The organism is Bergeyella anatis, from assembly GCF_036016955.1.
Taxonomy (GTDB): domain Bacteria; phylum Bacteroidota; class Bacteroidia; order Flavobacteriales; family Weeksellaceae; genus JAYWXI01.
Genome location: NZ_JAYWXI010000009.1, coordinates 57,672 through 115,342 on the forward strand (window position 1 = coordinate 57,672; position 57,671 = coordinate 115,342).

59 protein-coding genes, 1 tRNA gene and 1 pseudogene (2 of these 61 cut by a window edge) are annotated in these 57,671 nt (G+C 37.3%); 36 read left to right on the forward strand and 25 right to left on the reverse strand.

Annotated features, from left to right (window positions below):
- Positions 1 to 171: the 3' portion of a zeta toxin family protein gene (locus VQ048_RS07805; protein WP_327611134.1), read on the forward strand. It extends 681 nt beyond the left edge of the window; the window shows 171 of its 852 coding nt (coding positions 682-852); the start codon falls outside the window, past its left edge; the stop codon is at positions 169 to 171.
- A gap of 60 nt (positions 172 to 231) precedes the next feature.
- Here VQ048_RS07805 and VQ048_RS07810 read toward each other — a convergent pair whose 3' ends face one another.
- The 15 genes from VQ048_RS07810 to VQ048_RS07880 form a co-directional block, all read right to left on the reverse strand.
- Positions 232 to 1,359, reverse strand: a complete 1,128-nt coding sequence (locus VQ048_RS07810; protein ID WP_327611135.1) for a T9SS type A sorting domain-containing protein — start codon at positions 1,357 to 1,359, stop codon at positions 232 to 234.
- Positions 1,360 to 1,567: 208 nt separating this feature from the next.
- Entirely contained in the window at positions 1,568 to 2,077 is a 510-nt protein-coding gene (locus tag VQ048_RS07815) for a hypothetical protein (RefSeq protein ID WP_327611136.1), read from the reverse strand.
- Between the two features lie 23 nt (positions 2,078 to 2,100).
- Positions 2,101 to 2,760, reverse strand: a complete 660-nt coding sequence (locus VQ048_RS07820; RefSeq protein ID WP_327611137.1) for a TraX family protein — start codon at positions 2,758 to 2,760, stop codon at positions 2,101 to 2,103.
- A gap of 21 nt (positions 2,761 to 2,781) precedes the next feature.
- Complete coding sequence (locus tag VQ048_RS07825) at positions 2,782 to 3,093, reverse strand: hypothetical protein (RefSeq protein WP_253037406.1); 312 nt, start codon at positions 3,091 to 3,093, stop codon at positions 2,782 to 2,784.
- A gap of 333 nt (positions 3,094 to 3,426) precedes the next feature.
- On the reverse strand, positions 3,427 to 3,861 hold the full coding sequence (locus VQ048_RS07830) for a hypothetical protein (RefSeq protein WP_327611138.1): 435 nt from the start codon (positions 3,859 to 3,861) through the stop codon (positions 3,427 to 3,429).
- 17 nt (positions 3,862 to 3,878) lie between these two features.
- Entirely contained in the window at positions 3,879 to 4,439 is a 561-nt protein-coding gene (locus tag VQ048_RS07835) for a hypothetical protein (RefSeq protein WP_327611139.1), read from the reverse strand.
- Between the two features lie 11 nt (positions 4,440 to 4,450).
- The gene (locus tag VQ048_RS07840; RefSeq protein WP_327611140.1) at positions 4,451 to 4,729 is read right to left on the reverse strand and encodes a hypothetical protein; all 279 of its coding nucleotides are present in this window, start codon (positions 4,727 to 4,729) and stop codon (positions 4,451 to 4,453) included.
- Positions 4,730 to 4,749: 20 nt separating this feature from the next.
- On the reverse strand, positions 4,750 to 5,565 hold the full coding sequence (locus tag VQ048_RS07845) for an adenine nucleotide alpha hydrolase family protein (RefSeq protein ID WP_327611141.1): 816 nt from the start codon (positions 5,563 to 5,565) through the stop codon (positions 4,750 to 4,752).
- A gap of 128 nt (positions 5,566 to 5,693) precedes the next feature.
- Positions 5,694 to 5,900: a hypothetical protein gene (locus VQ048_RS07850; protein WP_264314861.1), complete on the reverse strand. Its 207-nt coding sequence runs from the start codon at positions 5,898 to 5,900 to the stop codon at positions 5,694 to 5,696.
- On the reverse strand, positions 5,897 to 6,376 hold the full coding sequence (locus VQ048_RS07855) for a PH domain-containing protein (RefSeq protein WP_262988241.1): 480 nt from the start codon (positions 6,374 to 6,376) through the stop codon (positions 5,897 to 5,899). The genes VQ048_RS07850 and VQ048_RS07855 overlap by 4 nt, the downstream gene beginning before the upstream one ends.
- Positions 6,377 to 6,393: 17 nt before the next feature.
- Complete coding sequence (locus tag VQ048_RS07860) at positions 6,394 to 7,713, reverse strand: replicative DNA helicase (protein ID WP_327611142.1); 1,320 nt, start codon at positions 7,711 to 7,713, stop codon at positions 6,394 to 6,396.
- Positions 7,706 to 8,389, reverse strand: coding sequence for a hypothetical protein (locus VQ048_RS07865; RefSeq protein ID WP_327611143.1), 684 nt, complete (start codon positions 8,387 to 8,389; stop codon positions 7,706 to 7,708). The genes VQ048_RS07860 and VQ048_RS07865 overlap by 8 nt, the downstream gene beginning before the upstream one ends.
- Before the next feature lie 6 nt (positions 8,390 to 8,395).
- Positions 8,396 to 8,692, reverse strand: coding sequence for a DUF3853 family protein (locus VQ048_RS07870; RefSeq protein ID WP_327611144.1), 297 nt, complete (start codon positions 8,690 to 8,692; stop codon positions 8,396 to 8,398).
- 6 nt (positions 8,693 to 8,698) lie between these two features.
- Entirely contained in the window at positions 8,699 to 9,274 is a 576-nt protein-coding gene (locus VQ048_RS07875; RefSeq protein WP_327611145.1) for an antA/AntB antirepressor family protein, read from the reverse strand.
- A gap of 14 nt (positions 9,275 to 9,288) precedes the next feature.
- Complete coding sequence (locus tag VQ048_RS07880) at positions 9,289 to 9,504, reverse strand: hypothetical protein (protein ID WP_327611146.1); 216 nt, start codon at positions 9,502 to 9,504, stop codon at positions 9,289 to 9,291.
- A 77-nt stretch (positions 9,505 to 9,581) separates the two neighbouring features.
- Here VQ048_RS07880 and VQ048_RS07885 point away from each other — a divergent pair, with 77 nt between their 5' ends.
- From VQ048_RS07885 to VQ048_RS07900, 4 genes are all read left to right on the forward strand, one after another.
- Entirely contained in the window at positions 9,582 to 10,016 is a 435-nt protein-coding gene (locus VQ048_RS07885) for a hypothetical protein (RefSeq protein WP_327611147.1), read from the forward strand.
- A 3-nt stretch (positions 10,017 to 10,019) separates the two neighbouring features.
- Positions 10,020 to 10,544 carry a hypothetical protein gene (locus tag VQ048_RS07890; RefSeq protein ID WP_327611148.1) on the forward strand — a complete coding sequence of 175 codons (525 nt, stop codon included), beginning with the start codon at positions 10,020 to 10,022 and terminating at the stop codon, positions 10,542 to 10,544.
- Positions 10,545 to 11,801 (forward strand): site-specific integrase, encoded by a 1,257-nt coding sequence (locus VQ048_RS07895; protein ID WP_327611149.1) that lies wholly within the window; start codon positions 10,545 to 10,547, stop codon positions 11,799 to 11,801.
- Positions 11,802 to 12,223: 422 nt separating this feature from the next.
- On the forward strand, positions 12,224 to 13,459 hold the full coding sequence (locus tag VQ048_RS07900; RefSeq protein WP_327611150.1) for a site-specific integrase: 1,236 nt from the start codon (positions 12,224 to 12,226) through the stop codon (positions 13,457 to 13,459).
- Here VQ048_RS07900 and VQ048_RS07905 read toward each other — a convergent pair.
- Entirely contained in the window at positions 13,443 to 15,098 is a 1,656-nt protein-coding gene (locus VQ048_RS07905) for a helix-turn-helix domain-containing protein (protein ID WP_327611151.1), read from the reverse strand. The genes VQ048_RS07900 and VQ048_RS07905 overlap by 17 nt on opposite strands.
- A gap of 337 nt (positions 15,099 to 15,435) precedes the next feature.
- Between VQ048_RS07905 and VQ048_RS07910 the strand changes: the two genes are divergently transcribed.
- The 9 genes from VQ048_RS07910 (at position 15,436) to VQ048_RS07950 (ending at position 24,157) form a co-directional block, all read left to right on the forward strand.
- A complete protein-coding gene (locus VQ048_RS07910) occupies positions 15,436 to 15,657 on the forward strand; it encodes a hypothetical protein (RefSeq protein ID WP_327611152.1) in 222 nt (73 codons plus the stop codon).
- Between the two features lie 51 nt (positions 15,658 to 15,708).
- The gene (locus VQ048_RS07915; RefSeq protein WP_327611153.1) at positions 15,709 to 17,796 is read left to right on the forward strand and encodes a TonB-dependent receptor plug domain-containing protein; all 2,088 of its coding nucleotides are present in this window, start codon (positions 15,709 to 15,711) and stop codon (positions 17,794 to 17,796) included.
- A 108-nt stretch (positions 17,797 to 17,904) separates the two neighbouring features.
- Positions 17,905 to 18,093, forward strand: a complete 189-nt coding sequence (locus VQ048_RS07920) for a hypothetical protein (protein ID WP_327611154.1) — start codon at positions 17,905 to 17,907, stop codon at positions 18,091 to 18,093.
- Between the two features lie 57 nt (positions 18,094 to 18,150).
- Complete coding sequence (locus VQ048_RS07925) at positions 18,151 to 20,394, forward strand: radical SAM/SPASM domain-containing protein (protein WP_327611155.1); 2,244 nt, start codon at positions 18,151 to 18,153, stop codon at positions 20,392 to 20,394.
- A gap of 39 nt (positions 20,395 to 20,433) precedes the next feature.
- Positions 20,434 to 22,635, forward strand: a complete 2,202-nt coding sequence (locus VQ048_RS07930; protein ID WP_327611156.1) for a peptidase domain-containing ABC transporter — start codon at positions 20,434 to 20,436, stop codon at positions 22,633 to 22,635.
- Between the two features lie 11 nt (positions 22,636 to 22,646).
- Entirely contained in the window at positions 22,647 to 22,916 is a 270-nt protein-coding gene (locus VQ048_RS07935) for a CRISPR-associated protein Cas2 (RefSeq protein WP_327611157.1), read from the forward strand.
- Positions 22,917 to 22,918: 2 nt separating this feature from the next.
- The gene (locus VQ048_RS07940) at positions 22,919 to 23,224 is read left to right on the forward strand and encodes a hypothetical protein (protein WP_327611158.1); all 306 of its coding nucleotides are present in this window, start codon (positions 22,919 to 22,921) and stop codon (positions 23,222 to 23,224) included.
- Positions 23,221 to 23,703, forward strand: a complete 483-nt coding sequence (locus VQ048_RS07945) for a hypothetical protein (RefSeq protein ID WP_327611159.1) — start codon at positions 23,221 to 23,223, stop codon at positions 23,701 to 23,703. Before VQ048_RS07940 ends, VQ048_RS07945 begins: the two co-directional genes overlap by 4 nt.
- A gap of 226 nt (positions 23,704 to 23,929) precedes the next feature.
- Positions 23,930 to 24,157 (forward strand): hypothetical protein, encoded by a 228-nt coding sequence (locus tag VQ048_RS07950; protein ID WP_327611160.1) that lies wholly within the window; start codon positions 23,930 to 23,932, stop codon positions 24,155 to 24,157.
- 81 nt (positions 24,158 to 24,238) lie between these two features.
- Here VQ048_RS07950 and VQ048_RS07955 read toward each other — a convergent pair.
- A pseudogene (locus VQ048_RS07955) lies at positions 24,239 to 24,897 on the reverse strand (IS1595 family transposase).
- 166 nt (positions 24,898 to 25,063) lie between these two features.
- Here VQ048_RS07955 and VQ048_RS07960 point away from each other — a divergent pair.
- From VQ048_RS07960 to VQ048_RS07985, 6 genes are all read left to right on the forward strand, one after another.
- A complete protein-coding gene (locus VQ048_RS07960) occupies positions 25,064 to 25,333 on the forward strand; it encodes a helix-turn-helix domain-containing protein (RefSeq protein ID WP_327611161.1) in 270 nt (89 codons plus the stop codon).
- Between the two features lie 186 nt (positions 25,334 to 25,519).
- On the forward strand, positions 25,520 to 26,479 hold the full coding sequence (locus VQ048_RS07965) for a transcriptional regulator (RefSeq protein ID WP_327611162.1): 960 nt from the start codon (positions 25,520 to 25,522) through the stop codon (positions 26,477 to 26,479).
- 107 nt (positions 26,480 to 26,586) lie between these two features.
- On the forward strand, positions 26,587 to 27,228 hold the full coding sequence (locus tag VQ048_RS07970) for an AAA family ATPase (RefSeq protein WP_327611163.1): 642 nt from the start codon (positions 26,587 to 26,589) through the stop codon (positions 27,226 to 27,228).
- A 175-nt stretch (positions 27,229 to 27,403) separates the two neighbouring features.
- Positions 27,404 to 27,793, forward strand: a complete 390-nt coding sequence (locus VQ048_RS07975) for a hypothetical protein (protein WP_327611164.1) — start codon at positions 27,404 to 27,406, stop codon at positions 27,791 to 27,793.
- A gap of 1 nt (position 27,794) precedes the next feature.
- Positions 27,795 to 28,844, forward strand: a complete 1,050-nt coding sequence (locus tag VQ048_RS07980) for a radical SAM protein (RefSeq protein WP_327611165.1) — start codon at positions 27,795 to 27,797, stop codon at positions 28,842 to 28,844.
- On the forward strand, positions 28,841 to 32,878 hold the full coding sequence (locus VQ048_RS07985; protein ID WP_327611166.1) for an NACHT domain-containing protein: 4,038 nt from the start codon (positions 28,841 to 28,843) through the stop codon (positions 32,876 to 32,878). The genes VQ048_RS07980 and VQ048_RS07985 overlap by 4 nt, the downstream gene beginning before the upstream one ends.
- Before the next feature lie 734 nt (positions 32,879 to 33,612).
- On the opposite strand, the gene VQ048_RS07990 is transcribed toward VQ048_RS07985, so the two are convergent.
- Positions 33,613 to 33,984 (reverse strand): hypothetical protein, encoded by a 372-nt coding sequence (locus tag VQ048_RS07990; RefSeq protein WP_327611167.1) that lies wholly within the window; start codon positions 33,982 to 33,984, stop codon positions 33,613 to 33,615.
- Positions 33,985 to 33,988: 4 nt separating this feature from the next.
- Between VQ048_RS07990 and VQ048_RS07995 the strand changes: the two genes are divergently transcribed.
- On the forward strand, positions 33,989 to 34,414 hold the full coding sequence (locus VQ048_RS07995) for a DUF6943 family protein (protein WP_442872816.1): 426 nt from the start codon (positions 33,989 to 33,991) through the stop codon (positions 34,412 to 34,414).
- 245 nt (positions 34,415 to 34,659) lie between these two features.
- On the opposite strand, the gene VQ048_RS08000 is transcribed toward VQ048_RS07995, so the two are convergent.
- Genes VQ048_RS08000 through VQ048_RS08010 form a run of 3 tightly spaced genes read right to left on the reverse strand, consistent with a single transcriptional unit; the run spans position 34,660 to position 36,149 of the window.
- On the reverse strand, positions 34,660 to 34,872 hold the full coding sequence (locus VQ048_RS08000; protein WP_327611169.1) for a hypothetical protein: 213 nt from the start codon (positions 34,870 to 34,872) through the stop codon (positions 34,660 to 34,662).
- 5 nt (positions 34,873 to 34,877) lie between these two features.
- Complete coding sequence (locus VQ048_RS08005; RefSeq protein WP_327611170.1) at positions 34,878 to 35,336, reverse strand: DUF5675 family protein; 459 nt, start codon at positions 35,334 to 35,336, stop codon at positions 34,878 to 34,880.
- A 57-nt stretch (positions 35,337 to 35,393) separates the two neighbouring features.
- A complete protein-coding gene (locus VQ048_RS08010; RefSeq protein ID WP_327611171.1) occupies positions 35,394 to 36,149 on the reverse strand; it encodes a hypothetical protein in 756 nt (251 codons plus the stop codon).
- Positions 36,150 to 36,433: 284 nt separating this feature from the next.
- On the opposite strand from VQ048_RS08010, the gene VQ048_RS08015 reads away from it, so the two are divergent.
- From VQ048_RS08015 to rbp, 8 genes are all read left to right on the forward strand, one after another.
- Positions 36,434 to 36,646 (forward strand): hypothetical protein, encoded by a 213-nt coding sequence (locus VQ048_RS08015; RefSeq protein WP_327611172.1) that lies wholly within the window; start codon positions 36,434 to 36,436, stop codon positions 36,644 to 36,646.
- Between the two features lie 244 nt (positions 36,647 to 36,890).
- Complete coding sequence (locus VQ048_RS08020; RefSeq protein WP_327611173.1) at positions 36,891 to 39,755, forward strand: M16 family metallopeptidase; 2,865 nt, start codon at positions 36,891 to 36,893, stop codon at positions 39,753 to 39,755.
- A 55-nt stretch (positions 39,756 to 39,810) separates the two neighbouring features.
- Complete coding sequence (locus VQ048_RS08025) at positions 39,811 to 40,374, forward strand: RNA polymerase sigma factor (protein WP_327611174.1); 564 nt, start codon at positions 39,811 to 39,813, stop codon at positions 40,372 to 40,374.
- A gap of 54 nt (positions 40,375 to 40,428) precedes the next feature.
- Entirely contained in the window at positions 40,429 to 41,295 is an 867-nt protein-coding gene (gene lipA, locus VQ048_RS08030; protein ID WP_327611175.1) for a lipoyl synthase, read from the forward strand.
- A gap of 104 nt (positions 41,296 to 41,399) precedes the next feature.
- Positions 41,400 to 42,650: a CinA family nicotinamide mononucleotide deamidase-related protein gene (locus tag VQ048_RS08035; protein ID WP_327611176.1), complete on the forward strand. Its 1,251-nt coding sequence runs from the start codon at positions 41,400 to 41,402 to the stop codon at positions 42,648 to 42,650.
- Between the two features lie 91 nt (positions 42,651 to 42,741).
- The gene (locus VQ048_RS08040) at positions 42,742 to 44,841 is read left to right on the forward strand and encodes a M13 family metallopeptidase (RefSeq protein ID WP_327611177.1); all 2,100 of its coding nucleotides are present in this window, start codon (positions 42,742 to 42,744) and stop codon (positions 44,839 to 44,841) included.
- Positions 44,842 to 45,057: 216 nt separating this feature from the next.
- Complete coding sequence (locus tag VQ048_RS08045; RefSeq protein WP_327611178.1) at positions 45,058 to 46,650, forward strand: glycoside hydrolase family 10-like protein; 1,593 nt, start codon at positions 45,058 to 45,060, stop codon at positions 46,648 to 46,650.
- Between the two features lie 166 nt (positions 46,651 to 46,816).
- The gene (rbp, locus tag VQ048_RS08050; protein WP_327611179.1) at positions 46,817 to 47,113 is read left to right on the forward strand and encodes an RNA-binding regulator; all 297 of its coding nucleotides are present in this window, start codon (positions 46,817 to 46,819) and stop codon (positions 47,111 to 47,113) included.
- Positions 47,114 to 47,211: 98 nt separating this feature from the next.
- Here the strand turns inward: rbp and VQ048_RS08055 are convergent, their stop codons facing one another.
- A complete protein-coding gene (locus tag VQ048_RS08055; RefSeq protein ID WP_327611180.1) occupies positions 47,212 to 48,810 on the reverse strand; it encodes a peptide chain release factor 3 in 1,599 nt (532 codons plus the stop codon).
- Between the two features lie 99 nt (positions 48,811 to 48,909).
- Here VQ048_RS08055 and VQ048_RS08060 point away from each other — a divergent pair, with 99 nt between their 5' ends.
- The 4 genes from VQ048_RS08060 (at position 48,910) to VQ048_RS08075 (ending at position 52,100) form a co-directional block, all read left to right on the forward strand.
- Entirely contained in the window at positions 48,910 to 49,749 is an 840-nt protein-coding gene (locus VQ048_RS08060) for a CPBP family intramembrane glutamic endopeptidase (RefSeq protein ID WP_327611181.1), read from the forward strand.
- On the forward strand, positions 49,746 to 50,333 hold the full coding sequence (rdgB, locus tag VQ048_RS08065) for an RdgB/HAM1 family non-canonical purine NTP pyrophosphatase (protein WP_327611182.1): 588 nt from the start codon (positions 49,746 to 49,748) through the stop codon (positions 50,331 to 50,333). Before VQ048_RS08060 ends, rdgB begins: the two co-directional genes overlap by 4 nt.
- A gap of 71 nt (positions 50,334 to 50,404) precedes the next feature.
- Positions 50,405 to 51,322, forward strand: coding sequence for a ribonuclease Z (locus VQ048_RS08070; RefSeq protein ID WP_327611183.1), 918 nt, complete (start codon positions 50,405 to 50,407; stop codon positions 51,320 to 51,322).
- Positions 51,323 to 51,335: 13 nt separating this feature from the next.
- Positions 51,336 to 52,100 (forward strand): TIGR02757 family protein, encoded by a 765-nt coding sequence (locus VQ048_RS08075; RefSeq protein WP_327611184.1) that lies wholly within the window; start codon positions 51,336 to 51,338, stop codon positions 52,098 to 52,100.
- Here the strand turns inward: VQ048_RS08075 and VQ048_RS08080 are convergent.
- Positions 52,097 to 53,587: a potassium/proton antiporter gene (locus tag VQ048_RS08080; RefSeq protein WP_327611185.1), complete on the reverse strand. Its 1,491-nt coding sequence runs from the start codon at positions 53,585 to 53,587 to the stop codon at positions 52,097 to 52,099. The genes VQ048_RS08075 and VQ048_RS08080 overlap by 4 nt on opposite strands.
- Before the next feature lie 261 nt (positions 53,588 to 53,848).
- Between VQ048_RS08080 and VQ048_RS08085 the strand changes: the two genes are divergently transcribed.
- A tRNA-Asp gene (locus VQ048_RS08085) sits at positions 53,849 to 53,922 on the forward strand.
- 52 nt (positions 53,923 to 53,974) lie between these two features.
- Here VQ048_RS08085 and VQ048_RS08090 read toward each other — a convergent pair.
- Both VQ048_RS08090 and fbp read right to left on the reverse strand, forming a co-directional pair.
- Complete coding sequence (locus VQ048_RS08090) at positions 53,975 to 54,982, reverse strand: o-succinylbenzoate synthase (protein WP_327611186.1); 1,008 nt, start codon at positions 54,980 to 54,982, stop codon at positions 53,975 to 53,977.
- Positions 54,983 to 55,042: 60 nt separating this feature from the next.
- A complete protein-coding gene (gene fbp, locus VQ048_RS08095; protein ID WP_327611187.1) occupies positions 55,043 to 56,062 on the reverse strand; it encodes a class 1 fructose-bisphosphatase in 1,020 nt (339 codons plus the stop codon).
- A 203-nt stretch (positions 56,063 to 56,265) separates the two neighbouring features.
- On the opposite strand from fbp, the gene VQ048_RS08100 reads away from it, so the two are divergent.
- Both VQ048_RS08100 and VQ048_RS08105 read left to right on the forward strand, forming a co-directional pair.
- Positions 56,266 to 57,504: an aspartate kinase gene (locus VQ048_RS08100; protein WP_327611188.1), complete on the forward strand. Its 1,239-nt coding sequence runs from the start codon at positions 56,266 to 56,268 to the stop codon at positions 57,502 to 57,504.
- Positions 57,505 to 57,519: 15 nt separating this feature from the next.
- Positions 57,520 to 57,671: the start of a bifunctional lysophospholipid acyltransferase family protein/GNAT family N-acetyltransferase gene (locus tag VQ048_RS08105; RefSeq protein ID WP_327611189.1), read on the forward strand. Its footprint extends 1,675 nt past the window's final position; only the first 152 of its 1,827 coding nucleotides appear in the window; the start codon lies at positions 57,520 to 57,522; the stop codon falls past the right edge of the window.

Sequence of the window (57,671 nt, forward strand, 5' to 3'; positions counted from 1 at the left end):
TCTCGAGAGAAACAATTAAAGGACAAAGAAATGATTGGGAGTATTATCCAGCGAGGAGATAAGGCATTAGAAAATATGAATGCAGAAATAAAAAACAATCTTATTGCTTTGATAAACGAACTAGAAAACCATATGGAGAATATCGAGAGGAGAAAATTTTACAGAAGGTAAAACAATGAAAAAATCCCCTTTTTTTGGGGATTTTTTAGTGGAGTCTAAAATAACTCTTAATCATTCTTTGATGAATTTATCCGTATGAGTAGAACCTTGTTCTGTTGATATTATGAGTATGTAGACGCCTACGGGTAAATCCGAAATGTTTAGATTTTGATTGCTTGGATTGAATGTTCTTACAAGCTGCCCTGTAGTGGTGTAAATACTTATTGTTTTAATTCTACTACTACTTTTGGTAGATTTTATAATTAAGTTATCTCTTACCGGGGAAGTAACTATGAATTCTTTTTCATAATAGTGATTCTTTTTCACGGATAGGGATGAATGATCACAATTCCAATTTGCAGTTTCATCTTTAATAAAAGAATGGGGATAAATAATTATTGAAGGAGGAAGCTGAATGCAGGTTAGGTAAGGATTATTGTTCACTACGAGACTGCTTTGCAATTCAATATTATTTTTCAAATCTAGCAATCCTTCTAAATGATTATTAGAAAGGTCTAAATCTTCTAAAAGCTGGTTTTGAGACAAATCTATTGATGACAGTTGATTTGCAGATGAAAATAACTCGATGAGTTTTCTGTTGAGAGATAAATCAATTTGGGTTAATTTGTTATTGGACAATAGCAAGGAGATTAATTCGGTATTGGCCTTTAAATCTATTGACGAAATTTCATTATAAGAAACATCCAATAATACGAGATTGTTGAGATTTGAGACATTTATGGTTTTCAAATTATTTGTTCTGATCGAGAGTATCTTAATTTTCAAATTATTTGAAAAATCTATTTCGGAAATATTGTTATCATTTAAGTATAATTTCTCCAAAAGCTGGTTTTGAGACAAGTCTATTGATGACAGTTGATTTGCATTTACGGATAATTCTTTTAATTTCAAATTATTAGATAGATCTATTGATGTCAATTGATTTCTATCTAATCTTAACGATGTCAGATTTGCAAAGTGTTCAATACCCGTAAGGTCTTTAATATCGTTATAGATGTGAATTTTTGTAGTGGAAAGAGCCTCTTCGATGGAGATTTCTTCGTCTCCATCCGTATTAATCTCAGGATTGTTAATAAGTGCTGCTTTGAAATTTGCATCGGGGAAATTTACATAGTTTTGAGAAAAGAACATTGTTGCAGAAAGAAAAGCAGCAATCGTAAAGATAAATTTTAAATTCATTTTGGTAATATTTTAAACTGTTATTTTTTCTTTAGGCAAAATTCTTAATTTATTAACAAAACAACAATAAAAAACAAAAAAATAATATTTATTATTAAATAAAGTCATTTAATATTATTAATAACATAAAAAAGAAAAATGTAAAAATGTTTTTTAATAACTTTTAATAGCTTTGTTTAAAAAAAGAGGGGATTGTTCCCCCTCTTCCTTACCATTCAATTTTGTTGTGTAGAAGAAAATCTTTCCATCTGAATTTGTTTTCATCTTCTTTGTCTTTATTAAAAAACTCTAACTGGTGTTCCGTTACGCTATCTAGTGTTTTTTTCCAAAGCCATTTTTTAACTTTGATACGGAATTTTCCATCTTCGGCATCTTGGGGGAGTTCTTCTATTTCTGCCACTTGCGATTTAGGTAAAAATGCCCACGGATTTAGACTTATTTTTTGCAAAGATGCAGAAAGAATAATCTTATAAGCCTTTTCCATTTCCTCATATTCATAAACATAAAGCCAAACATATTCCTCTGCAGGTGGATTTTTCAGTTCTTCAAGTTTTTTATCCCAAGTTTCCTGTTCTACTGATAGAGTATTATCATTCTCTTCTACTTTGGCTTTTGGCAACCAAAACTGTATCCTCTTATCCATTTCTTCCACAAAAGCCTCTATCAAAAAGGCATATTCTGTAGCTTTCACTACTTTGTAATTTTCAAATAATTTCATTTTGTTAGTTTTTTGAATAGTGTTTATTTAATGATAAATATTTTGATGACAGAAAAAAGAAGCAAATGCACAGCATAGAAAGAGTAAAAAATCTTCCCTGTTTTTATGCCTTGTTTTCCATTATAGAAGGCTATCGGAAGAAAAGCCAATCCACTCCACATTTGTAAATAATTGACAAAAAATGTAGCGAATGATGATAAAATTTGAATGAAAATTAACTTAAATTCCATTTTTTTCATCAAATAAAAGGCATAAATAACCATTAGTCCATAAGTACCGTAGTCAGCTTTTAATAAGTCTATCACGAAAAATGTAGCAATGATAACGGCTATTTTTTTTATTCTCGTTTTGCTGTTTTTAACCTGATAAATTCCGAATGCAGAGAGAAGTAAAGTGAAGAATACATTTTGTTTCTCAAGGTTGAAAAGTTCCCCTGTCATCGCCAAATCAAAAGGTATTTCTGAAATCAAAGCCCAAATTAAAAGCCTTTTTAAATATCCTTTAAAATCCTTTGTGTGTTCTACACCTTCCACTAATAGGAATGCGAATAACATAAACGCAATTCTCCCAATTATTCTATAAATCTCTTCTTGTGGAAAAAATATCAAGCCAAAATGGTCTATTATCATTGTTATGATGGCTATCATTTTCAGATGAAAAGCGGTAATAATTTGCAGTTTCATATTGCTTGATTTTAGAGGATTTTAATCTTCAATTTTATATTTTTGAAGATTATTTTCTTCAACTATTTCGTAGAACTTTTTATTGATGAAATCAATATCATCTTCAAATACAAAAGGGGAGTTTAATTTTATGAAACGATGCCACTCTCCATTTACAAATGCAAATCTGTGACAATCTAAATATAGAAAATCTGTTTGTCTATTATGGAATTGTTCCATAGATTTATAGGAATTAAATTCTTTTGATTTCAGCTCTGAGCCACCTATCCAATATTCTAATTTGAAAGCCGTAGCATCTTCAAATCGGATTATCTTTTTAAATGTCTTTGTCATTTTCAAAGTTGTTTTAATAGATGAATTTGGTCAGATTTCCTTTAGTTTTTTAACCTCACTTCTCCTGCCATTAGTGCTTCTTGTAGGTAAATTTCGTATTTCTTTTTGTTGTATTCGGTATTTACAACCCAACCATCATCGGTAAAAGTCCAATCCAAAACCAACATTTCTTTATAGGCTCTTATTAAGAACTCCTGTTTTTTACTTTTTTGCTCTTCTAAATTATCTTTATATTGCCTAAGTGCTGGGTTATTTTTAATTAATTTATCTGCGAATTTTTTAAGCTTATATTCATAGAACTTATCATTTAATTTAGTGTTTTTCTCATATCTCTTAAAAAGTATTATATCCGTGATGCTCTAAGTCGTGTTTTCTCGCCAACCTCATAAACTCTTTATAAGTTTGAAAAGTAATTTTTTCTCTATCTTGTAATATAGTTTCTACATATCCCATTCCATTGACCTCTGTTTGTCTAATAGCCATTCTAAAATCAATTAAACGACCCAATGTCTTCCATTCTTTAGGCTCATCAAGTTGCATATAATATATAGCATCCTCCAAAAAATTATATTGATTACAAATTCGTTCCCAATAATGTACTGTGCTTTTATATTCTATTATTAAATATTGCCCTCTTTGATAAATATGACACTCACTTAAAGGAGTGTTATAGTGGTTTTTAGCCTCTTGTTTAGAGAAACTATTATTATTGATGAATTCCATTGTTATTTCAAAAGGCTCTTGTTCATTTATTACTTCTAATTTCATTTCTACTCTTCTTTTTTTTACTTTCCTAACATTTTATCTATTATCTCGAACTCTCTTCTTATATGCTCATTCATATAGGCGTTATACCCTCCAAGTGAAGGATTATTCTTAAGAAGTTTATTCAAAAATTTTTTGTGTGCTTTTTTGTAATACCCATCAGATAATTTATTAGAAAATAATATAAAAGATATAAGTCCCATTACTGCAAATACGAGAAGCACCCAAATTTGCATAGGGTCATTTTTAAATGTTGGCTTATCTAAAATTAGATAACAACAAAAAATAACAAATAAAGAGTAAAGTCCTATTAGTATTCTTGCAATCAAAATAGATATAGGCTTATTTTTCTTCTCCCAGTTTTTAGAGATAATATTTGTAGCATAAAAAACCTCTTCTTCGGTTGCAATCGGTTTTTTTAATATTTCGTTAAGAATTAAGTTTATATCTCTCTCTTTAGGAATATTAAACTTTTCAATGAAATTTTCAACAAAAGATTTCGCATCTTCGTTAATTTGTTCAACGGCTCTGTTGTTCAGTTCTTCTAGATAATCTATATCTTCTTTTCTAACTTTTTTCATTTTTTATATATTTATATTGATAAATTTTTCATAACATAATCTAGAGTTATATCTGTACCTTTTTCAGCTTCTTTAATTAGTGTATCAATAGGCATATGAGTATTTCTCTCCGAATTTGGATTGAAACCTACACCATCTCCAGTTAAAAAAGAACATTGTCCTTCTATCTCTGTAAAATCTTCAATAAGCATTGCAATTTCTTGCAAAGCTAAAGATAAAGCATTTTCTGCTTTCATAGCCTTTGAGTTTGCCTTTTTCAGCTCTTTTATTTGTTCCTTAGTCAGTACCATAATCAAGGGTGTCAATTAGTTTAAAAGTTGCAAATACATTTCTCATTTTCTTCAAAGTTTAGCTCTCCTGTAAAAGGGAGCTTAGAAAGCTCTACTAAATCGTCAATACTTTTATGACCTCTAAAAGAGGTATTGCCATATTTCCCCTCCATTTTTCTATACCAATCTATAAAACGAGTTCCATTTCGGATAACATCTATTAGATTGGCTTCAGATTTTTTCCAACATAATTCGCAGTTTCCATACTTGTTGTGTATTTCCAACTTGAATGGCTGACTATCCCAAAATTTATTTAATTCCATTTGCCCAATAGGAAACTTGAAATCGGTCAAAAGCGGAAATATTCTCATTTTGTCTTCCTTAATTTCTGCCCAACTTATTCGCTTGGGCATATCTTCTTTACGAAATCCAATAGCTTTTAAGTAACTGTTCACACCGAAAATATCGTCTGCAAATTTTTTAGCAGGTAATGTTTTAAGCATTTCCGAGCAGAAAGGAGCATCTTTGCTTGGCATACCATTAAAAATCCCTTTATTTTTGTGTGCTATTGCTTCAGCAAAGGGTTTAGCCATCATATTCAACTCTTCCCAATCTACCGCCTTATAGCCAACCCCAACGCCCATTTCTAACGAATAAACACCTTCAATTTTCACAAGTGGAATATCCCAATACTTTTCAATGTTTTTAAGAAACTCTATAGTTTTAGGATGTTCCATTCCTGTATTGCAGAAAACAAATAATTTCTCGTAATTTTTATATTTTTCAGAAGTTTGTATGTGTCGTGCCATCATAGCGGAACTTCTCCCTCCTGATACTGTTATCAGTAAATTTTTCATAGGTTATTGTTTGTATAGTGTGCTATTTCACGTACTCTCAAATGAGGGTCGTTAATAAGTATATTTAAGCCATAACCTTTTCTAGCAACGGCACAACGCACTTCCCAGCTTTTTGTTTAACTTTAAAATTAATATTTAGACTTATTTTCGTTGATTATTTTTTTTAACTTCAGCCATTGATAACTTGCTCCTTGTTTTAGAAAAACGACTTCCTTTTTACTTTTCTTGGCTTTTTCCAAAGTGTTTTTTGCATTCTCAATTCTTCCTAAACTATTGAGGTAAAACTCATCTGGGATTTCAAATCTTAAGAATTTTGGTTTCTTTTTTCTTCTCATATCGTTTGATTATAAAGTTCTTGTCTTAGCTCGTTTGGGTTTGAAATAGTATGGGTAGCGGAAACTCCACCTGTAGAAATGGTAATCTTTCCATAATTAAGCAGCTTTCCCAAAATGTTTTGAGAAATAAATACTCCCTCCCTTCGGTAAATAGGTATGTCCAACTGACTACTTGTGAGCCATCCTGCAGAGATACTTATTTGGTTTCTCCTTAAAACTATTTTGAAAGTCTTATAATGGATGTAAGAATTCAATGCTCCGAGAAAGAAAAATAAGGACGGAACGGCAATGGTATATCTAAACCAAGATGTCAGAAGAAAAAACATAAGCATACCTATTCCTCCTAAGACCATATAGATTATAGGTTTTACAAATGAAATCCAATGAGACTTGGATATATAAACATTTTCTATCGCAGTAGTATTTTGCCGAACTACTGGAGTTACTGGTGCCGTGGATTGAATTAAATTTGTCATTGTGATTTATTTAAAGATTAATGATTATAAAAACTTGAGGTTGCCATATTTACTTTGCATCTTTCGGGCTGTATACCTCCGTGTCTATTTTTGGCTATAATAATTTCTATTTCATTAGCTGTTGGTTCGTTGTTATAGAAATCATCCCATTCTTCTATACCATAGTATTCGGGACGATAGAGAAATATGACTTCATCAGCATCTTGCTCGATACTTCCACTATCTCTTAAATCAGATAGAAAAGGTCTTTTATTTGGTCTTTTTTCTACTTCTCTTGACAATTGAGAAAGTGCTATTATAGGGATATCTAATTCTTTTGCTAGACTTTTTAAGCCCCTTGATATTTTTGAAATTTCTTGCTCTCTTGTATTCGCTTTTTCGTAGGTTATCAGTTGGAGGTAATCCACGAAGATTATTTTTATATCGTGCCTCAGCTTTAGCATTTTGGCTTTCGTTCTTATATTTTGAATGGAAATACTGGGGGTATCGTCTATGTGGATAGGGAGGGATAAAAGGTCATCTTTTTTCTGCCAATAGATTTGTAATTCTTGATCATTTAGGCCTTTTCTTAATACCGATGAATTTTTTATTTCCGTTATATTTGTTAAGATTCTGCTTGTTATTTGTTCTGCTGACATTTCAAGAGAAAATACACCTACTGACATTCCTACTTGTGCTACATCCACTATTTGCTGTATCATAAATGCCGTTTTCCCCATACCAGGGCGACCTGCTATAATGGTAAGGTCAGAATTTTGCCACCCTCCAAATGTTTTATTGATGACCGAAAGAGAACTTTCTAAGCCTGTTATTCCTGTATTATTACCATTATTTGTAATGCTTCGGAATTTATTTTCGACTTTCTCAATCAAGTCAGCAAACTTTTCATTTTGCTTATTTGTTTCTACAAATTTGTCAATGAATAAGTCGTCGAAATATTCAAATGCTTTATCTCTTATTTCGAAAATATCTTGACTCTCTTTTGCTAGCCTAGTTAAGGTAGAGAATTTATAAATGAAATCTCTTTTTATGGAATTCTCCACCAATATCATTATGTATTGCTCTATGTAGGCAGACGATGTTACTGTTGTGATTAAGTCCAGTATGTATTTGTCCAGTGTATTTATACCTTTCTTGTTGAGTTGTCTTATCAATATGAAAGGGTCCACCGGTTGCTCCTTTTGCCATAAATCCTCAATCATTTGAAAAATGACCTTATGGCTTTGCTCCGTGAATAAATTGATTGATATTTTGTTTTGATAAATAGTAAACAATGAGGGGGTCAATATTAGATTTCCCAATACTATTTGTTCTATGTTTATATCTTTTTTATTCATCGTAAGTTGTTATGGGTCTTTTAATAGTGGGTATTGAAATGGAGGTTGTGTTTTTCGTTTTATTTAAGTGCGGAATAGTGTTTCTTATCGAGGATTTCCAATTGGTTATAGGTTTGTCAAAGCCATTTCGCCAGCCATTTTCCACCCAACTATCATATTTTGATTGCAGGTAAATTTCCATACTATCGTTGTAAATTTTTATAGTCTTAGCGAAATTTAAAACCTCTGAAAATGGAGGTATATCCTTTGCATTGGAAATTATTTTACTTTTTGGCGTTTCTTCTTTAGGAAGCTCAGGGATGACTACTGTTGCTTTCTGTGCGTTCTCCAATGGTTGTTCTATTTTCGGAACCTCCATTTGTGGCATTTGTAGTTTCTCAGGTTCTATCTGTGGTATCTCTACTTCTTCATTTATTTCCACAAGTGTAAATTTGTTTGCACCTCCTTTTTGTGAACTATATTCTATAAGCCCTTTTTGTTTCAATAAAAATTTGGTTCTATTAATGGTAGCTCTGCTCATATTCACTCTAGGTAAAAGATCGTGAGTAGACGCCTCAAATGGATTGGTATTGTTTTCTATCCATATTTCAAGGAGGGTGATGTAAAGCACATACAAATTAGGCTCTAATGGTTCCTTTCTATTATATTGGAAAAATTTTTGGTACAATTTGAACATCTTTCATTATTTTTCTTCTGATTGTTTTTTGAGGATTTCCATTACCTTTTTTTTGTTGATGAAAATCACTCGTTCTTTTTGTATAATAGCTTCATCAAAGATGCCTTGTTTTTTCATTCTCCATGTTTGGGAATATGAAATATTTAGAAATTTTGCCAAATCTTTTAATCCGGTAATATATTCGGGGGTGTCTTCTTGATTTCCAATAGAAAAATTTTGAGGAGGAAATGACTCCTTTATGCAACTCACGAGTTGTTCAACTGTGAGTTGCCATATTGGTGTATTTTTGTCTATGTGTTGCATTTTTGGTTAGGCTTTTAGATTGTCTATCATCAATTTGACACCTTCTCTAAGCGAAAGTTTGTTCTCCATAGCTTTTTGGTATGAAACTTTTAGGATGTCGGAATCGTAACCTTTGCCGTTCAGTACTCTTCGTATTTGTCTAACTTCTATATCGTATTTTCCTGCTAGCTCTCGGATGTCGTCTTTGTAAAGGTTAAGGTTGATTAGTTTTTTCAACTCGGCTAATAGATTTGCGTGGTGCTCTTTTATTGGAATCAGTGGGGTTTGGCAAGACTTTATCAATCTTTTTTCGCATTCTATAAAATATCTTCTCGCTTGTTTGCCTTTTTCGGTTCTTTCCACCATTGAAAGCTCTTTGGCCATATCCAAGCTTATAGCGTATTCTAATGTTGGTCGTCCTCCACTGGGGTTTTTCATAGAATTATGAAAAACCTCAAAATCCTGCCCTTCAATAAATCCGTAATCTCTTATTCTATTTTGAATCCAATCTGAAAATTGCTGTTTGCTTTCAAGAAATTGATAAAGCTCTCTTGCGGAAACGGCTTTATTTCCGTTATGGTCTGTGATTTTTATTAGTTCCATTGTTGGTTTTTGGGTTAGGCGGTTGTTTTTACTTCTGGTTCGAAAATTTGTTCTTCGGTGAATCCTTGTTCTTTGTAGTATAGGACGGCTTTGTAAAGGGTTAGTTTTTCACTTCTTCTTTTAGCTAAGGCTATTACAGATTGCTGCTGTATCCCTAATCTTTTTGCTAATTCCATGCTGAAGTCGTTACAGGTTAGGATTTTCTCAATAATCTCTTCTCGTACTTTCATAGTGTTTGATTTATATTTATATTTACAAATGTATTTGTATTGCAAATATAGTATAAATTTTACCTAATAACAAATAAATGAGTAAAAGTTTACCTACAATTAAGGATAGAATATTGTATTTTGCTGAAAAAGAAGAGGTTAGCAAGCAGGAGTTTTTTAGAAAGACGGATTTAAAGTATAGTAATTTTACAGGAAAATCTAAGGAAAGTGACTTGAGTTCGCAATCAGTAGCAAAAATTTTACTCACATACAGAGATATTAATCCTATGTGGTTATTAGTTGGAGAGGGAGAAATGAAAAAAAATGATGGGCAAAATGTTAGAATTGAGGGACAAAATAAAAATTTAAACAACATTAATGGGAGTAGTAATGTTACTATTTCACAAAATGATATTTCAGAAATTATTGAAATACAAAGAGAAATGAACGACATTATAAGAACTGCACAAAGCCAATTGTCTGAAAGTCAGCAACAAGTGAGTAATCTTATAGAAATTTTGAAAAATAAATAAACTATGAAAAAGATATTATTTTTATTAAGTATCATATTAGGTGGTATTTCATTCGGTCAAATAAAGAAAATCCCAGTAACAGCAGAAGAGATTGGTGTTTTGGGTAGATTGATTCACGGTAGTGTATATAATAACTCATTTACAAAAGAAGAATTTGGAAAGTATAATATAGCTAATACATTAGGATATTACGCAGAGTATGTATATCAAGACAAAGTGATACATAAAGAAGTTTTTAAACTTAGAAAATTAGTATTGAGCGGAAAAGCGGAGTTTCAAGTTTATTTTGATAGCACCCCTTGTTTTAAAGTATCGGAACTTACATCAGATGTTAGTTTAAACTTGATGAAAGACAATCATTGGGAAATAAAACCTACAGTAGATGGAGATTACATTTGTTACTATGGAGGATGGACATCAACAAATGGTATAAGTATTATAGAATCAAAAGAATACAAAAAGTACAATGTTTTAAGTCTTGCTGATGGAAAAATAAAAATAAAACTTTACAGGCTAGAAGAGGAGTAAATGAAATATCACGCTCAATTTCTACTAGATAAAGAAAAAGATAATCCCACCGCAAAACTTCGTTACAGAATAAAATGGAGTGGGCTTATTGTTGCTTTTAATGTAGGTTATAGGGTAGAAATAGATAAATGGAGTAGAGATACTCAACGATGTAAAATCAATACTACTCACGGAAAAAAAAAGGTTTCCGCAAGCATCATCAATCGTAAAATAAACGACTTTGAAATGGCTTGTGAAAATGTATTTTTGAAATTCCAAAATGAAAATAAAACCCCTTCTGCCGATGAATTTAGAGAGAAATTTAACCAAGAAATAGGAAGAGAAACAAAATCGGAAAAAAGCACAGGGTTCTTTGATGCATATGATGAGTTTATGAAGGAGGAGGGGAAAAAGAATGTATGGACAAAAGCCACTTATTCAAAAATGTTTGCCCAAAAAAAGCGGCTTCAATATTTTGATTGCAATATTTCTTTTTCTGATATTACAGAAAGTAAATTAGTGGATTATCAGTATTTTTTACAACACACTCTTAATTTAAAAAATTCTACCATTAATAAGCAATTTTCATTTTTAAGATGGTTTTTGCGTTGGAGTAAAAAGAAAAATTATTTACAATCATCTGCTTTTGAAGAATTTAGACCAAAACTAAAAACTACACAAAAGAAGATAATTTTTCTAACACAAGCTGAACTTCAGCAGGTAAGAAATTATTCTATCCCTAAACACAAGGAGCATTTGGAAAGAGTACGAGATGTTTTCCTTTTTTCGTGTTTTACAGGGTTAAGGTATTCTGATATAGCTAATTTGAAAAGGAGCGATATAAAGGGAGATATTATAGAAGTAACAACCGTAAAGACAGCTGACAGCCTTATGATAGAACTTAATAATCATAGTAAGGCAATTTTAGATAAGTATAGGGATGATTTATTTACTAAAAACTTGGCTCTACCTGTAATTTCTAATCAAAAAATGAATGAATATTTGAAAGAGCTAATGGAATTAGCAGGAATTGATGAACCAATAAGAGAAACATACTATAGAGGCAATAAAAGAATAGACACAGTTACACCAAAATATGCTTTAATAGGTACACACGCGGGAAGAAGAACATTTATATGCAATGCTCTTGCTTTAGGTATTCCCCCTCAAGTGGTAATGAAATGGACAGGGCATAGTGACTACAAAGCAATGAAGCCATATATTGATATTGCAGATGAAACCAAAGCTAATGCAATGGAAAGGTTTAATCTCTTATAATTTTACTCTAAAAAGGTCCCTTGTTTTTTAAAATAGGGACTAAATATTGAAGTATTAAAGACTATTTAAAATTATTTATAGTAATTGAAACCAGTATAATGAACTGAAAATTAGAATTAAAAAGACTAAAAAAGAATTATGAATATTATTGTGAAAATCCCGTATTCTCCACAATTTGGAAATCAAATCTTATCAAAATCCTTTAAACAGCGTGTTTAAGGGATTTTTATTTAAATCTTATATCAATTCTAACCAAATAAATACATTTTGAAAGTGCGTGCTAAGGTGCGTGTATTTTTTAAAAGCAGCACACGCACTGAGAAACGGTATAATCAACATGTTTACAGACATATACGATTATTAAACATCTTGTTGGCGATGAGGTTCAAAAGTAATTTTGATAACCTTTAACTCACCACATTATGACAACCTACAGTCTAAATTTCTTCCTTAAAAAATCAAAGGGAAGCAAACAAAACACACTTATCTATGCAAGGATAACCGTAAACGGAAAGCGCTCAGAATTCTCAACAGGCATCTCTGTTCCTCCCGAAAACTGGAACAGTGCAAAGGGAAAAATCAATGGTAGTTCTGCGTTAGCAAAATCAGCCAATACGACTCTCGATAATTTAAGGCTCGCAACCCATAACGCCTACAACAGCCTTCTCACAAAAGAAACAGTTATCACTTCCGAGACTATCCGGAACCAGCTCCTTGGTGTTGAGGAGCGCAGGATCACCATTATCGAGGTCTTTCAAGACCATAATGATAAGATGAAGCGTTTAATAGGTAAATCTTTTTCTAAAGGAACATGGAAACGATATAACACTTCACTTAATCATACATTAAAGTTTATGCAATGGAAATATAATGTGTCAGATATGCCTGTAGAAAACATTAATCCCGATTTTATAAACAGGTATGATTTTTGGTTAAGAACTGTTAGAAATTGTGATAATAACTCAATAGTCAAATACATTAAAAACTTTCAGAAAATCATTAATATATGTATTGCCAACGAATGGATTTCAAAAAATCCTTTTATAAATTACAAATCCAAAATAGAATCAGTTACCCCGCATTTCCTTACCAGGGAACAACTGACATCAGTCGCTAATAAAGAATTCAGGAGCGAAAGACTTTCCATTATCCGCGACCTGTTTCTTTTTAGCTGTTACACTGGCCTCGCCTACATCGACCTCAAAAATCTAACGAAAGAAAACTTTTCAGTAGGTATGGATGGCGCACTTTGGCTTAAAACCCAGCGTGAAAAGACAAAGGTTGCCGTTTCTATCCCAATGCTGGAAATTCCATTGCAGATACTAAAAAAATATGAAAACCACCTCAAATGTATAAATACCAGTATGGTGTTGCCGGTTCCAAGCAACCAGAAGATGAACGAATATCTCAAAGAAATTTCTGCTCTATGTGATTTAGATTTTGACCTTACCTTCCATACCGCACGCCACACTTTTGCCACCACGGTAACGCTCTCAAATGGTGTTCCCCTCGAAACGGTAAGCAAGATGCTCGGGCATACCAACATCCGTATGACACAGCATTACGCGAAGGTGCTGGATAATAAAATTGGTACGGATATGCAGATGCTCAGGGAAAAACTAAGCCAATCAAAAAATACAGCTAAGAAACTTGGATAATACCACTTTCCAACTCCTTCCTCCTCTGTCTAATAAAATCAGTCGGGCGGATGCCGTTAATTTCTAAAAACAAATCTGAAAAATTTTGTCGCGAAGAAATTCCACATTCATCCGCCAAACCTTGAACAGAGTATCCTAAAACTTTAGGATCATTATACATCAGTTTGGTAATATATTTAATTCTTAAAGTAGAAAGATATTTATTAAAATTCACGCCCATCACATCATTGATATACTGTGAAAGATATGTGGAATTAGTTTTAAAATTCTCTGCAAGTTGTGGCAGGGTGATTCCTTTTTCTTTAAAACTTTTTGAATCTTCAAATTCTTTTAGTTTTTCAGCTAAATCAGTAAAAATATCTTTACTTATTACGGTTTTGCTTTGTTGTGGTATATTTTCGTAAGAAACTGTTGGTGTGGGTTGGTGGGTTTGCAACCTTTCTTCTAATTCGGCATATTTCTTTCTAATGTCCTTTTCTTTTTGATAAAGCTTCCACGCAGTAAAAATTAATTCTATTACAACGATGATCAACAATACTATAGCACCTAAACCCCACTGATTTTGGGTTTCAAGTTTACCCTTTGCATCCTCTAAAATTTGGGTGTCGTAATCTTTATGAATTTTTGCAGAAAGATACGGAAAGTCCTTGGCTAAAATACTGTCTGCTTTTAACAAATTCTTGGTGTAATGGAGTTCTTGTTTATTGTCTTTTTTTTCTTTCCAATATTTGATGAGTAATTCATAATTTTCGCGTAATTCCGGGACAATAAAAGCATGTTTTTGGAAAACAGAATCTACCTTATCAAACTGCTGTACTGCTTGTTCTTGTTTTCCCAATCCTAAATAACTTTTCCCAATATAAAAATCAGCCACAGATGTCCAGGAAAAGTCATTGTTTTTTTTCAACACAGGTAATGCGGTAATGAGATTACGAATAGCATCATCATAATTTTTTTGATGATACTCGAAAATGCCTTTACATTTTGTAAAATAGGCCTGTTCTAAAGGGAATTCTTTGCTATTATTTGTGAAATTTAACCCTAGTTGTACTAATGAATCTACCTTTTTGTATTTTTCCAAATTTCGGTAGCAGATGGTGGCTTGATGCAAACTGTTGAGGTAGCCTTTGCTGTTATTATAAATAATGTTAGGGTGTAAATTTCCTTTCGTTTTGGGTTCAAAATAATCAATACAATCCTCAAAATGCTTAAGCGCCCCATTATAATAGCCAAGGTAACTTTTTACCACACCAATGTGATAAATTACTTTATATTTTTGGTACTCGTCAGTCCCTTTTTTAGAGTATTCGTACGCTTTTATATATTCGTCAAGAGCGGGCTTATATCGTTTGAGGTTTAAATAGTAAATAATTCCTTTACCTAAGTAAGATCTGCTAATGAGATCATTATCACCAGTTTTTTTTGCTGAAGTTATGCAACTGTCAGCATAAAGTAATTTTTTGTGATTATTTGGTGTGAAATAAATAAGATCTTCAAACCCCTGCACTGCTTTTTCATCATTACCTTCTGCTTTTGCTTTAACTATATAATTATTGACATAAGGAATTGCCTTATTATCATTTTTATCGAATCCCTCATATTTTTTTCTTAAATCTTCATAAGAATTTTGTGCCTTCATTTCTAAGCAGAATGAAAGTAATAAAATAAAAATGAAAGTAAAATGATATTTATTGTTGAGCATTTTATAGAAGAAGTATAATCTTCTCTGCCAAAGATAAACAAATTTGAATAAAAAATAAGAAAATTAATCAAAATATGGCTTTTTGTGTATGTTTATGATTTTCAGAATATTGTAAAATACCCATGTCCTAATTTATAAATTAGGACGTCTTAAATCTTAAAATTTATAGGATAGGACTGCGTTCTCTTGCAAAAAGTTTCGACACCTAATAATTTTAGCCACAGAATTCTAAGAAAAATTTTTCCCGGCCGGGATAAACTTAAAATAATTAATTATGAAAAAGTTTATCTCATTGGTAGCATTAGCTACATTATTATTTTCAGCAATAAGCTGTAGAGAAGCAGAACAGATTTCAGATTTACAAGAAGACCAGAATCTCTCTGCAAAGATAATGAATGCATCTGAAAATAGAAATATTGCAAATGATAGCATTTACGTTTCGACTACTAACAGCGAAACAAAAGACCCACCGGTAAAGGACGGACAAGGGTGGTAGTAATAAGAGTAAATAAATTGTTTACATTTAAATAAATGTAAAATTAAGATTATGATTGTAAGTTTTCGAAAATTGTTTTGTTTTCCAGGTTTGTTAGCATTTTTCTATTTGGTAAATGGACAGGAAGTTAAAGATAGTATTTCTACAAAAGAGATTCAGGAGGTTTTAATTAAAGCACAACGAAAAAAGCAGTTTTCTGACCATGCTAATTACACCTTTGACAAAGAAGCACTGGAAAAAGCAAGACATTCTAAAGATTTGTTAACTACGCTTCCGGAACTTCAACTGGACCCAATTTCCAATACGGTATCCAGTATTAAAGGCGGTAAAATTCTTTTCCTAATTAACGGAATTGAAGCCAGCGACAACCAAATTAAAAGCATTGCACCGACAAACGTGGTAAGAGTGGAATATTTCGACATTCCATCTGCGAGATATTCGCAACGAGCAGATACAGTGGTGAATATCATCACAAGAAATCCGGAAGTTGGCTATTCTTACGGTGCAGATGTTACTTCTGCTTTATCAACTGGCTTTGTAAATGGTTCCGCTTATGCAGGTTACACCAAAGGCAAAAATGATTTTGGCTTGGAATATTCAATCAGTTTGAGGGATTATAACAATCGCCAATACAGTAAAATCTACGATTATAATTTAAACGGAATCCATTACCGTTCTGATTTGCATGGTAGAGACCATTTCGGCTATACCGACCAAAATATTTCAGTGAGATATGCCCAAGTAGATGCTGAAAAATATACCTTTCAGGCTAAATTCAGCATAAATCCTATGAGTTATTTCTCTAAAGGAAACGCGGAAAGTATATTCCAACAAGGGAACTTGTCTCAAAATGACGTCTCAATCAGCAATAGTAATCAGAGCTATACAAATCCAACTTTAGACCTTTATTATTCCAAAAATTTTGGCAAAAAGGATGAGTTAAGTTTAAATTTAATCGGTTCGCATTACACCACGAATTCTTCACAATTTGACCACGAATGGAATACGGCCAATAATGTAGCTGTTTTCAATAATGATATGAATTTGAAGGCAAAACAAACGGGAATAGTAGGCGAGATTGCACACACACACCAGTTTGAAAAAGGGAAATTGAGTTTGGGTTATCGTATTTCCAATACGGCAATTTCTAATGATTTAGTCAATCTTCTTGGTACATCCCATTATAATGTGAATTATTTGGAGCAATATCTCTACACCGAATATTTGGGAAAATGGGATAAGTTGGGCTTCCGTTTCGGAATGGGAGTAATGAACATTCACAACAAAAGCGCAGGAACCACTCGGGATGATTGGACACCTACGCCGAAACTTGTTTTGAGTTATGATTTGCCAAAAAACAAAACTATACGTTTGACTAGTGATTATACTTCTCAGAGTCCATGGGCGGAAGCATTGAGTCGCAATATAATCCAAATTGTGCCGAATATTTACCGTAGTGGGAACCCTTATTTGAAGCCTAAGCATATTTTCAAAAATAATCTTAGCTATTCATTTAACGACAAATATCTTGATGTAAATACTACCGCATTTTATAATTATTTGAAAAAGGACATTGCGCAAATTTATACTTATGATATTAATCTAAACGGATTTCTTTTGCGAAATGTAAATGCCAATTACACACGGCAAGTCGGTATACAACTTAGCGGTTCTATAAAGCCTTTCGGCAGTAATATCTTAGTTGCAAAAATGGTATTTGTCCCTACAATTGAAAGTTTGGTATTCTATTCGGGAGAAAAAATAAACAATAATTATATTGGAAATTTTTTTAATATCTCCACTCAATACAAATCATTTTATGCACAATATCAATTTAATATTCCGTATTATACCGTAGATGGTGCTTTCCTTTCGACAAATGAAAATGCAAGTCATTTTTTTGCACAATACAAGTTTAAAGAGTGGATATTTAAAACTGGTATGTATTGGATTGGAATGCCTTCGGAATATAGGATTAAAAGTTTAAGTGAAAGTGTAGTTGATTATACGGTACATACAAAGATCATTAATAACAAAAATATGTTTGTTTTGGGAGTCAGCTATGATTTTTCTACAGGAAAAAAGAACGAATTAAATAAAACACTAAATAATAATGTGACACCGGCCTCTACTTTTTAATTATTTAAACATCTATTTTTTTTGTAGTGCGCAATACAAATCTTAGTTGTCTAAATATGCTTTCTTTAAAGCAAAAACCTAATTTCAAACTTTCTTAAAACCAAAAAAATGGACAAGAAAAATCAAAATTCAAAATTTCAAGAGCTTGTAAAGAAAATGGATGCTCTTAAGGAAACTGAGCAAGGTAAGTTACGTGGAGGGATAAGTGTTGTAGGCACAGATAGTTTAATTGTCGATCCTGCGACAAATTACGCTATATGTTCATGCACTGTAAATACACCATGCTCAAAAAAGTAATCTAAGTTTGCGAGGCTGGACAGAAATGTTCAGCTTCTTTTTAAAATTTAAAAAATTATGAAATCAAGTTATTATAATATTTTTTTCAAAAAAGAGGATAAATTTATTGGATACAACACTGTGACAGATAAATATATAGTTCTTGAACCTCTCTTATATGAACTTTTTGAAGCTTCTATTTTTGAAAAAAACATAACCCAATTGAAAGATATACATGAAACATTTTATGATGTCCTATTTAAAAATGGCTTCATCGTTTCAACTGATAAAAATGAGCTTGATGAAATAAAAAAGATAAGTGATTCAACTGATTTTAATGATGAATACTTTATGCTCACGATTAATTCAACAATGAATTGCAATTTTAAATGTTGGTATTGTTACGAAACTCATATAAAAGACTCCAGATTAGATGAGATTGTGAGCAAAAAAATAATTTTATTTATTAAAAATTTATTGGATAACAAAACAAAAATCAAAAATTTAAATATTCAATGGTTTGGAGGAGAACCTTTGCTATATTTTAATAAATCAATTCTTCCTATTTTAGGAGAAATTGACTCTATTTGTAAAAAGAGGGAGGTGATTCTTTCTAATGGATTTACAACAAATGGGTTATTAATAACTCAAAAAATATTAAATGATTGTAAGAAATATCTAGTTGATCATTTTCAGATTACTCTCGATGGGCATAGAGATAGACACAATAAGGTTAGAAATATATCAAAAACAAAGGGAAGTTATGATGAAATAGTAGAGAATATAAAATTGTGCGTGAAAAATGAGTTTAATGTAACTGTAAGGATTAATATTTCAGAAGAAACAGTAAATGATTTATTACAAATTATTAATGATTTTAAAGATTTGTCAAGTGTTGAAAAATCATATATAATATTCTCGTTTCATGAAGTTTGGCAAGAGGAAAAAGATCTAACTTTTGACATATCAAATTTCGTAGAGGAATTTAGAAATAATAAATTTAAATGTGTTTCTAAATCTGATAATTTAGCAGGAATCTATAATTCGTGTTATGCTGATAAAGCCAATCAGGCGGTAATAAATTATAATGGAGATGTATATAAGTGTACTGCTCGAGATTTTAAGAAAGAAGACAAAGAAGGCATCCTTAGTGATAGTGGCGAAATTGTTTGGAATGAAAAATTAACAAAAAGACTTTATGAAACGAGATTCAAAAATAAACCATGTTTAGAGTGTAAAATATTACCTCTTTGCAATGGTGGTTGTTCTCAACATAGAATTGAAAATGAAAATAACGATTACTGTATGTTTAACTTTGATGAGAATCAAAAAATTGAAATTGTTAAAGAGCGTTTTAAATCTAAATTGGAGCTAAGTCTGCCAACTGATCACGGAAATCCAATTATTAATAGTTTTTTAAATATACCATATCCAAATAATTCTGATAAGTCGAACGTTTTTTTTCAACAATCTTTAGAAAATCTTTTCAATGATAAAGTAAGGATTGAAAACAGGAATCTTGTAAATACTATAAACAATCATTACATCGATGGATTAATAGAGTTAAGAAATAATAACTTTGATAAACATCATGAAATTACAGATTATATTTTCACCATTCAAAAAGAAAGCCAATTTAATGAAGATGAAAAAAACGTAATAAGACTTTTATCTTTACCTGCTATCGCTTATTATTATTATAAAATAAAAGATTATCATAAGGCAATAAATATAACTAATGAGTCAATATTGGTAGATGACCAATTTTTAAATAGTTACCCATTTCTTTACTCACACAAAATACAACAACTACATAACTTAATTAGAGTCTTTTTTAAAAATAATAATATAGACGAAGCACTAAAATTATGTAATGATGTCCTAAGTCATTTAGTTTTAGGGAAAAATGTTGAATATGAAGTTGGATTTTGGTCAAATGACATGCTAGCTTCTGATGAGCTAATTGGGATGACTTTTCAAATATTTGGAGAAGTTGTTTCCTACATCTTGAATTTTTCTAGAAATTCTACAGAAGAATTAGATTTTTATATGATTGCTTTCAGAGATCTAATCAAAAGCAGTGATAAAGTCAACGATCGTTATAACATCATTAAAGAATTTTTAACAATTAAAACTGATATTGAAAATCATAAAAATGATTTATCTCGAATTCTTTGTTTGAAAAATGATATAACTAATTCTCAATTTTATTATATGATATTTCCACTTTTGAAATCATTGTTTTCAAGTATAGGCAAAAATTCGTTCATAGACAACAGGAGTGAATTTAATAGAATCCAACGCCAATACGCACTCAATTAACTTTTTTAATAATATAACATTTAGAAGTAAGATTTCCAAATGAATATAGTAGCCCAATATGATCAAATGGACTGTGGTCCAGCTTGCCTTGCGATGATATCTTCACATTATGGTAAAGAGTTCTCACTACAGTACCTTCGCGATAAAAGTTTTATCAGTCGTCAAGGTGTTTCGCTATTAGGAATAAGCGAAGCCGCAGAAAAAATTGGGTTTAAACATTTTTCAACAAAACTTGAAATAATAGATTTCGAAAAAGAACTTTTACCTTGTATTTTACATTGGAACCAAAACCATTTTGTAGTTCTCTATAAAATATATAGAAATATTTTTACTGGAAAAAAAACTTATAAAATTGCAGATCCGGGACATGGTTTCGTGTCTTTGAGTGAAGATAAGTTTAAAAAGTCTTGGTTGTCAGACGGTAAAAAAGGTGTTGCTCTTTTTTTAGAGGCTACAGATGATTTTTATAGTCAAATTCCATCGAAAGAAGGAAAGCTTCCTGTAAAATATTTGCTCAATTACCTGAAACCTTTTCAAAGCCAGATGGGGTGGATGTTTTTTCTTCTCACCTTAGGAACAATTACAAGTTTAGCGTTTCCAATCCTTACCCAAAAACTGATTGATGAAGGCGTAAACAAAAAGAATTTTTCAATAATTACTTATATCTTATTAGCGCAGTTAGCATTTTTCTTTGGAAATATTATTATCAACATTTTCCGAAACTGGATGATGCTTGTTGTTGGAACAAAAATAAATATCCAAATAATTTCTGATTTTTTAAAAAAAATCTTGAAGCTTCCAATTAAATTTTTTGATACTAAGTTAATGGGAGATTTTAACCAGCGTATTCAGGATCATGAGAGAATTGAAAATTTTCTTACCTCGCAAAGTTTGTTAACACTATTTTCAATCATAACTTTTACAGCCTTTTTTGCCGTTCTTTGGCATTACGATGTCAGAATTTTAGCTGTCTATATGCTACTTACCTTAATTTCTATATTATGGTCTTTATACTGGATGAAAAAAAGAAAAATCTTAGATTATTTCAGATTCCAACAAAGAAGCGAAAATCAAGAATCCATTTACGAAATTATCAATGGGGTTTCAGAAATGAAGCTCAACCAATTTGAAGATTTTAAACGTAAAGAATGGGAACAAATTCAGCAAAAGCTTTTTAAAATCAATATTCGTATCCTCAAATTGGATCAAGTCCAACTTTCAGGATTTGAATTTATTAATCAGCTCAAAAATATTCTTGTAACTTTTCTTTCTGCTTATTTTGTAATAAAGGGACATATGACTTTGGGAGCGCTTTTAAGTGTCTCATATATCATTGGACAAATGAATTCGCCGGTGAGCCAGCTTATAAATTTCTTTCGCTCATTACAGGATGCAAAATTGAGTTTAGCAAGGCTAAACGAAGTACAAGATAACCCTGAAGAAGAACAGGAAAGCCAAGTTCCATTAATTAGTAAAAAATATACAGAACAAAATGGTATAGAAAAGGGAATCTATTTCAAAAATGTTTCATTTCAATATGAAGGGCCAAAATCTCCGTATGTTTTAAAAAATATTAATTTATTTATTCCTGAAGGAAAAGTTACAGCAATTGTCGGGGCAAGCGGTAGTGGGAAAACAACATTGATGAAAATGCTGCTGAAATTTTATGAACCAGTAAAGGGTGAAATAAAATTTAATCATCTCAATCTAAATGAAGTTTCTCCAACAGATCTTAGAAAGAATTGTGGTGTAGTAATGCAGGATGGTTTTATTTTTTCAGATACAATTGAGAGAAATATTGCAACAAGCGATGAAAATATTAACTACGAAAAACTAAATAAAGCATTAGATACCGCAAATATTAAGTCTTTTGTAGAAGAACTTCCGTTAGGATTAAACACAAAAATTGGAGCATCCGGAAATGGTATTTCAGGTGGACAAAAGCAAAGAATTCTTATCGCAAGAGCGGTCTATAAGAACCCTCATTTTATTTTATTTGATGAAGCAACTTCTGCTTTGGATGCAGAAAATGAGAAAATTATTCACGACAATCTGCAGTCTTTCTTTAAAGGAAAAACGGTAATAATTGTTGCGCACAGACTTTCTACCGTGAAAAATGCTGACCAAATTATTGTACTGAAAAATGGTGAAATTGTGGAACAAGGCAATCACCATGAATTGGTAAGCAAAAAAGCAGATTATTTTAATCTGGTTAAAAATCAATTGGAACTAGGAAATTAATTAAATAATATATGAAAAGTATCTTAATAGGTTATGACTTAAATTCAACAGGTCAGAATTACGAAAGTCTTATTGAAGCAATAAAAGAATTTGGTATATGGTGGCATTGTTTAGATAGCACGTGGATAATAAAAACAAGTTTAACACCAGAGCAAATTAGAGATAAACTATTGTTAAAAATAGATGCAAATGATGAACTGTTGGTAGTAGAGCTCGTAAGAAATGCTGCTTGGTATGGCTTTAACAAGGAATGTTCGGATTGGTTACAGAATAATTTATAAATATGAGTTACAGATACAGAAAGCCCACAAATGTTTTAAGTCCAAGAGATGCAGTTTCAAAAGTAGATTTACTTTTTGATAATGGAATATATAGTGTTGCCAAATTAATGTGGTATGGTGAAGAAAAATTGGGAATCAGATGGAATATAGGGTTGCGAGAATGGGATGATCCTGCCAAAGCATCGGGGGCTAAAGAATGTCTTGGAGTTCCAACTTCTAGGAGCCATCCCACTTGGTTTATATTACCTGATGATTTTGCTGATGCAACATCTGATATTTTAAAAGTGCTTCAAAAAATTGATAAATGATTGATAATCTTCTTAAATACATAAAATCAGACCTATCGACCAATGGTTTGATGAAACGATACTTTCATTATGGGTATTGGGGATTAAATATTTTTGCTTATGCATCATTAGTAGTAATAATTTATTTCTTGTATAACCAGAATTTTTGCTGCTATTGGCTATCATTGCTTTTATCCCTTCTATTAATTGTATATTTTAGAATAACCTTAGAGAAAAAATTATCAAAAAAAATTGGGATATTAGAAGATAGTTTTAGATCTTATTTTATAAAAAAATTATCTAATTATCTTGAAAATAAAAACTTACAGAATCATAAAGAAGAACTTGTTGGTGTGATTAATGAAAGGATGATTGAGCTTAGAGATAAATTTATTTATTCAACTGGTATACTTTCAGCTTTATTTTTGATATTATTTTCGGTGATATATACCCATATCTACGAGAAATTTGTTGATGGAAATATAAATTATTTTTTTTGATTTCACTGGGTTTTATTGTGTTAATCCTTCTATTATACCAGCTGGTGATGTTATATAGAGAACTACATGAATACTTGTTTACAAGTAATATGCAAAAGGATTAATGAATGAAGTTATCTTACAAGATAAATTGAACAGCGCCCGTCCTAATTTATAAATCACGACCTATAATGCTTGTAAATTAGGACAAATCAACAATATTTTTGCTTTGCTTATCGAAAAACCAATGCAGGAATATTTTGAAAATATAATCGAAACGCTTCAGGAAAATATCCGGGAATTATCCATGGAGATTGATAATCCAATTGTATTTTCCGAGTTGGCCATCAAATTGAGTTTGGAACCCCTTTCTGAGCTTAAGAAATATGTTCTCGAACACCCATTCCAAAATATTGAAGATGAGATTTGGTTTTTCAAAAATATTGGCTATAGACTAGCAAACATAAAATTTTAATACCTTTTTAGTTGTTGTTTGCTGTTGTAAAAATAAAAAAATGGGGGTAACTTTTAGACGAAGTCGTTAAAAAAGTTATCCCTATTTTTTTATCAGCTTCCATAACTCCTTTTCCATTTCTTTTGGTTCCTTTCTCCATCTCCACTCGCATTCTTTTAAGTGAAGATTAAAGGTGGATTTTACACCATTAAACTTTGCTAATCTTCGCTTCGTAAAGCTCCAAAAACTTTCTATCCCGTTAATATGAACACCGTTCTGATTTGAAAAACTTTTGCTCTTATCAATCCTAAAATGCTTCTCATAACCCATATCCAAAAGTCCGCTGTAACCTCGCCAGACATCCGTAAACACTATACTTTCCAACGAAACCTTTCCTCGAATAATCTTTCTCAAGGTTTCACTTTTCGCATTGGGAATTAGTTCCGTATAAACTCTACCGTCTCGTTCAAAAACACCAAAAACAGGTTGCTTCCAGGTTCCTCTTCCTCGTTTCTGTGGCATATTGATCCCTCTTAATCTTTTCGATCCAAAATAGGCTTCGTCCAATTCAACTTCTCCAAAAAACAAACTTAAATCTTCCTGTTGCTTCTCAAAAATCACTTCCCGAAAAATCCTAAAATACCGGTTGATGGTATTTCTATTAAGTTCTAAAATTTCTGCGGTTTTTGTAGCATCAATATCGCTACAAAAACACTTCATTATTTTTTTATTTTATAATCGCTGATTTTACTCCTATTCATAAGACTTGGCAACAAATTTAATCATCGTTTCCTAGTCTTAAGCCATTTTTAATATTACTTTTTAGGGTTTTTTGTTCAAAAAAATCATTCACAACTTCGGTTGTGCTTGTGAAAAAATATAACAAATAAGGCTAAACTTTGTCGCTCTAATTAAATTTTAATCATTATGGCACTCGAAGTTTTAACCAAGGAAGATCTTCAGGAATTCAAAACAGAATTATTAGAAGACATTAAAAATCTATTTCACATCAGAACCACAGAACAGAAATTGTGGCTAAAATCTTCAGAAGTCAAAGAACTTTTCAAATGCTCATCCGGGACATTGCAAACCTTACGCATCAACGGCACCTTGCGCTACTCCCGAATTGGTGGAACACTATACTACAACTACCAAGACATAGAAAAACTCCTAAATTCTCCTTCCAAACCGACCTAGGAGTTATTTGTGTGAAGAAAATTTTTGAAACTTCCGTTAAGAAATTCTCCCTGTTTGAGCGAAGCGAGTTTGGAGGATTTTAGGAAGTTTTGAAAATTTTTAGCAAATAACTTCAGTCTTGAACTTTTGGTTCTTTTGGTTCAAGCCAAAAGAACAAGAAAAAAATCATTTATCACTCATAAAAAAATGAACTATATCCGTCACCTCACAGGCTTCTACGACCGTATTCAGGAAGATAACCGACTGAACCCGACACATATCAGTCTGTATCTTGCTCTTTTTAAGTTCTGGAACCTCAACCATTTTCAGAATCCTATAAGTATTTCTCGAACCGAAATGATGAGGTTAAGCAAGATTTCAGCCTTAGGCACTTATCACAAATGCATAAAGCAGCTGCAGGAATATGGCTATATAGAATACCTGCCGTCATTCAATCCCTATAAGGGCAGCTTGGTCAACCTTTACAATTTTGAAAATTTAGAAGTTCAAAGGATAAACAGCAAGCATATCAAAAAACAGACAGGTAGTGAACAAGCATTGAACAGCCCTCGTATCAAAATCGAAACAGGCATTGAACAAGCATTGATACCTTCTATAAACAATACAAACATATTAAACAATAAACAGATTGTAACCACCCAAAATGTCATTGCAAAAACCAATGCTGTCACGCTGAGCGAAGTCGAAGCGCAAAACTATAGACTGTATAAATATCAAAAAGAATCTCAAAAAGAAAAATTGCGCGAAAAGAAAAGCGATGTCATTGTGATCAGTAATGAAGAATCATTTTTGCGGTGTCACCCTGAGCCTGTCGAAGGGCAAACGATCCAGCCGAAATCAAATATTTGTGAACCGTCCGACTCAAAAATCCCTCCGGAATTTCCAGAAGTCCAAATGTATTTTGCCGAAAAAGAAGCACCGGCAGAAGAAGCCGAAAAATTTTACAACCATTACGAAAGCAATGGTTGGCTAGTTGGCGAAAAATCCAAAATGAAAAACTGGCAGGCAGCCGCTCGAAACTGGCTCCTGAACTCTAAAAAATTCAACACACCAAATGTCAGCCTGAGCGGAGTCGAAGGCAGCCGTTATCAGAAATCAAATCACCTCACCGCCACCACTAACAAATCCTACCAGGAAAAACTATAAAATTCCCCTCCCTTGGAGGGGTGGCTGAAAGCCGGGGTGGTTATCCAACTAACAGCCAACAACCATAAACTAACAACTATCAACCAACAACCAAAATCACCACAACAATGCAGCTCCCTACAAAACCAATAGACATGGCTTATGACTACCGCGAAGTAGTAGCCTGGTTACATAAAACCGGAAAAAACCTTCTCGGTAAAAAATTCATCATTCCGGAGAATGAAAGAGGTATTATTTTCGGGATGTTGGCTTGGTTTCTTCAGGATGAATTAGTAGCACAAGAAATGAACATCGACCTCAGCAAAGGCATTATGCTTTCCGGACCAATAGGTTGTGGAAAAACCACCTTATTCCGACTAATGCGCCAACTACCTTCCAATCGTAAAAACTTTGGGATGGTGTCTACAAGACAAGTCGTATCAGAATTTATGCAATCCGGATATGAAGTATTAGAAAACTATTCCCGTGGTAGCCTTTATAACGAACAACGTATTCCCAAAAACTATTGCTTTGATGACCTCGGAACAGAAGCAACCTCCAAATACTACGGCAATGATTGCAATGTCATGGCAGAAATCCTCTTAACCCGCTACGATCTTTACAAAGAGAAAAACATCATCACCCATATCACCACCAATCTCACTGCCGGAGAAATCGAAACCTTCTACGGCAATCGTCTCCGCTCCCGAATGCGCGAAATGTTCAATTTGTTCGGCTACGAAGAAACCTCAAAAGATAAAAGAACTTGAAGTAAGTTTTCTTTTCATGTATAATCATGAGAGGAGAACATTAGAAATAAACCTAATCTCTATAAAATTATAGATCTTTAAGAAGTTAATTTTTAATACTATTTTTTAGAGTTATTCTTCGTTTCTTATATTAAATTTCTCTAAATTGCATTAAAATAATATAAAATAACCTTATATGAAAATTAGAAATGATTTTGTCTCAAACAGTAGTTCTGTAAGCTACATCATTACTATGAAAAAGGAATTGTTAGAGTCAATGGCTCGTTATTTTGAAGAATATAAAGAACAAGAAATACCAATAATTAGAGATTTTGTTAAACAGGATCTTCTTGAAAATGGAACTAGAGTTTACTTGGGAGACGAGGATATTTACTATAAAAAAGTTGAATTTAATACAGATGGTGGGACAAATACCAAAGAGTGGATTGAGGCAGAGGGAAAAGAAGTTGATTTATCCCATATGGATGATGAAGAAATCTGGAGATATATTTACGGTGAGTATGTAATGAATGGTGAATTAGGTAGAATCCCAGGGTTGGGAGTAACTCAAACACAAACATATTAAGATGAGCTTAATAAGAAGACATAGTGATGAGTATAATTTTGTTGCCGATCCTAAATCTGGTATAACAATGCGGTGGGGAAAAACGGTAAATGATGACCCTTATAGAGCACCTTTGCCTGAATTAGTTGATATTTCAATATCAAACCATTGCACTAAAGGATGTACTTTCTGCTATCGGGATAGTATAGTCAACAATATTTTTATGAGTTTGGAAGATTATGAAGTTGTTATTAAATCTCTTCAGGATGAAAGATGGGGTAATGTTTTCCAAGTTGCATTGGGTGGAGGCGAGCCATTGGAGCATCCTGATTTTATTGATATATTAAAAATTACGAGAAAGTATAATGTTGTTCCAAATTTTACAACAAATGCGATGCACATAACAAAAGATATTGCAGAACAGATTAAGCCACTCGTTGGAGCTGTAGCAATTTCCTTTCCAAATATTCGTTCAATCCCATTATCTAAAGCACACATTTTTATTGAGGAAGGAATTAAGACAAACATTCATTTCATACTGGATAAAAAAAGTATAAAGCAAGGTACAGAAATCTTGGAAGGCAAATTTAATGATTTGCTGAAAGGATTTAACTCGATAATATTTTTAACCTTTAAGCCGATGGGTAGAGGAAAAGAAGATTTATGTTTAGAGTTAAATGATGATTTAAAGAAATTTTGTGAACTGATTGATAGTCATTCTTGTAATCTCAACATCGGATTTGATTCTTGTTTTATGCCAATGTTGATGCATTTTACCAACACTACTATTGATTTTATTGAACCTTGTGAGTGTGCTTTTTTTTCTGCTTATGTCGATGAAAATTTAAATGTAAAACCGTGTTCATTTGCGAATCACAATAGAGATACATATAATTTAAGGGACAAAGGCTTTTCAGAAATATGGAATAGCCATTGGGAGAGTTATCGGAATGCTCAAGTAAATACTTGTGAAAGAACTTGCAAGAATAGCAGTAATTGTAGAGGCGGTTGTCCATATTATAGTCAGATAAATTTGTGTAAAACAGAAAAACCTTCTGAAGCATTGATATGATAAATATTTTGTGGAGTCAATTTGATATAAATCAGCAGGCAAAAGACATTAGTTTCGAATCTTTTTGTTTCCAAGTTGCTTATTTGCGTTATCGAGAATTTGGTTTTTTTGAAAATTACTTTAATACTCCTGGTTCTGAATTTTATTTAAAACTTCATACAGATTGTCTCGAATTAAATCTTAAAGCAGGAGATGAAATAGGTTGGCAGGTAAAATGGTGGTATAATACTGAAGATAATACCAGCTTAACAAAAGATAGAAGGAGACAGCTTTCCAATAACTTTGCTACAACACTTAAAATACATCCTGATATTAAATTATGGATTATATGTACACCTGCAAGTTTCACTGAAAGTGCATTTAATCAATTAAAAAGATCATTACAAGAACTATCTCCAAATACACAATTTCTACATTGGAATAAAGAAACTTTTAGAAATTTTTTCTTTGAAAATCAGTCTCTATTTGGAGGGTTATTTCACCATTATTTCAATTCAAATTTTATTGGCTTTAAAGCTCTGGCAGAATATACGGAAAAACAAATCGAATATCTGCAAAATAAATTCAATACAGATTTATATGTTCCTTCACATTATGATGAAGAAATAATACAATTACTTGACTACAACACTCTTTTTAATGAATTGGAATTGAAAAGTACGTACATTCAGGATGATATCACACATGTAAAAAGATATATAGATAGAAAGGATATAGAGTCATTCCTAAACCCTGATTATGCAAATGGTGTATTGGAACTAATTGAATTTATTTGTCAAACTTTAGAAGAAATCTCCCAGATCTTAGTTTCAAAATTGAATATAGAAAAGTGTAAAAAGATTGATGAGAAGATTGATGAATATATTAAGGTGTACCATTCTTTTGCGGATAAATTAAATAAAAATATTAAAGAAAATAAATGGGCAAAAGATGAAGATTCTAATCAATATGACTGGAGACATAGAGATATAATTGAACAAATTAATTATTTACATAGTCATTTTGTAGAAATTGAAAATTCTGAAGAAAGGTTTCGTAATCATAAACCTTTACCAATTTCATTTACAAAACTATTAGATTCTGTTTTTCAAAAGGATGTTCATATATTGAGTAGCGCAGGTTATGGGAAAACAAATATTGCTTGTAACATTGCAAAAACATGTATCGAAAAAAATATACCAGCAGTTTTACTATTGGGTTCAAATTTTAGAAACTCAAATCTTCCGCAAAAAACAATAATCGAGCTATTAAGTATTGAAAGAGATTATTCTTTCAAAGAATTTTTGCAAGCGCTCAATACATTAGGATTTACCAAAGGGGTTAAAATTCCAATAATTATTGATGGTCTAAACGAAAGCAATCCTTATAAAGATATTTGGCAGACACACATTTTCGATATAGTACAAGAAACACAAAAATTAGATTATTTATGCTTAATAACTACTTGCAGAGATAGGTATATTAATTCCATATTCGAAAAAGAAAAAGTCACTGACATTGAAAATACTTTTGTTTTAGAAGGATTAACCGAAAAACAAAAACAACTGGCTGTCCCAAAATACTTTGAAAAATATAATATTGTTCCTACTTCATGGAACTTTGATAAGGATTTATTTAAGCATCCACTATTATTAAAGATTTTTTGTGAAGCCAATGAAGGAGCTCGTCATATTAATATTTCAATTGACAATATTTTTCAAAGCTTTGATAAATATTATAATAACATTATAATAAAAGTTACAGATAATGATAGCTTAGCAAAACGAAATATAGATTCGAGGATTTCACAATTGTGTACAAAGCTATGGAATGATAATTCGAGACATATAGGTATTGTTGATTTTGTTTCTATAATTGATCCCCAGAGTGAAAAATTATCTGGAACTTTTGCTATTAAAATTTTAGATGAAGGTTTATGTTTGTTTCAGCGTAATCTTGATGATACTAAAGAAGAAAATATTCAATTTGCCTATGATTTAGTTGCAGGCTACCTTATTGCTTCTAAAGTTCTTTTAGCTGAAGTTAAGACAGTAAATGATTTGGTTGTACATTTTGATGATAATTTACAAAAAAAATTATTTGATGAAAATTTAACGCATCCTCTAGCTGAGGATATTATGATTTCATTATTATATCTATTACCAACTAAATATGATGTTGAGCTGTTTGAAATTTTTGATAACGCAACATCTTTGGAGATATGTTGCAGGAATATTGATTACTACATTAATAATTTTACGGGACAGGAAAAGATAAAAAAAATATTCACGAATACTACTACTGATAATCCTAATTTTAATATTCTTTTAAACAAGCTTTTTGAAAATATTTTTCAAAAAGGAATCTATGGGCTATCCCAATTTGCTTTATCTATATTAATGCCTTTAAGCCAAGTTGAAATAGATATTAACTGGGCGGAAATTATAAGGAAAAATAATACTACATCTTATGATTTATTGTTGATGATTAATAAAACATTACTATATGGCAAAATATCGATTACTGAGGCTGAAGATTTCTTCTGTATTTCCTTTTTAAGCACTGTTTCAACAAATTTAATTCTTCGCGAGCTCGCAACAGAGAATCTTTATTTAATTGGCAGAAATTTTCCTGATCACATTCTTACACTTTTCAAGATATACAATAAATTTCAAGATGTTAATGCAATCGAGTCACTGCTGGCTTCTTTGTGTGGAATAGTTTTGTTTGTTAAGAATGAAGGCTTAACGCTAAAAGTGATGTCTTTCCTAGTTGACGATCTTTTACCGTCATTGAATAATACTCATATAGGAATAATAGACTACATTTTGACAATATCTGAGTTTGCATTAGCAAAATATGGTATTGATTATTCAGCACAATTAAATTTTAATAAATCATTTATTGTGCCTGATTTAAGTACAGATGATAAACAATATTCTCCTTTCAATTCGACCCTTACTGGCGTGGATATGTATGATTTTATTAAGTATCAGATAGCTTATATATCCTCAGATAATTATCATAAGCGTGATACTTTTACCGAAAATGATTCCATTAAAATTGTTCTAAATAGAGTAAAGGAAAAAGGATATGATGAAGATTTGTTTGCTGGTATTAACAAGTCATTCCAGGAAGATGACAGATATCGATATGGGCGGGGTTCAAAGATTAAATTCTATGCAGAAAAGTATCTTTGGCAGTCATATTTTGAATTTGTAGGATATTTGTTTTTAGAAAATAAGCTAAATTCAGATGATGAAAATCGCTATAGATGTTTAGATATATATTTTGATCCTGCTTTTCCTCGGCTACCATCAAGAAATCAAATTATTCCCGAATGTTTTTTTCCTGAAAAAGATGCAGATATTCAAGAATGGATTAATTCTGAAAATCAAAATTTTATTGACAAGTATTATATACACAAAATATTTACAAATGATGATTGGGTTCTTCTTTCAGCTTCCATTAATCAGGAGGGAAAAGAAAATGACACACGTTTTAATCTTTATGCAAACGCATTTTTAATTGAAAATGATAAAATTAATGCTTTCGAAAAAGATATTGATACCGAAGCATACCATTTCGGAAATGGTACTTATTTTTACAATATTTATGCAGGAGAAATAGCTTGGAGTAAATTTATAGAAGACAAAGAAAAATATTTTGATAATGAAAAATATAGTTTAACTGAGCTCGTTTGGGATTATAGATGGAGTAGCTGGTCTAACAATCGATATGAAAATTCAAGTTTTCCTTTTTTAAATGCTAAAATTGCAATCGCAAATAAGTTAGATTTCAGTCTAAAAGACTTATCTTTTTATAATTCAAATAATGAACAAGTAACAAAAATTATGTGGTGTGATTCAGCTTTGCTATATTATATTAGGAAAGATATATTAGAACAGGTTATGAAATCACAGAAAAAGCATATAGTTTGGTGTCAATTCGTATCAAAATATGGAGAGTTTGGTTCATATAATGAAAAAAAGCTGAATCTTTCATTTAAAGATTTGCGTAAGATGATAAATTATAATTTATTAAATAAAGATTAAATCCAAACATCCCTCGCCAAGTAACATAATCGAAATTATACGCATAGCAGCCGCAAACGGAGACTTCCTCCATAATGCCGGTGTTCCCATCCTCTAAAATGCCAGAGCAAAACACCGCCAAAATTCCGTCAGATAGCCATCTGGTGCCTATAATTTGAGATTATGCTAAATGGCTCCCTTGCAATGGGCACAGCCCTTTTGCGCCTTTCCTTTCCAGCTGCTATTGTCACTCTGAGCGTAGCCGAAGAGCCCGCCCACCCATATCTAAGGTTGCAGAAAAATGTTCCTGAAAGTTGTTTAAGTTGTCCAGTGTCTCCAGTCAGCATCCTGCGGTTTTTTCTTGGCAGAATAGGTTTTTAGTTTTCGCAGTATGCTCACTTCCGCCACAGCGCACTGCAGTATTCTGTGCAGGTCAGTCTGCTGCTCCAGCCACAAAATTCCCGTCACAGGAAGAAAAATACTTCAATTTCAGCGGCTAAGGTTTCTAGCGTATTTTCCTCCCGTGCCGAAAATTACCAATGGCAGCATCCTGCTTCTGCACGCCATACAGCAGTATTTACCACCGCGAAGTGGATATATGGTCACAGCAACATTTTTCTGCGAGTCTGTTTACCCGTTTTTCCCGTCGCCCAATTGCCGAACCTTCCAAACCATCCCAGTTCCTCCGGTCTATAGCCGCCATTCACTTTTCGGTTACTCGAGAACCGTCTTTCTCTGCCGTCTATACACCTCCGTCACTGCGCATAGAAGTATGCCGCCAAAAGCCGAAAGCCACGCAGCATACAGCTATTTTTTCCCAAGCATCCCATTTCTTCCCCGACATTACCAGCCGCTGAATTTCCCTTCTTACAAAAGGAAGGAGTCTCCAAAAAATAAAAAAAGCAAAGCAAGTTAGGGGGCTTCCTTCGCCAGCCGCAGTGTGCTGTAAAGGTCTGGCACTCCGTGTTTTTGCCAAAATCTCCACCCTGCGGGTAGTATTTAGCCAAAAAACCTTGACACCACGCCGCGCCCCCTCTTAAAAGGCTTTCTTTTTTTCTTTTTTTTTCGGTTTTTTTCTTCGTTTTCTTTTGAAAATTTTCAGCAGAGCATAAAACTTTTAAAACCAAAGTTATGCTTACACACAACCTACGCACTTACTCAGTGAAAAAAGAAACCCCGGAGAACACTTTATTTATCCTTAATCGTGGCAGAAATGCAGGCAAACCGCTTTTAGAACCATGTCCAAACTGTTTTATTCTCTACCTCAAAAATCCCGAAGAAGTGGAAACCTATTACTGGACATTTTACGCCTTTTGGAAACACGGCTTTTTTCATCCTCACCTTTGCGGCAGCGTCATCGAGATGCTCCGCCTTTGCGACCTCAAAACGCTGATGCGCAATTTCATCCAGCCGGCATTTGTAAAAGCCACCGAAAACCCGGAAATGGTAAATAAAATCAAAGCTACCTGGCAACTGGAGCAGAAAATCCAACAACAGGTGAAAGCCCTCCAGAAACTTCGCCACAGCCTTGTCCAACGTTACTATCTTTCGGTATAAACAAAAGCCTCCCACTCCGGAGGCTTCATTTTGCCATTTAAGTCACTACAACCTATTTATGCAAATATTTTTTCAAAAATTTTATCGCGTATTTTACGAACATCGTTGCCAAAAAACTGCTTACACCACCAACGGCAGCCAAAATAATGGTTTGCAGAATGGTTTCCTTGCCAATGTTCACAAATATAGTAAGAATACTTCCAAAAGCCGTGCTCGCTTTAGTCGGGTTATCCACAAAAAGCATTCTATTTGTCCCCAATGATGGCAGACTGGCTCACGGCACTGGCAATACCACCTGCAATCGCCAGATAACCTGCTATGGTAACTACGGCCGTTGGCAATGCTACCGGAGCGGTTGCCAGCACACTGCTTACCGCTGTTAATACGAGACCAGCATTCCGTAAAATTCTGAAAAACTTCGGTGTAGGCTCCTGCATTCTTTCAATTACTTTTTTCATAACAATTATTTTTTTGGATTAAAAAACGGAATGATTAATATGGGCTTATCTGCCTTTCTTATGGTCAAAAAAACTTCTTTGCCTTCATCTATCGCTTCATACGCTACTTTTATAATCTTTCGCATAGCAGCTTTAGATTGCTGTCCTTTTCCGGAACCATTTCCCAGCATCACCGGCACAATACAGCCTCTGCTTTCTTTCAAAGCTTCATTAAAACAATGAATAAGGATGAGGTCTCTCCCTGGAACATCATTCACAAGCAAATGCTTACCAAATTTTCCACTGTATCTTTTCGTAAGTTCATAAACACCCTCCGGAATACAGGAAATCCCTCTTTGGTTTTCCTTCCATGGCAGCTCTATTGCCTGGCATAAATAACTGCCATTCACCAAAAAATTACCATTTGTCCCTTTCGAAAAATACTGCCGTTCCAGCGTTATATCCAGTCTTTGTTTACTTTCCATTTTAATAATATTTTTTGTTAAATAAAGGGAACGGAAACTCCGTCCCCAATCATCACATTAACCCCCAACAACCTTCACAATTTGCAGCGAGTTAAAAGCACCATTTTTCAGCGGATACATCTGTCCGTTAACTTCCTGGTAAAATTCCACTCCCAAAACAAAGAATAAAGGATGTGTAGAATTAGGCGTTAGGTTGTTTTCCAGCGTTAAAGCTTCAACCTGTTTTTCATCCCAAGGTGTGATAACCCCTTCAGAAATTTTAGCATTAAAAGTCTGATTTTCAAAATCAACTTCCATAGCTCCGGAAAGAATTTTAAAATGTGTAGTTCCTCCCGGTGAAGCAATAGCCGTCTGCGGAACAAACGCTTCCAGACTTACTTTTGCATCGCCGCTTACACGGTCTAAAGTCACAACATACGGTGCAAAGAGGGTAGTTCCCAGTTTTCCGTTAATGTTAAAATCAAAACCCTGCAAAAGTTCTGCCTCGCCGTCAATCACATTTCTTTGCCCTCTCGGATTGGTTTCATCCATCTGAATGACCTTCACCATTTCCTGAGTCAATCGACTTACCATACGGTAATCCGAAGCCTTTAGCAATAGGGCACGGATAGAGTTTCTTAAAACTTTCCCCGCAATTCCCGCACGCCCAAATTCAGAACCGTTTTCTTTCGTTCTTTGGAAAGCCGGATCACTTTTAATTCTGGACGCATCCACGCCACCTTTTTCTCTGGCTAAATAGCCGTCTTTAGATTTGTAGAAAGTTACACCACCAATAGTGCCTTTCAGTTTAATAATACTAGATTGTCTTGCCATTTTTTTTAGTTTTAAAAAATTGATAATAAAAATGATTCTCCTTTATCTCTCTTTCCCTTCGGGAAGGGTTGGGAATGGGGAAGGTTCATTCTCTCAAACCTTGGTGAATTCACACTGCAAAATTTCTTAAAACATAGATGTAGAGCAAGTTTCCTTGCCGTTTCAGACACTTTTTGCCGGATAGTATAGGTGTTTCTGTTTGAGAGTGAAAAAGAATAATTTTACCTTTGCAGCGTCACCGCAGAAGAAGTATAGCAACTTCCAACCATAAGTATGGATAGAGTATGAAAAAACCACCTCAAAGGCTCTGCATTTACCCCAAGGACATAGTAAGAATTACCGGCAAAAGCGAGCGCTTTTCCCGCGACCTCATTCATAGAATCCGCACGGCAATAGGCAAGCAACCTCATCAGTTCATCACCATTGAAGAGTTCTGCCAGTATTCCGGCTTCGATATCGAAAAAGTAAAGGAATTAATCCTTCCAAAAACCAACTAAAATCCCTATCTTTGTAGCACAAAATGAACCAATTCGCTACAAACCAATAGGTGCATATTTCGGTGCGTGCGTTTGAATTGTTATTTACAACTTGCTGTAAAATAATAGGGTTAAGAGTTAGGTGATACTTCCGTATTCTCCACTTCGGAAGATTAAAAAAGAGTTACGCACGTAGCTCTTTTTTTTGTTTTTAGGTTAAAATATCGAAAATTGCCGGTAATTTTGTCGGAAAGAGTACTACATTATGGATAGAAAATACATCACAAAACAATATACGGACGCTAATGGCTATGTTTACGAGGCGGTTGAAAATGACGAACATGGGGTTAGGGTTTATACTTTGGCTAACGGATTGCGTGTGTTTTTGGCTCAAAACTTCGATGCTCCCCGAATTCAAACTTATATCCCGGTTCGGGTGGGGAGTAATGACGATCCCAAGGCCCATACGGGATTGGCGCATTATTTAGAGCACATGATGTTCAAAGGAACCTCGAAGATAGGCAGTGCCGACTGGGAGAAAGAAAAGCCTTTGTTGGAAAAGTTGTCCGAGTTGTTTGAGCAGCATAAGGCGGCTGAAACGATGGAGGAAAAAAAGCAATTGTATAAATCGATTGATGCGGTTTCTCAAGAGGCTGCCGTTTATGCCATTGCCAATGAGTACGACAAATGTGTTTCGTCTTTGGGGGCTACGGGAACCAATGCGCATACGTGGTTGGATGAGACGGTTTATAAGAATACCATTCCGAGTAATGAATTGAAGAAATGGTTGCAGGTTGAAAAAGAACGGTTTTCGGAATTGGTTTTGCGTTTGTTTCACACCGAGCTGGAGAGTGTTTATGAGGAATTTAACCGGGCTCAGGATCATGACGGACGTTTGGTGAACTATGCTTTGATGGAACTGTTGTTTCCCAACCATCCTAATGGTCAGCAGACGACTTTGGGTAAGGCGGAACATTTGAAAAACCCTTCAATGAAGGCGATACATCGTTTTTTTCAGGATTATTATGTTCCAAATAACTATGCGCTTGTTTTGGTTGGGGATTTGGATTTTGAGGAAACGATTCGCATGGTGGAAGACACCTTCGGCGGATTGCCTTACCGTACGATTCCGGAGAGGGTAAGGTTAGAAGAAGCTCCGATGACCAAGGTGGTTTCCCGTACGGTTAAAAGCCCTACGATATGGCGGGTTCAGTTGGCTTGGCGAACGCAGAGTTATGGTTCTCGGGAGGCCATGTTGGCCGATGTGGTGGCGAATCTTTTGTCGAACAGAGGGGAAGCGGGGTTGTTGGATCTTAATGTGAATCAGAAACAGAAACTGCTTTATGCTCAGGCTTTTTCTGTGGCTTTTAAGCAATACGGGTATTTTTCTTCGGTGATGGTGCCGAAGGAACAGCAGACATTTGAGGAGGCGATGGCGCTCTTTTTCGAGGAATTGGAGCGGGTGAAGCGGGGAGATTTTCCGGATTGGTTGATCCCTGCGATTATTGACGATTTCCGCCTGCAGCGGATCAAAGCCCTGGAAACGGCGGATGGTCTGGCTTCTAATCTTTACGATGTGTTTATTAAAGAGCGGACTTGGGCGCAAGAGTTGGCGGAGCTGGATGATTATGCTACCATCACCAAAGAGGAAGTTATGGCGTTTGCGCAACGTTTTTTTGGGGATAATTATGCGGTGGTTTATAAAGAGCAGGGGGAAAATGAGCGTTTAATTCGGGTGGAGAATCCGGGGATTACTCCCGTTAAGATCAATCGGGAGGCTCGTTCGGTATTTTTTGAGGAGCTGTTGGCTTCGGAATCCCTTCCCATCGAGCCTCGCTTTATTGATTATCAAAAGGCGATTGAAACTTCTATTGTCGGAGGCAGGAAACTTAGTTTTGTAGCGAACAAATATAACGGGATTGCTCAGGTTCATTACTTGTTTCCTTTTGGTAATGACCATGATAAGACGTTGTCTTTGGCAACGTTTGTTCTGCAGTATTTGGGTACGGATGTTTATACGACGCAGGCTTTGAAAGAGGCGTTTTACCGTTTGGGGATTACGACGGATTTTAAGACTTCGGGCGATCGGCTTCAGATTTCTCTTTCGGGGTTGGAAGAACGCCTCGGGGAAGGGATGGCGTTGCTGCATCATTGGATGAGTCGTGCCGTGCCGGATCAAGCGGTGTATGACGATTATGTGCAAACGATATTGGAAAGTCGAGCTGCGGCTAAGAAGGATAAGGGGAAAATCATGTCGGCATTGATAAGTTATGCGAAATATGGGGCTTTTTCCCGAACGACGGACGTGCTTTCCAATGAGCGGTTGTTGTCGATGCGCTGTTCGGAGTTGACGGATAAACTGCGGACTTTGTTTGAGTACCCTTATGAATTGTTTTTTTATGGAAGGGATTTGGAGGCCTTCAAGGAGCAGGTGCTTCCTTTTGTTTCGGCTGAAACGCGGCCTTCCCCCGAAGCTCAAACGTATCCGGAGCCGGAAACGAAGGGGCAGGTTTATTTTGTGGACTACGATATGGTTCAGGTGGAAATGGCGAAAGTGGGGCGTGCAGGAGTGATGGAGGTGTCGGATTTTGGGAAGATAAACGTATTCAACGAGTATTTTGGTCAGGGGCTTTCTTCGATTGTTTTTCAGGAGATTCGGGAGAGTAAAAGTTTGGCTTATTCGGCTTATGTTACTTATTCGGCGAATTCGCTCAGGGGTGGCTCGGATTATGTGACTTCTTATATTGGGACTCAGCCGGATAAGCTGTCGGTGGCGGTTGGGGCTTTGGAGGAGCTTCTTGGGGCGATGCCTGAGGTGCCCATGCAGTTCGAGAATGCCCGGGAGACGGTGCTTAAACAGATGGCCTCTACGCGCATTAATCGGACAAATATTTTCTTTAATTATTTGAATTTGAAAAAACTGGGTGTGGATTACGATTTGCGGAAGTCGATTTACGAAGAGGTAGGGGCTTTAACGATGGAAGGATTGGTCGATTTTTACGTGCAGAAGGTGAAACCATTGGAGTATAACGTGGCGGTAATTGGTAAGAGGGCCAACTTGGACGAGGCTTCGCTTTCGCGTTTGGGGGCATTTAGGGAGCTCAAATTGGAGGAAATTTTTGGTTATTAGCAGGTGATTTTTGGGGAGAAGTAGGCTTTGGAGCGATATTCGCTATCTTTGTGTTATGTCTGAACAGGATTTTTTAGAATTGATAGAAGCGGCTCGAGGACGGGACCAAAAGGCGCAAACGAAACTCATCAATACGTTTTGGGTGGATGTGTTTTCTTTTGTGATGAAAAAGGTGCAGGATGAGAATGTGGCAGATGAGCTTACGGTGTCGGTATTTTCCAAGGTGCTTGGCAAGTTGGAGCTTTATGATCCTCATTTTCAGTTTAAGACTTGGGTGCTTACTATTGCACAGAATACGATTATTGATTATTGGCGGCGCAAGAAGAAGGAAAGCGAAGATGTTTCGGGAGGGCTGGATCAGGTTCGGAATCAGTTTGCCCGTTCCCCGGAGGAACTTTTGATTTCCGAGGAAGAACAGTTGCGCATCCAGGAGATTATTGAGTCTATGGAGGTCAATTATCGGGAGATTATTCGTTTGCGTTTTTTTGAGGAAAAAAGCATCAAAGAGATTTCGGAAGTTTTGGGGCTTTCGCTATCCAATACCAAGGTCAGGATTATGCGGGCGAAGAAAGTTTTGGGACAGCTTTTGAAGGAGGGGGATTCTGCCTCGGGAGTTTAGGGCTTTTCGCAGAAAAAATAAATCCTTAATTTTGTCTTCTTTAATGTACGAAATATGAGCGATACAGCACAAAATACCACCACACAAAAACCCAAATGGATTCGCGTGAAGCTTCCTACGGGGAAGAATTATAGGGAATTGAGAGGGTTGGTGGATAAATACAAACTCAATACGATATGCCAAAGTGGAAGTTGTCCCAATATGGGGGAATGTTGGGGGGAAGGAACGGCGACCTTTATGATTTTGGGGAATATCTGCACTCGGAGCTGCGGATTTTGCGGAGTAAAGACGGGGAAACCTTATGAGGTGGATTGGGAGGAGCCGGAAAAGGTGGCGCGTTCGATTAAATTGATGAAGATAAAGCATGCGGTGCTTACTTCGGTGGATCGGGATGATTTGAAGGATATGGGGTCGATTCTTTGGGCGGAAACGGTGAAGGCTGTTCGTCGGATTTCCCCGGGGACAACGATGGAAACACTTATTCCTGATTTTCAGGGGATTCATAAGCACTTGGATCGGGTGGTGGAGGTGGCTCCTGAGGTTATTTCCCATAATATGGAGACGGTTCAGCGTTTGACTCGGGAGGTTCGGATACAGGCCAAATATGAGCGGAGTTTGGAGGTGCTTCATTATTTGAAGCAGGCTGGTCAGCGTCGGACGAAGACGGGGATTATGGTGGGGCTTGGTGAGGAGAAGGATGAGGTTTTCCGTACGATAGAAGAGGTACGGGAGGCTCAGGTTGATGTGATTACGATTGGGCAGTACTTGCAGCCGACGAAAAAGCATTTGCCGGTGAAAAGATTTGTGACGCCGGAAGAATTCGAGGCGTATGGGGAATTTGCCAGGAGTTTGGGCTTCCGCCACGTGGAGAGTTCGCCATTGGTTCGGAGTTCTTATCATGCGGAAAAACATATTCATTAAATTAATGAAAAACGTTAGGGGAACCTAACGTTTTTTGTTTGTAACTTTACTTTATGGGATTACGTTGTGATTTTCTCTTCTTAATTTTTTAATGATTAAAAAAGATGCAGGCAGTACTTATTACGATAGGGGATGAGATTTTATCGGGGAATACGGTGGATACGAATTCCAATTTTATTGCTTCCCAGCTTAAACAGATTGGGGTTTCGATTTGTCAGATTTTTACCATTTCCGACGAGGTGGAAACCATCAAATCGGTTTTGGGGCAGGCTTTGGCTATGGCGGATTTGGTGATTGCCACCGGGGGGCTTGGGCCGACTCGGGATGATAGAACCAAGAAAGCGCTTGGGGAATTTTTTGATTCAGAAATTCGTTTGGACGAAGCGACTTTTAATCATTTGAAAGCTCTTTTGGAAAAGAGAAATCGGGCTTATCTTTTAGATATCAACCGAAATCAGGCGGAAGTTTTGGCGAAGGCGGAGGTGTTTCAAAACGATTATGGTACGGCGCCTTGTCAAATGATTCGGTGGCAGGGCAAGTGGGTGTTTTTTCTTCCGGGGGTGCCTTACGAGGTGAAACCTTTGATGAGGGACAAAATTATTCCTTTTCTTCAGCGTGAAATGAATCTCGACTGTCTTTCGTCCCGTATCGTTTCGGTGGTGGGAATTCCCGAAAGCGAATTAGCGCGTCGTATTGAACCTTGGGAGCTTGCTTTGCCTTCGTCCGTTTCTTTGTCTTATTTGCCGGTGGGCAACCGCATTAAACTTCGGCTGACGGCTTCGGGGAGGTCTGTTCAGCACGTGGAGGCGAACTTGGAGGCTTGTGTGGAAGGGTTGCGACCTTATGTGGAGGGGCATGTTATTTCTTGGGATGGCAATCAGATTCAGGAAATTCTGCGGGATGTTCTTTTGGCTAAAGGGATGAGTTTGTCGGTGGCGGAGAGTTGTACGGGGGGAGAGATTGCTCATTTGATTACCTCGGTGGCGGGAAGTTCGGGGTATTTTAGTGGTGGAGTGGTGGCTTATGAGACGGAAAAGAAAACGTTGCTGTTGGGGGTTAAACCTTCAACAATTGCTTCCTGTAAGGTGGTTTCCGCTGAGGTGGCGGAAGAAATGTGTCGGGGGTGTCAGACGCTTTTTTCGACGGATATTGCCGTTTCCACTACGGGGGTGGCGGGGCCGGGGCCGGATGCTTTTTGTTCCGAGGTGGGGGAAGTGTTTTATACGATCCGAATTCGGGAGATGGAGGTTACCAACCGCTTGTTTATGCCGCATATGGATCGGGAAGATTTTATTTATTTTACATCTCAGAGGGTGTTGCAGGATGTGGTGGATCTTTTGGTGAAAAACTTTTGATGCGGGGGAAGCGTATGTTTGCTTAAAAATACGTAAATTGTGCACCCTGAAGAATCAAAATAGTATTTAGAACGAACAAATCAATTTAATAATGAAAAAAATAACAATGAGTCTGCTTGCCCTTTCGGGAAGCTTGTTGCTGAATTCATGCGGAACGACCAAAACCACCAAAACCACCAAAACGGTCCAAACGGAGACGGAGATGGTAGCGGCAAAAACCACTCCGGTGGTGGAAGAAAATGGGATCACCTTGGAATACATGGATCGGAGTGTGCGTCCTCAGGACGATTTTTTCAGCTATGTGAACGGAAACTGGTACAAAACTACCGAAATTCCTTCGGATAAAGCTTCTTGGGGTTCTTTTAGTAAGTTACGGGAAGATACGGATAATGCTTCTCTTGCCATATTGAATAAGATTCTTTCCGATCGTTTTGAAGACGGCTCCGAAGGTCAGAAGATTCAGGCGCTTTACGGTACGTTTACGGATTGGGATAAACGAAATGCCGATGGTCTGACACCGATTAAAGGCGATTTGGCTAAGATTGACGCAATAAAGACGGTGAAGGATTTGCAGAATTATTTGGTGGGGGCAACCAAAACCCGTGATAATGTATTTTATATGTGGGGGGTTGGTCCGGATATGAAAAATTCGGTGATGAATGCGGTTTATCTTGGAGGTCCGGCACTTGGCTTGGGTCGGGATTATTATCAAAAGCAGAATGAGGCTAATACCAAAACCTTGGCGGAATACACCAAATTTGTTTCGCAATTGTTGACGGTGCTGGGGGACAAGCAAGCCGATAAGACGGCTGGGCAGGTGGTGGCTTTTGAGAAAAAGTTGGCCAACCAGTTACTGACCAATGAAGAGAACCGCGATGCGAACCGTCGTTATAACCCGAGAACCATGCAGGAGTTGAAAGGGCTGGTTAAAACGGTGGATTTACCGTCTTACCTTACTTCTGTTGGCGTTTCGACGGATCGGGTGATTGTGGGGGAGATCAAGTATTATGAGAATTTGGACAAAACCCTTACGGCGGCCAATTTACCTTTGATAAAAAGCTATATGAAATACCACCTTTTGCGGGGTAACTTGGGGAATTTGGATAAAAAAATGGATGAGATTAGTTTTAATTTTTACTCCAAATACCTTCAGGGGCAAAAGGAACAGCGTCCGATGGATAAACGTGGTTTACAGATGATTAATGGGGTTCTTGGGGAGGCTTTCGGTAAGCTTTATGTGGAAAAATATTTCCCGGCAGAGGCCAAGGCGCAAATGGAAACCTATATCGATTATTTGAAAAAGGCGTTTGCTTATCGGATTGATCATTTGGACTGGATGTCTGCCGAAACTAAAAAGAAAGCTCAAGAAAAACTTTCCAAATTTGGGGTTAAGATTGCCTACCCGGATCAATGGAAGGATTATTCCAAATTGCAGCTGACTTCTTCTAAGGACGGCGGTACTCTTTATGGGAATATGCAGAACGTAACGGCTTGGAGCTATCAGAGAAGTTTGGATAAAGTTGGCAAGCCGGTGGATAAGGCCGAATGGGGAATGCCGCCACAGACGGTAAATGCTTATTATAGTGCTTCCAACAACGAAATTGTGTTTCCTGCAGCGATATTGCAGCCTCCGTTCTTTAATTTTAAGGCGGATCCGGCGGTTAATTTTGGAGGAATTGGTGCGGTGATTGGGCACGAGATTTCTCATGGTTTTGATGATGGAGGTTCACGTTTCGATGGGGATGGTAACCTTAAAAACTGGTGGACGGATGCGGACCGCAAGAATTTTGATGCTAAAGTGGAGCAATTGGCGGCTCAATACGACCGCTACGAGCCTGTGCCGGGAAGTTTTGTGAACGGAAAATTCACCAGTGGTGAAAATATTGGCGATTTGGGAGGGGTTGCTGTGGCTTATGAGGCTTTGCAAATGTATCTTCGGGATCATGGTAATCCGGGGCTTATTAGTGGTTTTACGCAGGATCAGCGTTTTTTCCTTAGCTGGGCTACGGTTTGGAGGACGAAATCTACGGATCAGTATGTTCAGAACCAGGTGAAGACGGATCCGCATTCACCGGGGTATTATCGGGCGTTTGCTCCGCTTCTGAACATTGATGCGTTCCATAACGCTTTCGATACTAAGCCGGGAGATAAAATGTATAAAGCTCCGGAAGAGAGAATCAAAATCTGGTAATTGAATGGATTTAATCCGCTTTGAAATTTTATTCAAAGCGGATTTTTTTGTTTGATTTGACTTGACTCCATTGCTAAAAAAAACGATCCAAACATTCCTGTGAAAGTTTAAAAAGTGAGCGAGGGGTTGTTTTTTTTGAAGAAGTTAGAAGAGTCGAACCCCATAAAAACTGTTAAAAAGTTCGCTTTCCGTTCAAATTCCCTTAATTTTGCTTTTATGAAGATTTGTAATCGAAAAACAGTGGCTTTTCTTTTGGCTTCTGCATTGGGTGTTTCTTGTGGGACGCCGCGTAAGGGTAGCGAAGTGGCGAAGCCTTCCTCGGCTTACCAAACTACCTCAGTTGTTCCTTCGGAAGCAGCCAAACCTCAACCTCAGGCTAAGACGGACGTTTTGGCGAATTTAAAATTACCGGAGGTTCGGCGGGAGTTTCGTGCGGCTTGGGTAGCAACGGTGGCCAATATCAACTGGCCTTCCAAGAACACGTTGTCTACGGAGGAGCAGAAGGCGGAAGCGATTGAGATTCTTGATAAGCTGAAAGCGGCCAATTTCAATGCGGTGATTTTTCAAGCGAGACCTTCGGCGGATGCTTTCTACAAGAGTGATCTTGAACCTTGGTCGTATTTTCTTACCGGCGAGGTGGGAAGGGCGCCCTATCCTTACTATGATCCGTTGGCGTTCTGGATTGAGCAGGCGCATTTGAGGGGGATGGAGCTTCACGTTTGGTTGAACCCTTACCGTGCGCACCATACGTCGGGCGGGGCGGTTACGGAACAGAGCATGGCTAAGAAGATGGGGGAGGCGACTTACAAGCTGCGTAACGGGATGTACTGGATGGATCCTTCCGATGCTAAGGTTCAGGATCATGCTTCGGCGGTTATTCGGGATTTGGTGAGGCGTTACGATATTGATGCGGTTCATATTGACGATTATTTTTATCCGTATAAGGAGTATAATGGCGGTCGGGATTTTCCCGATACGCGGACTTGGGAGGTTTATTCCAAATCTGGCGGAACTTTATCTCGGGCAGATTGGCGTCGGGCGAATGTCAATAAGTTTATTAAGAGGATTCATGAGGAGATTAAAGCGGAAAAACCCTACGTTAAGTTTGGGATTTCTCCGTTTGGGATTTGGAAATCGGGATATCCTCAGGGGACGACGGGGCTTTCGCAGTACGATGAGCTTTATGCGGATGCTAAGCTTTGGCTGAATGAGGGGTGGTGCGATTATTATTCGCCTCAATTGTATTGGAAGGAAGGTGGTGGACAGAGTTTTTCGGCTTTGCTAAAGTGGTGGCAGCAGGAAAATTATAAGAATGTTCACCTTTGGCCGGGACTTAATACGGTGGGAATTCGCGGGGTGTCGGATAAGACGGCGGAAATTGTGGGGCAAATTCAAACGACGCGGGAGTTGGTGCCTCGCAGTTGTGGGGCGGTTCATTACAGTATGGACGGCATTTCTAAAAATCCGTCGATGTTTGCGGCATTGCAGGAGCTTTATAAGGAGAAAGCTTTGGTGCCAGCCAGTCCCTGGATTAAGACATCAGCGGTTTTGAAGCCTGAGATTACAGCGAAAAAACAAGGGGCTTCCGTTCATGTTTCGTGGCTTTCGAGGGATGAAGCACAGGTGAGGCATTGGATTCTTTATGCGCAATACGGAACACACTGGGAGACGGAGTTGTTGGATCGGGTGGTGGACACACGGTTGTTGCCGATGACTAAATCGGGGCAAACGCTTAAGGTGGTAGCGCTTAGGGCGGTAGACCGACTTTCCAACGAAAGCGACTATGCGGCGTTAAAAGTTTCTAACTAACAGGGTTTGTCATTGCTTTATTTTTGGCTGGAAGTTTATTTATGGTATAAAATCTTTTTTATTCGGATATTATTTGTACCTTGCGGCCGTTATTTAAAAAGAAATCAATTAATGTTCTGCGTTTGTTGACTTTCCTATTTATTTAATTTCAACAAACATTTTTATTATGAACATTTTTATTTCAAATCTCAACTACTCTACGGTTGAGTCCGAGCTTCAAGCGTTGTTCGAGAATTACGGTGATGTGCAATCTGCAAAGATTATTATGGATAGGGAAACCGGTCGTAGCCGTGGGTTTGGTTTTGTGGAGATGCCCAGCAATAGCGAGGCTAACCGTGCGATAGAGGAGCTTAATCAGCAGGAGTTTAAGCAGAAAGTGCTTAACGTGTCCGAAGCTAGGCCGCGGGAAGAAAGACCGAGAACTTTTGGTTATTCGGGATTTCGTGGAGAGCGAAGAGGCTAATGTTTGGCGATAAATCTTAAGGCTTTCGGGCTGGCTGGATAAAATAAAAAACTTCAGAAATTATTTCTGAAGTTTTTTTGTTTTTTACCCTCGTTTCACTACTGAGGAGAGTTAAATTCACTGATAAAATGGAGTTTGATATTAGGGAATTTTTCCTGAGTCATGTGAATGGTGAAGGAGGAATCCGCCAAAAAGACCAGTTGGTTGTATTTGTCTCGGGCGAGAAACCTTTGCTTTAATTTTGCAAATTCTTTGAATTCTTCTGACTTTTCGTCGGCTTCTACCCAGCAGGCTTTGTGGATGGAAAGCGGTTCGTAAGAGCATTTGGCTCCGTATTCGTGCTCCAATCGGTATTGGATAACCTCGTATTGGAGGGCGCCTACGGTTCCGATGATTTTTCTTCCGTTCATTTCCAGGGTGAAGAGCTGGGCAACGCCTTCGTCCATGAGTTGGTCGATGCCTTTGGCCAGTTGTTTTGCTTTCAGAGGATCGTCGTTATTGATGTAGCGGAAATGTTCGGGGGAAAAGTTCGGGATGCCTTTGAAGTTTAGTTTTTCGCCGGCGGTAAGGGTGTCTCCAATTCGGAAGTTCCCCGTATCGTGAAGGCCGACAATATCGCCGGGGAAACTTTCGTCCACGACTTCTTTTTTGTCTGCAAAAAAGGCATTGGGAGAGGCAAATTTCATTTTTTTGCCTTCTCTTACCAGCAGGTAGTTTTCGTTTCTTTTGAAGGTTCCCGAAACAATTTTAACAAAGGCAAGGCGGTCGCGGTGTTTGGGATCCATGTTGGCATGAATTTTAAAAACAAAACCGGTGAAGTTTTTTTCATCGGGTTTTACCTCACGCACGTCAGAGGCTTTGGGCTGGGGCATTGGAGCGATTTCGATAAAGGCGTCGAGCAGCTCTCTTACCCCGAAATTATTAAGTGCCGAACCAAAGAAAACCGGTTGGAGTTTGCCATCCATGTAGTCCTGACGGTTAAATTCAGGGTAGATGGTTTCGACCAGTTCCAGTTCTTCCCGAAGTGTGGCGGAGGCTTTTTCGCCGAGAAGTTTATCGACTTCGGGCGATTGAAGGTCGTCGATTTTGACGGATTGTCCTACTTTTTGTTTTTTTTCTTCCAAGAAGAATTCGATGTTCTTTTCCCAAAGGTTATAAATGCCTTGAAAGTCGCTTCCCATACCGATCGGCAGGGATAGCGGAGTAACGGTAAGTCCCAGTTTTTGTTCCACTTCGTCGAGCAGGTCAAAGGCGTCTTTTCCTTCTCGGTCCAGTTTGTTGATGAATACCAACATCGGGATGTTTCGCATACGGCAGACCTGAACCAACTTTTCGGTTTGTTCTTCCACCCCTTTTGCGACGTCAATCACTACGATTACTGAATCAACCGCCGTGAGCGTGCGGTAGGTGTCTTCTGCAAAGTCTTTGTGCCCCGGGGTATCCAGGATATTAATTTTATACCCCTTGTATTCAAAAGCCAAGACCGAGGTAGCCACGGAGATTCCTCTTTGTCTTTCGATTTCCATGAAGTCGGAGGTGGCGCCTTTTTTTATTTTGTTGGATTTTACGGCACCAGCTTCCTGAATGGCTCCCCCAAAGAGAAGGAGTTTTTCGGTAAGGGTGGTTTTCCCGGCATCGGGGTGAGAGATGATGCCGAAAGTTTTACGTTTCTGTATTTCTTTTAATAAATCGGACATAGCAAAGTTTATGGGCGCAAAAATCGTGATTTTTACCGAGATTAAAAAACGGGGCAGGTTTTGTTTTTTTATATCTTTGCCTTCGTTACATTTAGTTGCATGAACAAATCAAAACATCGGCCGTTGCCTCGTTATACGTTTGGCTGGTTGGAAGGGCTGGTTCTTTTCGGAGGGGCATTTGTGCCTGCTTTGGGCTTTTCGTTTGTGGAGGCTTTGAGCTTAATGGTTTTCCATCGTTCGGTTCAGTATAATGATTATTTCGTGATTCTGAGTACTTTGGCCATGTGGATCGGAGCGATTGGGGCTTTTGATTACTTTGTTTGCCGTAAGCAGACGGGGCAGCGGCTGAGGTTTAATTTTTCTACCCGTAATTTTTCCACGTACGCCATGATTTTTCCGATGATGTTCGGGATGATGCTGGTTTCGGAGTTTGTAACGACGCTCATTCCCACGCAGGGGCTTTTCTTTGGCAGGATGTACGCTTTTTTTTCCCAATTAATGGCTCAGATTTCGGGAAGCCCTTTGAGGATGGTCGTGCTGGCGGTGATTGTTGCTCCTATTTTTGAAGAAATGGTTTTTCGGGGTATTATTCAGAAAGGGCTTATCAATAAAGGGATGAATCCTCGGCGGGCGATTGGGATTGCGGCGTTGATTTTTGGTTTGGTTCACGGGAATCCGTGGCAATTGGTCGGAGCCGTGCTTTTGGGGTATGTGTTGGGATTGGTTTATTACAAGACTAAATCTTTATTAATGCCTATTTTGCTTCATGCCTTTAATAATGGAGTGGCGGTGGCTTTGCTTATGGTTGGGGATTCGGAACGTTTTTCGGATAGCTTTGGACTTTCGCGGTATGTAATTTTAGGGGCGGGGCTTTTAATTTTTGCGGTATTTTATTATTTATTCATTTATAAATTTGATATTCATCATTCAGACTCATGACGGAATTATTGGTAGCGACGCATAATGCGCACAAAAAAGAGGAAATCCAGCAGATGTTGGGCGAAGGTTTTTGGGTTCGGTCTCTTGCGGACTACGATTTGCATGAAGAAATCGTGGAAGACGGAAATACGTTTAGCGAAAATGCTAAAATTAAGGCCAAATATTGTTTTGAGAAGACAGGGATTCCGAGTTTGGGGGACGATTCCGGTTTGGTGGTGGAAGCTTTGGATGGGCGTCCCGGGATTTTTTCGGCGCGTTATGCCGGGGATCATGATTTCGGTAAGAATATTGCCAAAGTGTTGGAGGAGATGAATGGGAAGACAAATCGGCGGGCTTATTTTGTGACGGTACTTTGTTATTATTCCGAGGCGGGTGCTTCTTATTTTGAAGGGCGGGTTTATGGGAATTTGTTGGCTGAAAACAAAGGGCATAAGGGCTTTGGGTACGATCCGATTTTTGTTCCTGAAGGGCACGAGATTACCTTTGCGCAGATGGAAGCCGAAGAGAAAAATCAGATCAGCCACCGGCGTCGGGCGATGGATGATTTCTTGATGTTTTTGGCTTCAAAGGAGTCCGAAAAATAAAGATAGCGGTCGGCTTCTATTCTTAATTTGTTACCTTTGCGTTATTGTTTAATGGATTAAATATTAGTTTATTGGGAACTTATCTTACGATTTTGGGGTTTAATTCGGCTATACCGACGGTTAATTCTTCACCGACGGCTCAGTTGTTGGAGATGGAAGAGCGTCATTTTCTCATCGATTGCGGGGAGGGGACGCAGGTTCAGCTTCGTAAGGCAAAAGCCCGTTTTTCTAAGATTAACCATATTTTTATTTCGCATCTTCATGGGGATCATTGTTTCGGTTTGCCGGGGCTGATTGCCAGTTTTCGTTTGTTGGGTCGGGAAACGCCGCTTCATGTTTACGGGCCCAAGGGAATTAAGGAAATGCTGGAAACGATTTTTCGTTTGACTGAAACGCATCAGGGGTTTGAGGTGGTTTACCACGAGTTGGACAAGACTTATTCGGAGAAAATATACGAAGACAAGAGGGTTGAGGTTTATACGATTCCTTTGGATCATCGGATTTATTGCAACGGGTATCTTTTTCGGGAAAAGCCTAAGGAGAGGCATTTGAATATGGAGGAGATAACCAAGTATCCGGAAATTCAGGTTTGCGATTATCAGCATTTGAAAAACGGAAAAGATTTTGTTCTCAGCGACGGCTATGTGCTAAAGAATGAGCATTTAACGCATCCGGCTTCGCCGTCGGTTTCTTATGCTTTTTGCAGTGATACGCGGTATTTGGAATCGGTGGTTCCCATCATCCGGGAGGTGGATGTTTTGTATCATGAGTCTACTTTTTTACACGATTTAAAAGAAATGGCAGACTATACGGGGCATACTACGGCATTAGAGGCGGCGCGCATTGCGAAGCAGGCGCAGGTCGGGAAATTGATTTTGGGGCATTTTTCCAATCGTTATTCGGATCTTTCGGTATTTACGGAGGAGGCTCGGCGTGTTTTTCCCAACACGGTTTTGCCGGTTCAATTGGAGCCGGTTCGTATAGGTTAGTTTTCTATTTCTCATGACTTTAACGGAGCTAAAGGATTTTTTGGACGAGAAAGCGGATTGTTATAATCATCCGGATTTTATTTTGGAGGATCCGATTCAAATTCCTCATCGTTTTTCGTTGCGGCAGGACGTAGAGATTTCGGCTTTTCTTACGGCGACTATTGCGTGGGGTAACCGCAAATCCATTATTAAGTCTGCGGAGAAGCTGTTGGATTACATGGGGCATTCGCCTTATGATTTTGTTGTTCATTCCCGCGAGTCCGACTGGGCTTTTTTTGAGGGGAAGCCTCTTCACCGAACGTTTAATGGGGATGATTTGGCTCAGTTTATCCGAAATCTTCAGCGGCTTTACTCGGCTCAGGAAAGTTTGGAAGCGTATTTTCTTCTTCAGGAAGGGGAGGTGAATTTTTACCATTCGCTGCATCGTTTTAGGGAAGCTTTTCTCGGGGGGGAGCCGCACCGCTGCGCTAAGCATGTTAGTTCTACGTATAAGAATGCTTCGGCTAAACGCCTGATGATGTTTTTGCGTTGGATGGTTCGTCGGGATCGTCGTGGGGTGGATTTTGGCTTATGGCAAAGGCTTGATCCGAAATATTTATCGGTTCCTTTGGATGTCCATACGGGCACTATTTCCCGCAAGCTGAACCTCATCCGCCGTAAACAAAACGATTGGAAAACGGTGGAGGAGTTGGATGAGGTTTTGCGCAAAATGGACGCTTCAGACCCGGCAAAATACGATTTTGCCTTGTTTGGACTTGGGGTGAGCGGGATGTTTTAGAGCTCTCTTTGCGTGTTGTTTTTTAGCACTTCTTCTACGGTTAAGAAATCTTCGTTGTTGTCGGAAAGGAGAATCAGCGAGTCTCCAGCCTGGATTTTGGTGGCTCCGTTAGGGGCGAAGAAGTGGTCGTCCCTCTGTACCAAAGCGATGAAGGCTTCTTTGGGCAGGTGCAGATCCACGACTTTTTTGTCTACCGCGGCGTAATCGGGATTTATTTTCAAACGTCTGAATTTAGATTTAGGTTGGTAAGGCACGAGGTTTTCTTCCGTTGATACAGGGGCTTCGCCTTCCGAATCGTTTTCGGGGATGGCCACGTTCAGCCATTTGGCCACGACGGGAATGGTGGTGCCTTGCAGTAGGACGGAGGTCAACGAAATGAAAAATACGATGTTAAAAATCATATTGGCTTTTTCTACGCCGGCGATCAGGGGATAGGTCGCAAAAACGATAGGAACGGCTCCCCGAAGTCCGACCCAGGAAATGTAGAGCCTGCGGCGGTTTTTCATTTTGAAGAAGGCGGTGCTGAGAAACACACTGACGGGTCTGGCTATGAAAATCAAAACGAACGAAATGATAAGACCGATGCCTACAACAGGAAGAATTTGGCTTGGGAAAACCAAAAGTCCTAAGGTAAGGAAGAGGATAATCTGCATCAGCCAAGCGAAACCGTCGTACATTTTGATGATGGAATTTTTATGGATGATATCTTGGTTTCCGAGATAAACGGCGCAGATGTAGATGGCAAGGAAGCCGTTGCCACCCAAGCGGTCTGTGGCCGAAAAGGTAATGAACATCAGGGCAATCACCAATACGGGGTAGAGGCCTTCATAGCCTAACTCGATGCGGTTGATGATTAATTTGCTCAGCTTTCCGAAACCAAACCCCAAAATGGCTCCGAAGACCATTTGTTGTAGAAAGACGGAAATCATGGAGGCTGGGTTCTGATCGGGATTAACCACCAAAGCGGTAAAGAGAATCGTCAGGACGTAAGCCATAGGGTCGTTACTTCCACTTTCCAGTTCGAGAGTGGGCTTCAGATTGCTTCGGAGATTGAGGTTGTTGGAACGCAAAATCGAAAATACGGCGGCGGCATCCGTGGAAGAAACAATGGAGCCGAGCAAAAGGCTTTCGTAAATGGTGAAATCGGTCAGGTAATAGACGAAAAGCCCCAAGGTAAATGCTGTGAGAAATACGCCCAGAGTGGAAAGCACCATCCCTTGTCCCAAAATGGGTTTTACGGACTTCCAGTTGGTGTCTAACCCTCCTGAAAACAAGATGAAATTGAGCGAAACAATTCCGATGAATTGCGTGAGCTTGGGGTCGTTAAAGTGAATGCCACCCAAACCTTCCGAGCCGGCTAACATGCCAATTAGGAGGAAAATGATAAGGGTGGGAACCCCAAATTTATAGGCTCTGTTTCCAAAATAAACACTGACGAATAATAATATTGATCCTATGAGTAAGAAACTCTCGGTGGTTAAATTCATGAAAAAATGCGATTTCTGCAAAAATACAATTTTTCGCCGATTAGAAACGAGGCAGGCAAAGATTTGAGGAGTGCTAAAGAGAGGTGATGGAAGAAAAAGGTTTAGTTTTGGAACCGAAGTGTAAAAATAAGAAACTGTAAATCAGTTTTTAACGGATGGTGTAGTGAAAAAAAAAGATTTTTTTTTGCAGGAAATAAAAAAGTGCCTATATTTGCACCACCGAAAAGGAACGAAAGTCTTCGAGGCTTTTATTTCAGGTAGGATCCGGTAGTTCAGTTGGTTAGAATGCCGCCCTGTCACGGCGGAGGTCGCGGGTTCGAGTCCCGTCCGGATCGCAAAAAAGTCGCTAAAAAGCGACTTTTTTTATTTGGACTTCTTTTTTCTTTGTTAAGTAACAATAAAGCTTAGGTTTTCCCCATTTAAATGCAGTGCTGTTTTGGTGTTGTTTGTAAATAAGCTTCCTGTTCCCAGTCCTTGAGGTAGCGGGCTTTGTTTCGTGTAAGTGTATTGTGCGATGGCATTGAGGCCGACATTGCTCTCTAATGCAGAGGTAATCCACCAGTCGGAGCCTTGCTTTTCGGCGGAGTAAATCCATTCGTCGGTGCCGGAGAAACCTCCTACTAAGGCGGGTTTTAAGATGATGTATTGCGGTTGAATGTGGCTAATGAGTTTTTCTTTGTCTTCGGGGGAGTGGATACCGATGAGTTCTTCGTCTAAGGCGATGGGGGTAGGAGTATTTTGGCAAAGTTCAGCCATGGTGTCGGCTTGCCCGGCTTTGATGGGTTGTTCAATGGAGTGGATTTCGAGTTGGGCGAGTTGTTCTAAAACCTTGGGGGCTTGGATTGGTGAGAACGCTCCATTGGCATCGACCCGAAGCTCCAGTTCGTTGGCAGGGAATTCATTCCGCAGATTTTTAAGAATTTGGTGTTCTTCTTCCCATCTTACTCCGATTTTTAGTTTGATGCATCGGAATCCCACGTTTAATTTTTCTTTAATTTGGCTTTTCATGAAGTCCGGAGAGCCCATCCAGATTAGCCCGTTGATTTTAATGGCGTCTTTTCCTTCCGTGAAACGGCTTGGGAAGTAGAGGTTTTTGCCGTGTTTTAGGTTTAGAATGGCTTGTTCGTAGCCGAACCATAAAGAGGGAAATGGGCGTAGTTCTTCTTTTAGACGCTCTGGGGCTTCGTTAATGTGGTTGCAGAGCCATTGCAATCGGTCTTCATAATGGGGCAGGTCGTCCGCGCTGAGACCTCTGAATAAGGCGCATTCGCCAATCCCGTAGCGGTCGTTTTCGGAAACCTCCAAAAAATAAGTTTCTTTTGTGTGCAGAACGCCGCGGGAAGTTCCTCCCGGGATTTTAAAGTTGAGGGTATAGGGGCGATAAGTTGCTTTCATAAAAAAAAGTCAGAGGAGGTCTCCTCTGACCGGGTTTAGGTTTGTGGTATTTTTTTATCGTTAATCCTTTATGGCATCCATGCGCATGAATTCTTCGGCTTTTTCTACCATTTCCACGCTGCCGCAGAAGAAAGGAACGCGCTGGTGAAGCTCGGTGGGTTCAATCTCCATGATTCTTCGGAAGCCGTCGGAGGCTTTACCGCCGGCTTGTTCTGCCAAGAAAGCCATGGGGTTGCATTCGTACAAAAGCCTTAGTTTTCCGTTAGGAGCATTGGCGTAGGACGGGTACATATAGATGCCGCCTTTAATCATGTTTCGGTGGAAATCGGAGCATAGCGAACCGATGTATCTTGAGGTGTAAGGACGGTCGCCTTCCATCATTTGGCAGTATTTCAGGTAGTTTTTAACCCCTTGGGGGAATTTGATGTAATTTCCTTCGTTGATGGAGTATATTTTTCCTTTTTTAGGGAATTTCATGTTAGGGTGGGACAGGTAATAGGTGCCCAGGCTCGGATCCAAAGTGAAGCCGTTAACGCCGTTTCCGGTGGTGTAAACAATCATGGTGGAAGAACCGTAAACCACATATCCTGCTGCCACCTGATTAACTCCTTTTTGTAGGAAGTCTTTCATTTCCACGGGGCTTCCGGGCTCGGTTACTCTTCGGTAGATGGAAAAAATGGTTCCCACGGAAACATTGACGTCGATATTGGAGGAGCCGTCCAAAGGATCGATAAGGACGACGTATTTGCTCAAGTGGCCGTTGTTTCCGCTTTGGATTTCGATGTAATCGTCGCTTTCTTCGGAGGCGATACCACAGACCACCTCGCGTTGGGATAGTGCGGTGATGAAAATCTCATTGGCCAGTACGTCCAGCTTTTGTTGGTCTTCTCCTTGGACGTTGGTGTGGCCTGCGCCTCCCAAAATGTCGGCTATGCCGGCCTTGTTTACTTCGCGGTTAACGACTTTTGAGGCGAGCCGTATGGCGCTGAGCAGTCGGGAAAGTTCTCCGGTAGAGTACTGAAAATCATCTTGTTTCTCGATAATAAATTCGCCTAAAGTTTGTAGTGCCTGATCTCCCATTTTTGGTAATTTTCTTTTCCCGTAAATTTCGGAAAATTATTTTAAATCTTCCCTATCGGTATCGGGAAATGATGCAAATCATAAATTGAAAGGCTTTTTTGAGGCTTGGTTTTTTCAATTAATGATAAATTAATACTTTTGAGAATTATTTTCGCGGGAAGCAGAAAACTTGTGGAAGTAAAATCATTAAACCCACCTTTTAGATGAAAGTATACAAATTCGGGGGAGCTTCGGTGAAAGACGCTCAAAGTGTGCGAAACGTTTTGACGGTTTTGAGCAGTCAGGGGTTTGAAGAATGCCTGTTGGTGGTTTCGGCGATGGGAAAAACCACCAATGCCTTGGAAAAGGTAGTAGAGATATATTTTAAAAATGAAAATCCTCAGGCGGCGCTTCGGGAGGTGAAGCAGATGCATAAGGAAATTGCCGAATCGCTTTTTCCCCAGGGGCATTCGGTGTTTGATGAGATTTCGCTTTTTTTTGATGATATTGAGTCTTTTTTGCGGCGGAACAAGTCGCCTAATTATAATTTTGTTTATGATCAGGTGGTGGCCTGCGGGGAGTTGATTTCCTCCAAAATACTGAGTGAATTTTTGACGCTTGAAGGTCTAACTAACCAATGGTTGGATGCAAGGGATTTTATTAAAACCGATGCGACTTACCGTGAGGGGCAGGTGGATTGGGGCGAAACGGAAAAAAAGATCGCTTCCTTGGATCGGAATAAAAGCTATGTTACCCAAGGGTTTATCGGTTCCGATGACAATAACTTTACGGTAACCTTGGGGCGTGAAGGCTCGGATTATTCGGCGGCGATTTTTGCCTACTGCCTTGAGGCGGAGGCCATGACGATATGGAAGGATGTTCCCGGGGTAATGACGGGGGATCCCCGAAAATTCAGTGGGGTGAAGCTGTTGAAACATATTTCTTACGAAGAGGCTATAGAAATGGCTTATTATGGGGCTTCGGTGATTCATCCTAAGACGCTTCAACCTTTAAAGCAGAAAAACATTCCTTTTTTTGTGAAATCCTTTCTTTCTCCGCAGGAGCCGGGAACCAAAGTGGGGATTTCCGAACAAAACGAATATACGGAGAGCTATATTCTTAAGGAAGGGCAGGTGTTGATGCGTATTTCCACCAAAGATTTTTCCTTTATAGCGGAGGAGCACCTTAGTCTTATTTTCACGGCTTTGGCTAAATTCAGAATTAAAATATCGCTGATGCAGAATTCGGCGATTTCTTTGGCGCTTTGCCTGGAGGACAAATATCAAAACATTGAGAATTTGCGAAACGAGCTCTGTGGTAATTTTGCCGTGGAAATCACCAAGGAGGTTTCGCTTTATACCATAAGGAATGCGGACGTAAAGGATTTGGATCGGTTGTATAGTGGGAAGAAGGTGCTTTTGGAGCAGCTTTCCAAGAATACGGTTCAGATGGTTATTCAATAAAAAACAAGAGAAACGATGGGACTCGTCACTAAAGAGGATTTAATAAAAGCAACGGGGCTTTCCAAGATGGGCTTGCTGAAGGTTCCGTTGGCAGGAGCGATGATGAAGCTGGCTAAATTGGATGCGGTCAATAAGCTTTATGATAAGATAAAAGATAAGAAAGGCGC

Bases quoted from the DNA above. Each gene is read 5' to 3' on its own strand.
- VQ048_RS08010 (WP_327611171.1), bottom strand. From the start codon at position 36,149: ATGGCAAGACAATCTAGTATTATTAAACTGAAAGGCACTATTGGTGGT.
- VQ048_RS08015 (WP_327611172.1), top strand. From the start codon at position 36,434: ATGAAAAAACCACCTCAAAGGCTCTGCATTTACCCCAAGGACATAGTA.
- VQ048_RS07875 (WP_327611145.1), bottom strand. From the start codon at position 9,274: ATGGAACTAATAAAAATCACAGACCATAACGGAAATAAAGCCGTTTCC.
- VQ048_RS07915 (WP_327611153.1), top strand. From the start codon at position 15,709: ATGATTGTAAGTTTTCGAAAATTGTTTTGTTTTCCAGGTTTGTTAGCA.
- VQ048_RS07920 (WP_327611154.1), top strand. From the start codon at position 17,905: ATGGACAAGAAAAATCAAAATTCAAAATTTCAAGAGCTTGTAAAGAAA.
- VQ048_RS07855 (WP_262988241.1), bottom strand. From the start codon at position 6,376: ATGACAAATTTAATTCAATCCACGGCACCAGTAACTCCAGTAGTTCGG.
- VQ048_RS07970 (WP_327611163.1), top strand. From the start codon at position 26,587: ATGCAGCTCCCTACAAAACCAATAGACATGGCTTATGACTACCGCGAA.
- VQ048_RS07880 (WP_327611146.1), bottom strand. From the start codon at position 9,504: ATGAAAGTACGAGAAGAGATTATTGAGAAAATCCTAACCTGTAACGAC.
- VQ048_RS07830 (WP_327611138.1), bottom strand. From the start codon at position 3,861: ATGAAATTAGAAGTAATAAATGAACAAGAGCCTTTTGAAATAACAATG.
- VQ048_RS07810 (WP_327611135.1), bottom strand. From the start codon at position 1,359: ATGAATTTAAAATTTATCTTTACGATTGCTGCTTTTCTTTCTGCAACA.
- VQ048_RS07980 (WP_327611165.1), top strand. From the start codon at position 27,795: ATGAGCTTAATAAGAAGACATAGTGATGAGTATAATTTTGTTGCCGAT.
- VQ048_RS07985 (WP_327611166.1), top strand. From the start codon at position 28,841: ATGATAAATATTTTGTGGAGTCAATTTGATATAAATCAGCAGGCAAAA.
- VQ048_RS07905 (WP_327611151.1), bottom strand. From the start codon at position 15,098: ATGAAGGCACAAAATTCTTATGAAGATTTAAGAAAAAAATATGAGGGA.
- VQ048_RS08080 (WP_327611185.1), bottom strand. From the start codon at position 53,587: ATGAATTTAACCACCGAGAGTTTCTTACTCATAGGATCAATATTATTA.
- VQ048_RS07995 (WP_442872816.1), top strand. From the start codon at position 33,989: ATGCTTACACACAACCTACGCACTTACTCAGTGAAAAAAGAAACCCCG.
- VQ048_RS08040 (WP_327611177.1), top strand. From the start codon at position 42,742: ATGAAAAAAATAACAATGAGTCTGCTTGCCCTTTCGGGAAGCTTGTTG.
- VQ048_RS07825 (WP_253037406.1), bottom strand. From the start codon at position 3,093: ATGACAAAGACATTTAAAAAGATAATCCGATTTGAAGATGCTACGGCT.
- VQ048_RS07925 (WP_327611155.1), top strand. From the start codon at position 18,151: ATGAAATCAAGTTATTATAATATTTTTTTCAAAAAAGAGGATAAATTT.
- VQ048_RS08060 (WP_327611181.1), top strand. From the start codon at position 48,910: ATGAACAAATCAAAACATCGGCCGTTGCCTCGTTATACGTTTGGCTGG.
- VQ048_RS07950 (WP_327611160.1), top strand. From the start codon at position 23,930: ATGCAGGAATATTTTGAAAATATAATCGAAACGCTTCAGGAAAATATC.
- VQ048_RS08075 (WP_327611184.1), top strand. From the start codon at position 51,336: ATGACTTTAACGGAGCTAAAGGATTTTTTGGACGAGAAAGCGGATTGT.
- VQ048_RS08055 (WP_327611180.1), bottom strand. From the start codon at position 48,810: ATGTCCGATTTATTAAAAGAAATACAGAAACGTAAAACTTTCGGCATC.
- VQ048_RS07940 (WP_327611158.1), top strand. From the start codon at position 22,919: ATGAGTTACAGATACAGAAAGCCCACAAATGTTTTAAGTCCAAGAGAT.
- VQ048_RS07930 (WP_327611156.1), top strand. From the start codon at position 20,434: ATGAATATAGTAGCCCAATATGATCAAATGGACTGTGGTCCAGCTTGC.
- VQ048_RS07840 (WP_327611140.1), bottom strand. From the start codon at position 4,729: ATGGTACTGACTAAGGAACAAATAAAAGAGCTGAAAAAGGCAAACTCA.
- rbp (WP_327611179.1), top strand. From the start codon at position 46,817: ATGAACATTTTTATTTCAAATCTCAACTACTCTACGGTTGAGTCCGAG.
- VQ048_RS07835 (WP_327611139.1), bottom strand. From the start codon at position 4,439: ATGAAAAAAGTTAGAAAAGAAGATATAGATTATCTAGAAGAACTGAAC.
- VQ048_RS08020 (WP_327611173.1), top strand. From the start codon at position 36,891: ATGGATAGAAAATACATCACAAAACAATATACGGACGCTAATGGCTAT.
- VQ048_RS08045 (WP_327611178.1), top strand. From the start codon at position 45,058: ATGAAGATTTGTAATCGAAAAACAGTGGCTTTTCTTTTGGCTTCTGCA.
- VQ048_RS07965 (WP_327611162.1), top strand. From the start codon at position 25,520: ATGAACTATATCCGTCACCTCACAGGCTTCTACGACCGTATTCAGGAA.
- lipA (WP_327611175.1), top strand. From the start codon at position 40,429: ATGAGCGATACAGCACAAAATACCACCACACAAAAACCCAAATGGATT.
- VQ048_RS07975 (WP_327611164.1), top strand. From the start codon at position 27,404: ATGAAAATTAGAAATGATTTTGTCTCAAACAGTAGTTCTGTAAGCTAC.
- VQ048_RS08000 (WP_327611169.1), bottom strand. From the start codon at position 34,872: ATGAAAAAAGTAATTGAAAGAATGCAGGAGCCTACACCGAAGTTTTTC.
- VQ048_RS07890 (WP_327611148.1), top strand. From the start codon at position 10,020: ATGAAAAAGATATTATTTTTATTAAGTATCATATTAGGTGGTATTTCA.
- fbp (WP_327611187.1), bottom strand. From the start codon at position 56,062: ATGGGAGATCAGGCACTACAAACTTTAGGCGAATTTATTATCGAGAAA.
- VQ048_RS07885 (WP_327611147.1), top strand. From the start codon at position 9,582: ATGAGTAAAAGTTTACCTACAATTAAGGATAGAATATTGTATTTTGCT.
- VQ048_RS07860 (WP_327611142.1), bottom strand. From the start codon at position 7,713: ATGAATAAAAAAGATATAAACATAGAACAAATAGTATTGGGAAATCTA.
- VQ048_RS08100 (WP_327611188.1), top strand. From the start codon at position 56,266: ATGAAAGTATACAAATTCGGGGGAGCTTCGGTGAAAGACGCTCAAAGT.
- VQ048_RS08005 (WP_327611170.1), bottom strand. From the start codon at position 35,336: ATGGAAAGTAAACAAAGACTGGATATAACGCTGGAACGGCAGTATTTT.
- VQ048_RS08025 (WP_327611174.1), top strand. From the start codon at position 39,811: ATGTCTGAACAGGATTTTTTAGAATTGATAGAAGCGGCTCGAGGACGG.
- VQ048_RS07895 (WP_327611149.1), top strand. From the start codon at position 10,545: ATGAAATATCACGCTCAATTTCTACTAGATAAAGAAAAAGATAATCCC.
- VQ048_RS07960 (WP_327611161.1), top strand. From the start codon at position 25,064: ATGGCACTCGAAGTTTTAACCAAGGAAGATCTTCAGGAATTCAAAACA.
- VQ048_RS07820 (WP_327611137.1), bottom strand. From the start codon at position 2,760: ATGAAACTGCAAATTATTACCGCTTTTCATCTGAAAATGATAGCCATC.
- VQ048_RS07910 (WP_327611152.1), top strand. From the start codon at position 15,436: ATGAAAAAGTTTATCTCATTGGTAGCATTAGCTACATTATTATTTTCA.
- VQ048_RS07845 (WP_327611141.1), bottom strand. From the start codon at position 5,565: ATGAAAAATTTACTGATAACAGTATCAGGAGGGAGAAGTTCCGCTATG.
- VQ048_RS07865 (WP_327611143.1), bottom strand. From the start codon at position 8,389: ATGTTCAAATTGTACCAAAAATTTTTCCAATATAATAGAAAGGAACCA.
- VQ048_RS08090 (WP_327611186.1), bottom strand. From the start codon at position 54,982: ATGAAAGCAACTTATCGCCCCTATACCCTCAACTTTAAAATCCCGGGA.
- VQ048_RS08035 (WP_327611176.1), top strand. From the start codon at position 41,400: ATGCAGGCAGTACTTATTACGATAGGGGATGAGATTTTATCGGGGAAT.
- VQ048_RS07815 (WP_327611136.1), bottom strand. From the start codon at position 2,077: ATGAAATTATTTGAAAATTACAAAGTAGTGAAAGCTACAGAATATGCC.
- VQ048_RS07900 (WP_327611150.1), top strand. From the start codon at position 12,224: ATGACAACCTACAGTCTAAATTTCTTCCTTAAAAAATCAAAGGGAAGC.
- VQ048_RS07935 (WP_327611157.1), top strand. From the start codon at position 22,647: ATGAAAAGTATCTTAATAGGTTATGACTTAAATTCAACAGGTCAGAAT.
- VQ048_RS07870 (WP_327611144.1), bottom strand. From the start codon at position 8,692: ATGCAACACATAGACAAAAATACACCAATATGGCAACTCACAGTTGAA.
- VQ048_RS07850 (WP_264314861.1), bottom strand. From the start codon at position 5,900: ATGAGAAGAAAAAAGAAACCAAAATTCTTAAGATTTGAAATCCCAGAT.
- rdgB (WP_327611182.1), top strand. From the start codon at position 49,746: ATGACGGAATTATTGGTAGCGACGCATAATGCGCACAAAAAAGAGGAA.
- VQ048_RS07945 (WP_327611159.1), top strand. From the start codon at position 23,221: ATGATTGATAATCTTCTTAAATACATAAAATCAGACCTATCGACCAAT.